Below are 47,551 nucleotides of genomic sequence, written 5' to 3'. Positions count from 1 at the left end.
GGCTACCTCAAATACAACCCCCTTTGTAACCCCCGCCGCCATCCTACTCGGCCGCGCGGGGGCGCCCCGGCGCGGCGATGTTCGACTGGCGTTCGAGGAAAACCCACGATGACACAACCGACACGTAATACGGACGAGGTCACGATGCCGGTGCAGGAAGGGCCGCCGGAACCGATTCAGAACCAGGTTCCGGAAGAGGAAAGCAACGACGAGATCCGTACGCCGCTGGACCGCTGGGTGCGCCGGGGCGGCCGTTATGCGGCCTGGCTGGTCTTCATCGCCATGGCGATCAGCGTGTTCGAAGTGATCATGCGTTACGGCTTCGATTCGCCGACCTCCTGGGTGCATGAATCCGTGGTGATGCTGGTGGCGCTGACCTTTGCGATCGGTGGCCCCGTCGCCATGGCGAGCAACCGCCACATTCGCGTTCGTGTGCTGTACGACACCGCCGGCCCGCGCCTGAAGCGTGCCCTGGATGTCTTCAATGACCTGGTCACGCTGGGCTTCTGCCTCGGCATGAGCTACGCGGCCTTCACCATGAGCTGGACGGCGACCCATGGCCCCATGGGGGACTGGCGTCTGGAGCGTTCGGGAACCTCGTGGAACCCGCCGTTCCCGGCACTGGTGAAGACGGTGATTCTGGCGGCGCTGGTGCTGATGACGCTGCAGGCGCTGTGGCATCTCTACCAGAGCGTGACCGGGCGACGCCCGGCGGCGAATCATGACCGCGGGGAGAACGTCTGATGGATATCGCAACGGGAACCTGGCTGCTGGTCGGGGCCATCTTTGCGCTGCTGGTTACCGGTCTGCCGCTGGCGTTCATTACCGGCCTGGTGGCGCTGTGCTTCACGTTCGGCTGGTTCGGGCCGATGGCGCTGCCGCTGGTCACCAGTCGTGTCTACAGCTTCATTACCGAGTATTCGCTGGTCGCGGTGCCCATGTTCGTGCTGATGGCGTCGCTGTTGGATCGATCCGGCATCGCCAGGGATCTGTTCAATGCCATGCGGGTCTTTGCCGGGCGTCTGCCTGGCGGCGTGGCGATCCAGACCGTGGTCGTGGCGTTCTTCCTCGCGGCGCTGTCGGGGATCATCGGCGGCGAGATCGTGCTGCTGGGGATTCTGGCGCTGCCGCAGATGCTGCGCCTGGGCTACGACAAGCATCTTTCCATCGGTGTGGTCTGTGCCGGCGGCTCGCTGGGCACGATGATGCCGCCGTCGATCGTGCTGATCATCTACGGCCTGATCGCCAGCCAGTCGATCGCGGATCTGTTCACTGCAGCCATCACCCCGGCGCTGGTGCTGATGGGCAGCTACATTCTCTACGTGCTGCTGCGGTGCCTGAAGAACCCGAAGCTGGGACCGCCGCTGACCGCGGAGGAGCGGGAGAACAACGAGATCAAGACCAAAGGGCAGGCGCTCAAGGCGATCCTGGTGCCCGGACTGATCGCGTTTCTGGTGCTGGGCACGATCTACGGCGGTGTCGCCTCGGTCACCGAAGCGGCGGCCATGGGGGTCTTCGGCGTGTTCGTGGCGATCATCCTGCGTGGCGAGTTCTCGATCAAGACGCTGCATGCCAGCCTGAACCAGACCCTGAGCACCTGCGGCATGATCATCTGGATCGGCATCGGGGCTGCTGCGCTGGTGGGGGTCTACAACCTGATGGGCGGCAATCGCTTCATCTCGCAGATGATCATGGGGCTGGATGTCGCGCCGATCGTGATCATGCTGGTGATGATGCTGATCCTGCTGGTGTTGGGGATGTTCCTCGACTGGATAGGCGTCGCGATGCTGACGCTGCCGATCTTCGTGCCGATCGTGACGCAGCTTGGCTACGACCCGATTTGGTTCGGCATTCTGTTCGCGGTGAACATGCAGGTGTCGTTCCTGACGCCACCGTTCGGGCCGGCTGCGTTCTACCTCAAGGGTGTGGCGCCACCCTCGATCAGCCTGAAGGATATCTTCGTTTCCCTGCTGCCGTTCATCGCCATTCAGCTCTGCGTGCTGGCGCTGCTGCTGGCATGGCCGGATCTGGCGCTGTGGCTGGTGTGAGACGTCGCCGAATGAGCCCGGCCAGTGGCCGGGCTACGCTCGCGACGCTGGCGGATCGGGAGTACGCTCGGGGCAACGCCGAGCGTGTCAACGTTTCGAACTCGTATGAGTCGAAGGATTCATGAGTCGGCGCATTGTCGCGCCGATTGGATAGACAGGGTGACCCATGAAAATTACGCAACTCAAGACCTGGCAGGTGCCGCCGCGCTGGCTGTTTCTCAAGATCGAGACCGACGAGGGCTGTTACGGCTGGGGCGAGCCCGTGGTCGAGGGGCGTGCCGCTACCGTTGAGGCGGCGGTGCATGAGCTGTCCGATTATCTGATCGGACAGGATCCGCGCCGCATCGAGCATCTGTGGAACATTATGTACCGCGCCGGTTTCTACCGTGGCGGCCCGATTCTGATGAGCGCCATCGCCGGCATCGACCAGGCGCTGTGGGATCTCAAGGGGCGCGATCTGGGTGTGCCGGTCCACCAGCTGCTGGGTGGCGCCTGTCGCGACAAGATGCGCATGTACGCCTGGACGGGCGGCGACAAGCCGAGCGATGTCGGCGCCGGCGCCAAGGCGCTGGTCGACAAGGGCTTCACCGCCTTCAAGATGAACGGCACCGCCGAGATGGCGATCGTCGATTCCCACGCCAAGGTGGACGAAGCCGTGGCCCGTGTCGCCGAGGCACGTGATGCGGTAGGGCCGGACGTGGGCATCGGCATCGATTTCCACGGCCGCGTGCATCGGCCCATGGCCAAGGCATTGCTGCGCGAGCTGGAGCCGTATCATCCGATGTTCGTTGAAGAGCCGGTGCTGCCGGAACACCTGCCGAGTCTCAAGCATATCGCCGGCGGCCTGGGGTATCCCATCGCCACGGGGGAGCGGCTGCACACCCGCTACCAGTTCCGCGACCTGCTCGTCGAGGGCATGGTGGACATCGTCCAGCCCGATCTTTCTCACTGCGGCGGGATCAGCGAAGGGATGAAGATCGCCACGCTGGCCTCCTGCTTCGACGTGGCGCTGGCGCCGCACTGCCCGCTGGGGCCGTTGACCCTGGCCGCCTCGCTGCACGTGGATGCGGTCAATCACAACGCCTTCATCCAGGAGCAGAGCATGGGCATCCACTACAATCGGGACAACGACGTGCTCGATTACCTGGTGGACAAGAATGCCCTGGCGATCGAGGACGGTTACTGCTCGATCCCGCAGGGGCCGGGGCTGGGCGTCGAGATCGACGAGGCCTTCGTCGAGGAGCGTTCCAAGGTCGGCCATCGCTGGAGGAATCCGGTTTGGACGCATGAGGATGGTTCGATCGCGGAATGGTAACGGCACGCTCGATAGCCGCCTGCGCGAGCGAATCGCAGTGTTGCCCGGTGCGCGAACTCCTCACATATACCCCATATGCTCCGGGTTCTGTGCGCCGGGCGCCTTGCGCTTCAGCTCGCTCGGCTGGCTCTTGAGCGCACCGTACTTGGCGCTCAGCCGTCTTCGCTCGCCGACGCAGAGCATCCAGAAATGCGCGGCTCGGCTGGCGCTGGAGCATTCCGTACCTGGCGCTCTGCTGGCTGCGCTCGATCACGCGACTTTAGACCGGCCGAAACGAGGAGAGAGAAATGAACGAGACGCGTAAGTTTGCACTCGAAACGGCGCTGCGCGAGCGGCCGCTGGTGGCCATCCTGCGCGGGATCACGCCGGAGGAGATCGATGCGGTGTTCGATGCGCTGGTGGCGTCGGGCTTCAAGCTGATCGAGATTCCGCTCAATTCGCCGCGGGCGTGGGACAGCATCGCTGCCGTGGCCAAGCGCTGCCCGGACGACGTGGTGATCGGCGCCGGCACGGTGCTGGATCCGGTTCATGCCGAGCGGCTGGCATCGCTCGAGGCGCCGCTGCTGATCACGCCCAACACCGACCCGGAGGTGATCCGGGCCGGCGTCGAGCACGGCCTGGCGCCGATGATCGGCTGCATGACGCCGAGCGAGGCGCTGGCGGCGGCGAAGGCGGGGGCGACGGCGCTCAAGCTGTTCCCGGCGGCGGATCTGGGGACGGGCTATTTCAAGTCCATCAACGCGATCCTGCCCAAGGGCTTGCCGGTGCTGGCGGTCGGCGGTATCGACAAGAGCAACATGAGCGAGTGGCATGCCCATGGCGTGGCCGGCTTCGGCTTCGGCAGCAATCTCTACAAGCCGGGGCGCAGCGCCGACGAGGTCGGCAGGATCGCCGCCGAGCTGGTCGAGGAGTGGCGCCGCCTGCGCGAAGTCGCCAGTCACGCGGAGCAGCTGGAACGCGAGGCCGATGCATGAGCGGCGAGATCCCTGATCGTCTGATCATCATCGACTGGGGCACCAGCAATTTCCGGGCGTTTCTGGTCGATACGGCCAGCGGCGAGGTGCTGGACAGCCGGCGTTCGGCCTCCGGCCTGCGCGCGCTGAGCCAGAGCGAGTTTCCGCATTACTGCGCGTCGCAGACCGACGACTGGCGGAATGGCGGCGGCGCGGCTTCGGGCGCTGAAGGTGCGGCTTCGGGCGCTGAGGGCGCGTATTCGGGCGCTGAAGGCGCGTCTTGGGGCGCTGAAACGGTCCCGGTCTATCTGGCCGGGATGGTGGGTTCGGCGCGGGGCTGGTTCGAGGCGCCGCAGCTGGAACTGCCGGCCACGGCCGCCGACCTGGCGGATAACGTGGTCGCCGCGCCCGGGCTCGATAACGTCTGGATCGTGCCGGGCGTCAAGCAGGTGACGCCGGAGCACGTCGACGTGATGCGCGGCGAAGAGGTCCAGGCATTCGGCGCGCTGGCGCTGGCGGGTGTCGACAGCGGCGATTGCTGTCTGCCGGGTACGCACAGCAAGTGGGCGCGGCTCGAGGGCGGCCGGATGACCGAGTTCACCACGGTAATGACCGGCGAGCTCTATCACGCCGTGCGCTTCCACACCTTGCCGGGGGAGCCGGCCCGCGACGAGGCGCCGTTCGACGAGTCGGCGTTCCGGCTGGGCGTTTCCCGGGCGGGTTGCCCCGGCGGCGTGATGCATGCGCTGTTCGAGGCGCGCAGCCGGCATCTCTATGCCGGGCTCGAAGCGGGGCAGGTGGGCAGCTTCCTCTCCGGCGTGCTGATCGGGGAAGAGGTACACGCCATGCGACAGGCTCGCCCCGGGCTCGATACCGTGCGGCTGGTCGGCGCCGATTCGCTGCGTGAAAGCTATACCATCGCGCTGGAAGCGGCCGGCATCCGTGTCGAGTCGATCGACAGCGACCGGGCCACGCTGGCCGGGGTAATGGCAGTGGCTGCACGCCACGGGCGATAACAGCGCGCGCGTACGCGGCAGTGCACCATGATGGTGCATTGTTGTGCGTTCCGAAGCTACGAAACCGATGACGACGGCCCGAGACACCCATGGATGTCTCGGGCCGTCGTGTTTGGCATGATCCGTGCTACCTTCACCTATACGTCTGCTGACAAGCAGCCGATCGCGTACGACATGACGAGGTGAAGCGATGCGGGTGATGCCATGACACAGCCGGCCCTGAACAAACCGCCCCTGTTGGTGTTTACCGATCTCGATGGATCGCTGCTGGATCACGACACCTACGACTGGCAGCCGGCATTGGCCTGGCTGACGCGCCTGGAGCAACAGGCGATCCCGGTCATTCCCACCACCAGCAAGACGCGCGCCGAGCTGCTCGCGCTGCGCCAGGAGCTGGGGCTCGAACAGACTCCCTTCATTGCCGAGAACGGCGCGGTGATCGGGCTGCCGCCTTCCTGGCAGCATGCCCGGCTGGATCGCGATCCTGCCTCGCCGGATGGCCTGGTGGTCAAGACGCCGAGCATGGACGTCGACTATATCCGACGGCGCCTGGACGTGGTCCGTGAACGCCACGGCCTGAATTTTCGGCGCATGGGCGAGATGGATCTGGCCGAGGTGCAGGCGCTGACCGGGCTCAGCGCCGCCGGCGCCGAACAGGCGATGACGCGAGAAGGCAGCGAGCCGCTGGTGTGGGAAGACGACGACGCCAAACTGCAGGCATTGCACGAGACACTGCGTGTCGACGGCCTGCGCCTGACCCGCGGCGGGCGCTTCTGGCACGTGATGGGCGCGGTCGACAAGGGGCAGGCGTCGGACTGGCTGGTGGCGCGCTTCGAGGCGTTGCGCGGCTATCGCCCGCGGACGATCGGTCTGGGGGATGGCCCCAACGATCTGGCGCTGCTGGCAGCCACCGACATGGCGGTCGTCATCGCCGCCAGTCACGGCCAACCGATGCCGCTGGAAGGCTCGCAGATCTATCGGACCAAGGCCCAGGGGCCAACGGGCTGGTCGGAAGGTGTCTCTCATTGGCTAACCCGGGAGCTGGGGTGGGCCGACAACGATCCCGACGATTGATGGATAATCCCGATAACCGGCGTCAAGGACTGACGCCAGCCGACAACAGGATGAGGGTGTCTCATGAGTGATTTCTATCAGAACGGTATCGTTACCAATTTCCACAACCTCACCCGCCGCTCGGTGGAGGCACTGGAAACCGATCTCAAGCAGTTCTCGCGCAGCCGGCCGATGGGGTTGATCCTGCCGTCGCTGTATTCGGAGCTGGAAGGGCCGGCGCTTTCGCATATCGTCGACGAGCTGTGCAAGGTGCCTTATCTCAGCGAGATCGTCATCGGGCTGGATCGCGCCGATCGCGAGCAGTTTCTGAAGGCACGCGAGTTCTTTTCCCGCCTGCCGCAGCACCACCGCATCCTGTGGAACGATGGCCCGCGTCTTCAGGCCCTGCATCAGGAGCTGGCCCAGGAGAATCTGGCCCCCCAGGAGCCGGGTAAAGGCTGTAACGTCTGGTACTGCTCCGGTTATGTGCGCGCGTCCGGCAAGGCCGAGTCGGTTGCGCTGCATGACTGCGATATCGTGACCTACGATCGCGGGCTGCTGGCCCGGTTGATCTATCCGGTGGCCAATCCGCGTTTTCACTACGAGTTCTGCAAGGGTTACTACTCGCGGATTGCTTCCGGCAAGCTCAACGGCCGCGTGGCGCGGTTGATGGTCACGCCGCTAATCCGGGCGTTCAAGATGATCTACGGGCCGCTGCCTTACCTGGACTATCTCGACAGCTTCCGTTATCCGATCTCCGGTGAGTTCTCGATGCGGGCCGACGTGCTCGATGGCATTCGCATTCCCAGCGACTGGGGGCTGGAGATCGGCGTGCTTTCCGAGGTGCACCGCAACTTCTCGACCAAGCGGCTGTGTCAGGTCGATATCGCCGATGCCTACGACCACAAGCATCAGCCGGTATCGGAAGACGATCCGTCGGGTGGTCTGAACCGCATGAGCATGGATATCGCCAAGGCAATGTATCGCAAGCTGGCGACGCTTGGCGTGGAGATGAGCGTCGAGAGCTTCCGTACCGTCAAGGCGACCTACTATCGCGTGGCGCTGGATCTGATCGAAGCCTACGATCACGATGCGGCGATGAACGGGCTCAAGCTCGACCGCCACAGCGAGGAGGCGGCGGTGGAGCTGTTCGCCGACAACATCATGCAGGCCGGCGCCGCGTTCTTCGAATCACCCCGCGACAAGCCGTTCATCCCCAGCTGGAACCGGGTGCAGGCCGCCATTCCCGACCTGCAGGATCGTCTCTATGAGGCGGTGGAGCTGGATAACAGCGGCGACGTGTAGACGCCGCTCCCGCCGACCGGACGGCAGCCGATGCGGGCGGTGCAATCGTTTCGATTCATCGCCCGCGTCGGGGCCGTTGCCGTTTCCTTCACGACCGCGCCCCGATGCGCGTCAGGGCTGCACCAGCCACAGGCTACGGTAGGGGCGCAGGATGTCGCGTTCTTCCGGATGCGGGCTCCAGCGCTTGCCGTCCTTGAGCACGTCGTACCAGTCCCCTTCGTCGAGTTCGCCGATCTCCAGCGGCTGGCGGGTATCGCTGATGTTGTAGATCGCCAGCAGACGCCGACCGTTGGGCAGCGGGCCGCGCTCGATGGCGAAGATGCCGGGCGGGGTGTCGAGCACGCGCTGGGCAGCTTCGGGGTGAAAACAGGGCTCGTTGGCGCGGATGTTGAGCCGGCGCTTGAGCGAGGTGAACGCCTCGCGGGTCGGCGTGCTGCGGCTGTCGATGAGTTCGTCCAGCTCTTCCTTGGGCCAGCGGCGGCGATTGATCGAACGCAGCTTGCCGCTGCGCTCGACGCCGCCGTGGTCGTTGAGCGTCGCGGTCAGGCTGTGGAAGTAGACGCCGGGAATGCCCTGCAGCGCCAGCATCAGGTTCTGGCTGCACAGGAAGCGCTCGACCTGCCAGGCATCGGCGCCTCGGCGGGTGCCCTTCATGGCGTCGTAATAGGTGATGTTGATCTCGTAGGGCGAGTCGCTGCCGTCCGGGTTGGTCTTCATGCTGACGTAGCCGCCGAAGCGGTGCATCAGTTCGAGCATGATGTCCAGCTCGTGCTGCGGCAGCAGCCCCTCGAGCGCTCTGACCCCGATGCCGTCGTGGCTGGCGGTGAAGTTGAAGTAGGTGCAGCCCGGCGGCAGCGTCGGCAGGCTCCGCGCCCAGTCGCTCAGGGTCGTGGCGTCGCCGCTGGTCAGGGTATGCACGAGCAGGGGCGGCAGCGTGAACTGGTAGATCATGTGCGCTTCGTCGGGCATCGGGCGCTTGTCTTCGAGGCGGTCGGGGCCCTGTCGTTCGAGACCCGGCCGTTCGGGACCCAGCCTTTCAAGACCAAAGTAGCTCATGTTTTCGTGGTGCGGCACGTTGGTCTCGGTGATCAGCAGCGTGCCCGGCGCCATGAAATCCAGAATCGCCCGCAGCAGCCGCACGATGGCGTGGGTCTGGGGCAGGTGGACGCAGTTGGTGCCGACCTGCTTCCACAGGTACGTGACCGCGTCGAGACGGATGATGCGCGCGCCCTGCTGGACGTAATAGAGCAGGATGCCGACGAACTCGAGCAGCACGTCCGGGTTGGCGAAGTTGAGGTCGATCTGGTCCTCGGAGAAGGTCGCCCATAGGTAGCGGGTGCCCCGTCGCGTCGAGACCGGCACCAGCAGCGGCGAGTTGCGCGGCCGCGTGACCATGGAGAGATCCGTTTCCGGGTCCATCTCGATGAAGTAGTCGCGCCCCGGCTGCGTGCCGGAGAGATAGTCGGTGAACCACAGCGAGTCGCGGGAGACGTGGTTGATGACCAGATCGACCATCAGATCGACCCGAGACGCCAGCCGACGGATATCCTGCCAGTCGCCGAGGCTGGGGTTCACTTCGCGATAGTGGATCACCGAGAAGCCGTCGTCGCTGCTCCAGGGAAAGAACGGCAGGATGTGCAGGCCGCTGAACGTGCCGTTGAGGCGCGTGGCGAGAAAGTCGTCCAGCACTTCCAGCGGCGGCCGCTCGCCGTCGATGATGGTATCGCCGTAAGTGATCAGAATCTGGTCGCGCTCGCTCCATGTCGGCCTGGGCAACGTGTCCAATGCACTGCGCTGGTGCATCAGTAGCGTCATCAGGCGGCGCATGATTTCGTCGCGACGGGGGCCGTATACCTCTTCCAGGCGCGCGTTGGCGCGCTCGATGAAAGCTTCTTCGGAAAGCGCGGGGTAGTTCGCGGCACGGCTCGGCATGGGGCGGGGTTCCTGATTTCAGCGGTTGGCGTACGCAACGAGCGTATCAAGGTGTTGTTGTGACTGAGGGTCACGATATCCTTGCAGAAGACGGGCCAACATGAAAACCGCTGCCGTTTTTCGGCGCGTTTCCGCTATGTTGCCCAAACCGTTACACTCTCTGCTTCATTTAATCGCTTTTTCTCGTTCACTTAACAATAGCGGCGATTCCCAAATCGCCCACGCTGACAGGTAGACCCGACGATGCATTGCCCTTTTTGTGGTGCGCACGATACCAAGGTGACCGACTCCCGCCTGGTGGCCGAGGGCGATCAAGTGCGTCGTCGCCGTCAGTGTGCCGGTTGCGGGGAGCGCTTCACGACCTACGAGACCGCCGAACTGGTGATGCCGCGGGTGGTCAAGTCCGACGGCTCCCGGGAAAGCTTCGACGAGCAGAAGATGCGTGCCGGCATGGCGCTGGCACTGGAGAAGCGTCCGGTCAGCGTGGAGTCCTTCGAGGCGGCTGTCGAGCGAATTCGCCAGCGGCTGCGGGCACGCGGCGATCGAGAAGTCGAAGCGCGTGCCGTGGGGGAAGAGGTGATGGAAGCCCTACAGCGTCTCGATCATGTGGCCTACATTCGTTTTGCCTCGGTCTATCGCCGTTTTCAGGATCTCGACGAGTTTCGTGCCGAGATCGATCGGCTTTCCCAGGAGCCGACAGTGTCTTCGGAGGACAACGGCGACCCTCGCTGAGCCGGCGCCCTTGTTGTCGTTGTCAGACTCCCCGTCTTTTCGAGCGAGCCGCCATGTCCTTTTCCCATTCCGAATCTCTGTCCCATTCCGAACCTCTGTCCCGTTCCGAGTTTCCTTCCCGTTCTCCGGACGCCTCCCGCGCCGAGCCTACGACGCCGGCGGCCTGGATGGCGCGGGCGATTCAGCTTGCCTGGCACGGACAATATACCTGTGATCCCAATCCGCGAGTCGGCTGCGTGCTGGTCAAGGAGGGCCGCATCGTCGGAGAAGGGTTTCATGCGCGCGCCGGCGAGGCGCATGCCGAGGTCAACGCGCTGCGCATGGCCGGCGAGGTGGCCCGTGGCGCGACGGCGTACGTCACCCTCGAGCCCTGCTCGCATACCGGGCGCACCGGCCCTTGCAGCCAGGCGTTGATCGATGCTGGCGTGGCGAAGGTGGTCGCGGCGATGGAGGATCCCAACCCGCAGGTCTCCGGGCGAGGCTTCGCGATGCTGCGCGAAGCGGGCATCGAGGTCGAGGTCGGGCTGCTCGAGGAGGACGCGCGACGACTCAACCCCGGCTTCATTCGCCGCATGCGTGACGGGCTGCCGCGGGTCACGCTGAAGATGGCGATGAGCCTCGACGGCCGCACGGCAATGGCCAACGGCGAATCCCAGTGGATCACCGGGCCGGCCGCGCGGCAGCAGGTGCAGCGTCTGCGCGCCGCGTCCAGCGCGGTGCTGTCCGGGGTGGAGTCGATCATCTTCGACGACTCCCGGCTGACGGTGCGTGCCGAGCAGTTGGGGCTGGATGATGCCGAGGCGATTGCCCGGCGCCAACCGTTGCGGGTGATTCTCGATAGCCAACTGCGGCTGCCGCTGGCGGCGGCCTGCCTGAGCGAGCCGGGGCGGACGCTGGTCTTCACGATCCAGCCGGAGATGACCGAGCGACGGCGCAAGCTCGAAGCGGCCGGCGCCGAGGTGGTCTTGATGCCGGCCAATGCCGAGGGGCGCGTCGAGTTCGCGGGCGTGCTGCGCTATCTGGCCACGCGGGAAGCATGCAACGAGGTGCTCGTCGAAACCGGCGCCACCCTGGCCGGAGCCTTGCTGGAGGCGGACTGCGTCGACCGGCTCGAACTGTTCATGGCGCCGACGCTGCTGGGCAGCGAGGCGCGGCCGCTCTTCGCCCTGCCGGGGCTGATGTCGATGAGCCAGCAGCGGCGGCTGGAGATCGACGACATCCGCGCGGTGGGCGAGGATTGGCATATTTCGGCACGACCTGTCAGGGCGTCCGATCAAGGCGGGGTGAGGTGAGCGGGCAGGCCGCGCACAGTGAAAGGGCAGGGACGTGTCGCCGTCATCCGACAGTAGCGTCCGTGTCTCGCGACAGGTAGGCTGTGCCGCATCGAGCCTCTCTGGCCTCGTTGGACGGTGGTTTCAGCAGATGGCGGTTTCCGTGGATGAATCAGCAATGACGACAACGCAATCGAACCAGCTGGCCAGTATCGAGGTCCTGGTCGAAGAGATTCGGCAAGGCAGGATGGTCATCCTCATGGATGACGAGGACCGCGAGAACGAAGGCGACATCATCATGGCGGCCGAGTGCGTCGAGGCCGACCATATCAATTTCATGGCGCGTCACGCTCGCGGCCTGATCTGCCAGCCGATGTCGAAGGCGCGCTGCCAGCAGCTGAAGCTGCCGCTGATGGTCAGCGACAACGGCTCCGGCTACGGCACCAAGTTCACCGTCTCGATCGAGGCGGCCACCGGCGTCACCACGGGAATCTCCGCGGCGGATCGCGCGCTCACCGTGCGTGCCGCGGCGGCGCGGGGCGCGCGGCCGGAGGATATCGTCCAGCCCGGTCATATCTTCCCGCTGATGGCGGAGCCGGGTGGCGTCCTGCGTCGCGCCGGTCACACCGAGGCGGCCTGCGACCTGGCCGCCATGGCCGGCTTCGAGGCCACCGGCGTGATCTGCGAGATCATGAACGAGGACGGCAGTATGGCGCGCCGGCCGGAGCTCGAACGCTTCGCCGCCGAGCATGACATCAAGATCGGTACCATCGCCGATTTGATCCACTATCGCATGCTCAACGAGCGTACCGTCGAGGCGGTCGAGCAGACGCCGGTGCAGACCGCGTTCGGCGACATGACCCTGCATGTCTTCCACGACACCATTCAGGATCGGCACCATCTGGCGCTGGTGAAGGGCGAGCCCGAACACGCCACGCCGACGACGGTGCGCGTGCATGGCGGCGACACGCTGCGTGACCTGCTCGCGCTGTGTCGTGCGGACAGCCACTGGACGGCTCACACCGCGCTGGCCGAGATCGGTCGGGCGGAGGCGGGCGTTTTCGTGCTGCTCGACGATGCGCGCCCTCAGGGCGATTTCAAGCAGCAGTTCGATGTGCTGCTGGGGCATCGCTCGGCGCCGCGCTCCAGCGCTGCCGATGGCACGGGAAATTTCCTGTCGATCGGCACCGGGGCGCAGATCCTGCGCCAGCTCGGCGTCGGCAAGATGCGCCTGCTGAGTTCGCCGTGGCGTTTCTCGGCCCTCTCCGGTTTCGATCTGGAAGTGGTCGAACTGGTCAGCGGCGATGCCTGAACGGGATTGGCGCCAGGGCCGCCGCGCGCCGGAACCGTCGCGAGCGTGGTAAGGCCGCGCGGCCATGGTAAGATGGCCGGCTTCGCGCGCTAGGCCCTAGGTTCTGGCGCCGGCCAATCAGACTGTTTTTTTCGCGTCCAGATTCGTATTCGTGACGACTCTGGCGCAGTGTATCCGGAAACCGATAATGCAACCGATCGCTCAACTGGAAGGCCAGTTCACCGATGTCGATGGCCGCTATGCCATCGTCGTGGGCCGTTTCAATCACCATGTCGTCGATAGTCTCGTGGAAGGCGCCATCGATAGCCTGATGCGCCACGGCGTCAGTGAAGAGAACATCGAGCTGATCCATGTTCCCGGCGCCTGGGAGCTGCCGTTGGCGGTCAAGCGCGTGCTGCAGGTGTCCCGGCCCGACGCGGTCGTCGCGCTGGGCGCGGTCATCCGTGGCGGTACGCCGCACTTCGAATACGTGGCGGGCAACTGCAATTCCTCGCTGAGCAGCCTGCAGCTGGAGTTCTCGACGCCCATCGCCAACGGGGTGCTGACGGTCAACTCGATCGATCAGGCCATCGAGCGCGCCGGCACCAAGGCGGGCAACAAGGGCACCGAGGCGGCCATGGCGGCCATGGAAATGGTATCTCTGTTCAAGCGATTGGGAGGCGAGGCATGAGTTCACCGTCACGACAGCCGACGCCGGCTCAGGAGTCGCGTCGCGCCGCCCGCGAGCTGGCGGTCCAGGGGCTCTATCAATGGCAGATGACCGGCAAGTCGATCACTGCCGTCGAGGCCGAGTTTCGTTCGCAGGTCGCCGATGACGATCTCGAGGATCACGAAAACTGGCACAGGGTGATGGAGATCGCCGACAAGGCGCTGTTCCGTGATCTGCTGCACAACACGGCCAACCATCGCGCCGAACTGGACGCTGCCATTGCCCCGTTGCTCGACCGGCGTCTGGAAGATCTGGATCGTATCGAGCTGGCAATCCTGCGTCTCGGGACCTACGAATTGTCGCGTCGGCCCGAAGTGCCCTATCGTGCCGTCATCAACGAGGGGGTCGAGCTGGCCAAGGTATTCGGCGCGACCGACGGTCACAAATACATCAACGGCATCCTCGACAAGCTCGCCTCGCGGCTGCGGGGCGCCGAGGTCGCTGCTCGCCGTCGTTGACATGAATCGCGCTTCGTTGAGCGAATTCGAGCTGATCGCTCGCTATCTGTCGCGCCCTGCGGCGGCCGAGCGGAGCGATGTCGTCGTCGGCAACGGTGACGACTGTGCGGTGCTCACGCCCACGCCGGGGCATCAGCTCGCGATCAGCGTCGATACGTCCGTCGTCGATGCCCATTTTCCCCATGACGCGCCACCGGCGGCCATTGGCCACCGTGCGCTGGCCGTCGCCTTGAGCGATCTCGCGGCGATGGGGGCCAGGGCGCGCTGGTGCTGCATGGCGCTGACGCTGCCGGCGGCCGACCCCGAGTGGCTCGAGGCGTTCGCCGAGGGCTTCCGTGAACTGGCCGCCCGCAGCGGCTGCGAGCTGGTCGGCGGCGACGTGACCCGCGGCGCGCTGACGATCGGGGTGACGGTGCATGGCGAGCTGCCCGCCGGCCAGGCGTTGCGGCGCAGCGGGGCGCGGGCGGGGGATCTGGTCGCGGTGACCGGTTATCCCGGTCGGGCCGTTGCCGGGCTCGCGCGCTGGCAGCGTGGTGAGCGCGAGGCGGGACATCCATTGCTCGAGGCCTATCTGCGCCCCGAACCGCGCCTGGCGGCGGGAGAAGCGCTGAGAGGGCTGGCGAGTAGCGCGATCGATGTCTCCGATGGCCTGCTGGCGGACCTGCAGCACGTGCTCGTGGCCTCCGGCGTGGGGGCGCGCCTCGATCTCGAGTCATTGCCGTTGGCGACACCGCTGCGTGCGACGCTCGAGCTGGACGAGGTTCGGGAGCGGGTGCTCAACGGCGGTGACGACTATGAACTGCTGGTGACGCTGGCGGAGTCGGATCTTGCCGAAGCCCAGCGCCGCCTGGCTCCGCTACATCTGCCGCTGACGCCGATCGGGCGGATCATCGAGGGCGAAGGCATTCAGGGCATTCCTCCGCGCTACCTCGAGCGCAGCGGGTGGGACCACTTTCCGGAGACCGCCTCATGAACCGGGCGCCCACGAGTGTATGGCGTCGGCCGACGCATTTCCTGGCGTTCGGGCTGGGCAGCGGCGCCGTGCCGTTCGCGCCGGGGACCTTCGGTACCCTGGCCGCGATCCCGTTCTACTGGCTGCTGTCGGGGCTGCCGCTGACGATCTACATGGGGCTGCTGGGCGTGGCGACGCTGGTCGGCATCTGGCTCTGCGAGACGACCTCCCGCGATCTCGGCGTCCACGACCATTCCGGGATCGTCTGGGACGAATTCGTCGGCTACTGGCTGACCATGGCAGCAGTGCCGTTCTCCTGGGAAGCCGCGCTGTGGGGCTTCGTGGTATTCCGCGTCTTCGACATCCTCAAACCCTGGCCGATTCGCTGGGTCGACCGCCGTGTCGCCGGGGGCATCGGCATCATGTTCGACGATATCCTCGCCGGGGTGTACGCCTGGAGCACGATGCATCTGTGGTTCTGGCTGCATTGAGCCACGAGCCACGAGCCACGAGCCACGAGCCACGAGCCACGAGCCACGAGCCACGAGCCACGAGCCACGAGCCACGAGCCACGAGCCACGAGCCACGAGCCACGAGCCACGAGCGGCGATAACCGTGGATCCGTCAGCCTCCCAATTTCGCTCTCAGGAGTAACGCATGCGTAAATGGATGATCGCGGGAGCGGTCGTGATCGTGTTGGCGGGGGGCGGCTATCTGGGCGCTCAGGCTTATTCGAGCCAGCGCTTCGATAGCGAGATCGAAAAGCTGGTCACGCGGCTCGATGCCAGTCCCGATTGGCGGGTCACGCGCGATGATGTCGACAGCGGCTGGTTTCATTCCAGCGGCCGCATCGAAGCGCGTTACATGGCGGTGGCCCAGAATGCCGACCCGGTCGTCGTCGAGGTGCCTTACCAGGCGGGGCACGGCCTGCTCGAGACGACGCTGAACGGTGAAGCGCAGGTGCGGGGCAGCGGTGGCGAGACGCTGTTCGGCGATGTGCTCGCAAGCCCCGGCCCGATGACCTGGACCGGGCGTTTCCTGACCCGCGAGCAGAAGCTGGAAGCGCACTTCATGCTGCCGGGCTTCTCGCAGACCGTCAGCGTGCCGACGCAGGACGCGGCTGGAGAGATCACCGCGGCCCGCGACATGCAGCTGGATTTCGCCGGGCTGTCGCTCGATCTCGAGCAGGTCGATGGCAAGGTCACCGTTCAGGGAGACGCGCCGCGGCTGCGAATGGCCGATGACCAGACCGATATCCTGATCGAAGGGACCACGCTGTCCGGCACATTCGAGGGCAACGACCAGGCCTTCCACCAGGCGATGTCGCTGACCGTTCCGACGACCACGGTCACACCCGCTGACAGCCCGAGCGTGGTCTCCAGGGATGTCCGCTACGCCGTGGAAGCCAATCTCGGCGCCGAGCAACTGGTGATGCAGCTGCAAGCGAACGTGGGCGAGACCCGGGTGCAGGACCAGTCGATCTTCGACGGTGGCGTCGCGCTGACGCTGGATCATGTCGATGGGGACGCCTATCGGTCGCTGGTGGCAGCGCTGGACGAGCATCTGGCCGACATTCAGGCCGCCATCGATAGCGAGGACGACGCCAGGCTCCAGACGGCGCTGCAGCCGCTTCGATCGTCGATCCAGGCGCTGGTGGCAGGTTCGCCGCATCTTTCGCTGGATAGCCTGACCGCCAATAGCCCGGTGCTGGGCATGAAGATGCGCGGCAGTGGCGAGCTCGGCGTTGACGGCGCGGGCATCGAAGGCTGGAATCTCGATACGATGGCGGCCGATACGCTTCAGCGCGAAGTCGTTCGGCGGCTGGAAGGGCGGCTGACCCTGGAGGGTGCGCCGGCGATACTGATGATGTTCCTGGGTCTGCCGATGAGCGGGAATTCGTTGCAGGTCGAGCTGACGGATGGCGTGCTCGACGTCAATGGCCAGCAGATACCGCTGGTGACGCTGCTGGCCGATCCGGGCTGATATCCGAAGGTCCGGCCGTGCCAGGCTCTCGCGCCTGGCACGGTTTTCTGAACCAATCTCCCTTCATCGACTTGAACTCCCGCCCCGGCGCCCGCATCCCTAGGTCATTCGGCCAGCACTGGCCACGAACTCAGGGTGAATAATGAGCGATCATAACCGGGATTCCGCGGACTATTTCGAAGCCAGCCAGGAGACACCTGGCAATGATCAGAAGTCACACTCATCGGCCAGTGGCGCCGTCGTTCCCTCCGGCGATTATCTGCCGGAGCGAATCTATCTCCTCCCCATCCATAATCGTCCGTTCTTCCCGGCCCAGGTGCAGCCGCTGATCATTCAGCGCCAGCGCTGGGAAGAGACCATGAAACGGGTCGCCAACACGCCGCACCACATGGTGGGCGTGGCGTTCGTGGGCGATGTCGGGGTCGACGAGCTCAATCCCGGCAGCTTTCCCGAGATCGGGACGGCGGTGAAGGTCCACCGCACCCAGAACGAAGATCAGCAGATCCAGTTCATCGCCCAGGGCATGCGCCGCTTTCGCATTCAGCGCTGGCTGTCGAAGACGCCGCCGTATCTTGTCGAAGTCTCCTATCCCCGCGAGCCGGTCGATGCCGAGGCCGAGGAAGCCCGTGCCTATGCGATGTCGCTGATCAATGGCATCAAGGAGCTGCTGCCGATCAACCCGCTCTATGGCGAGGAACTGAAGAGCTATCTCAACCGCTTCAGCCCCCACGAGCCGGGCCCGCTGACCGACTTCGCCGCGGCTATTACTTCGGCCAAGGGTCGCGAGCTGCAGAGCGTGCTCGAGACGCTGCCAATCATGGATCGCATGCAGAAGGTGCTGCCGCTGCTGCGCAAGGAGATAGAGGTCGCGCAACTGCAGAACCAGATCAGCGAGCAGGTCAATTCGCAGATGCAGGAGCGCCAGCGCGAGTTCTTCCTGCGCGAGCAGCTCAAGGTGATCCAGAAAGAGCTGGGCATCTCAAAGGACGACCGCGAGAGCGACGTCGATACCTTCCGTGATCGGCTCGAGAACCTGCAGGTGCCGGAGCGGGTTCAGGAGCGTATCGACGACGAGCTGGGCAAACTGTCGGTGCTGGAAACCGGCTCGCCGGAGTACGGCACCACGCGCAACTACCTCGACTGGCTGACCTCGCTGCCCTGGGGCATCACCTCGGAGGACCAGCTCGATCTCAAGCGCGCCCGTGGTGTGCTGGACCGTGATCACGACGGCCTCACCGACGTCAAGGAGCGCATCATCGAGTTCCTGGCCGAAGGATCGTTCAAGGGCGATGTCGGTGGTTCGATCGTGCTGCTCGTCGGGCCGCCGGGCGTGGGCAAGACGTCCGTCGGGCGCTCGATCGCTGATGCCCTGGGGCGCAAGTTCTATCGTTTCTCGGTGGGGGGGATGCGCGACGAGGCCGAGATCAAGGGCCACCGCCGCACCTACATCGGCGCCATGCCCGGCAAGCTGGTACAGGCGCTCAAGGAGGTCGAGGTCGAGAACCCGGTGATCATGCTCGACGAGATCGACAAGATGGGGCAGTCATTCCAGGGCGATCCCGCCTCGGCGCTGCTCGAAGTGCTGGACCCGGAGCAGAACGTCGACTTTCTCGATCATTATCTCGACGTGCGCCTGGATCTCTCCAAGGTGCTGTTCGTGTGTACGGCCAACCAGCTCGATACCATTCCCGGGCCGCTGCTCGACCGCATGGAGCAGATCCGGCTTTCGGGCTATATCGCCGAAGAGAAGATGGCGATCGCCAAGCATCACCTGTGGCCGAAGCTGCTGGAGCGCGACCGCATTCCCAAGAAGCGCATCAACCTGACCGACGCTGCGCTCAGGCAGGTGATCGAAGGCTATGCCCGGGAAGCCGGCGTGCGCCAGCTGGAGAAGCAGCTCCACCGGATCGTGCGCAAGGCGGCGGTCAAGATGCTCGAGCAGAATCAGGAGACGGTCAAGGTCTCGGTCAACAACCTGGAGGAGTTCCTCGGCGCGCCACTGTTCCGCAAGGAGAAGGTGCTCAAGGGCGTGGGCGTGGTCACCGGCCTGGCCTGGACGGCGATGGGCGGCGCCACCTTGCCCATCGAGGCGACCAAGGTCCACGCATTGACCCGCGGCTTCAAGCTCACCGGCAAGCTGGGCGAGGTGATGCAGGAGTCCGCCAATATTGCCTACAGCTACACGCTGGGTCATCTGGGCGAGTACGGGGCCGATGCGGACTTCTTCAACGAGGCTTTCGTCCATCTCCACGTGCCGGAGGGGGCGACGCCGAAGGACGGCCCCTCGGCGGGCGTCACCATGACCACGGCGCTGATGTCGCTTGCCCGGAACCAGAGTATCGATCGCCCGCTGGCGATGACCGGCGAGCTGACGCTGACCGGCCAGGTGCTGCCGGTGGGCGGTATTCGCGAGAAGGTGATCGCCGCGCGCCGCAGCGATATCTTCGAGCTGATCCTGCCGGAGGCCAACAAACGCGACTATGACGAGCTGCCCGACTATCTCAAGACGGGGATGACCGTGCATTTCGCCAGGGTATATCCGGATGTGGCCAAGGTCGTGTTCGGCCGCTGAGACGACGAGTGCCTGCATCGTGTTACGCTGGCTGACGAGGCCGGCATGGCATCGACCTGCATGAAAAACAAGGAGCAAGGTGTGTCCAAGAGCGAGAAGAAACAGCGGTCGCGCTACATGATCGCGGCGATCTGGGGGCTGCTGGCAATGGTGCTGCTGAGCGCTTGCAGCTATCACCCGGCGCGGATCGATCCGGAACCGCCGGTCGTCATCGGCGATGGCGATCACGGCCATGGGCACGGCGACGGCGATTTCTGCCCGCCGGGCCAGGCCAAGAAGGGCAACTGCTGAGCCTTCCCGGTTCGCGGAAACGACCCCGAGCGGCAGCGCACTTGCGCTGCCGCTTTTGCGAGGTGGACAATCGACGTTCGTCGACCCCGGATCCGTGAACCCTCATGACATTCGAAAGTGCCGTTACCTATCTTCTGGCGATCTTCCTGTTCGCCATCACGCCCGGCCCGGGCGTGTTCGCCCTGATCGCCACCGGCATGAATGCCGGCTTCCGCCGCTGCCTCTCGCTGACGGTGGGCATGACGCTGAGTGACGTGCTCTACCTGCTGCTCGCCACCTTCGGCCTGGCGACTCTTGCCGAGCATTGGGGAGAGGTCTTCGGGGTGATCCGGGTTCTGGGCGCGCTCTACCTGTTCTATCTCGGCTGGAAGCTGTGGACGAGCCCGACACAGGATGACGAGATGCCGGCGACCGGTTCCAGCGGCGGGACGCTTGCCGGCATGGTGCAGGGGTTCCTGATCTCTGCCTCCAATCCCAAGGTGATCCTGTTCTACATCGCGTTCCTGCCGACGTTCGTCGATCTGGATCGGCTCGGTGGTTCTTCGCTGACGCTGCTGGTAACGCTGACCGTCGTTGGCCTGATGGGCGGACTCTGCCTGGTCGCGGCCGGTGCGGCGCGGGCACGGAGAGTCTTTCGTTCCTCCCGCGCCCAGCGGCGCCTGAACCGGGGCGCCGGATCGCTGATGATCGGCGCCGGGGCGCTGCTGATTGCCAAGAGCTGATCGTCGGGAACCGCATGGCCAGCTGTCGTCGAACTCAGGCTTGCCGGTTGCGGGGCTTGCGGCTGACCAGGGCGACGCCGGCGGCGGCGATGCCCATGCCCAGCCACGAGATCGGCGGCATGGGTTCGTCGATCAGCCACCAGGAAAACAGCGCGGCGCAGGGCGGCACCAGATAGAAGAGCGCCGATACCCGCGAGGCCTCGCCACGTCGGATCATCGCCAGCAGCAGCGAGATCGCGATCAGTGAATTGCCGATGACGAGGTAGGCCAGCGACCCGACGAGCGCGCCGTCCCAGTCGAGCGTGAAGTGACCAAACAGCAGGATCAGCGGCAGCGTCGTGACCAGCCCGGTGGCATATTGAATCAGGTTGGCGCTGACCGGGTGCAACGGCTGGCCGTAGCGCTTTTCGTAGAGCGTCGCGCCGCTCATCCCGAGCAGGGCGGCGATGGTCAGCAGCAGGCCGCTGAGCGTGACGCCTTCCACCGTCGAGCGACCGAGAATCACCACCACGGCGCCGACGAAACCCAGCCCGAAGCCGAGCCAGCGTCGCGTACCGATGGTTTCTCCTACCATCGCCGGGGCGGCGAGGGCGACCAGGATCGGCTGCAGCGAGACGACCAGCGCCACGACGCCGGCGGAACTGCCCAGCGCGAAGGCGCTGTAGCAGCAACCGAAGTAGACGGTCTGGATCAGGAACCCGACCACGGCCTGGTGGCCCCAGGCGCTCGGCCGGGCCGGCATCGGCGGGCGCAGCCACAGCCAGATCGGCAGCATGATCGCCAGCACGAGCACGAACCGTAGACCCAGAAACAGCAACGGATCCACGTGCAGGGTGCCGATCTTCGCGACCGGGAACCCCAGCGACCACAACAGCAGAAACAGGCCGGGGGCGGCGGTCAACCACAGAGGTGGCCGCTCGCGCTCGGTCGTCGCGGCGGTGGGAGAAACGTCAGACATGTCGATCTCATTGTTGTGATTATGAAGATAGCCGTGATTATGAAGATAGCCGTGATTATGAAGATAGCCGTGATTGTAGAGATGGCTGTGGTTCTGGAAATGACTGTGGTTGTGGAGATGGCGCCCGGTAGCAGGCGTGACCCGTCTTCGAGAGTGCCCCGGACGGCGAGACATTGCCAGCGACGTCGGGGCTGGTTCGGCTGTCGTCGAGCCTCGGTCAGTCCCGATCTACCGAGAGCCCGCCCCACGACTGGCACACGGGCATGAGCTCGAGCCGGTTGATATTGAGGTGCGGCGGCAACGTCGCGGCGAGGAAGACCTGTTCGGCGACGTCTTCCGGCTGGATCGGCTCCACACCGTCATAGAGCTTGTCGTGGGCGCCCTGGTCGCCTTTCGTCCGCACCAGCGTGAACTCGGTTTCCGCCATGCCGGGCGCGATGTCGGTGACCCGAACGCCGGTGCCCTTGAGATCGCAGCGCAGGTTGTAGGAGAACTGGTTGACGAACGCCTTGGACGCGCCGTAGACGTGGCTGCCCGGATAGGGCCATAGCGCCGCGGTGGAGCTGATGTTGATGATGGCGGCGCCGCGGCCGACCTCGATCAGCGTCGGCAGCAACGTACGCGTCACGTTGACAAGCCCGGTGATGTTGGTGTCGATGACGGTCTGCCAGTCGTCCAGATTCGCCTCCTGGGCCGGGCCGGCACCCAGGGCCAGCCCGGCATTGTTCACCAGTACCTTGACGGCCTTGAACGCTGGCGGCAGTTCCTCGACCACGCGGGCGACGGCATCGCGCTCGCGGACATCCAGCGTGGCGACATGAACCGGGACCTTGTCTTCCAGCTGCTGCTTGACCGCTTCCAGACGTTCCTGCCGACGGCCGGTCAGCACCAGGGCCCAGCCCGCCTCGGCAAAACGATGAGCGCAGGCGCGCCCGAACCCTGAGGTGGCACCGGTAATGAACGCGACGGGGGGATTTTGACTCATGCTGGCTCCTGGTTCGAGGTGGTTGAGAAACGGGTAGACGAAGAAACGAGGTCCTGGCCGACGATCGGGTCGGTTCGCGTTTTCAGACAGAGCTTAGCGCATCTGCGATGGAAGTTGTCGGGTCGAGGCGCGAGAAACTGTCGTCGTCTGGCGACAAGGCGCGAGGCTTTGTGTAAATCCCCGTGATTGACGACACAGTCAGATGATTTCCGTTGCCGTTTGGTTACGCTTTGGCGACGATAGCGGGGCATTCCCCGATGACCGTGGTTCGACCGATCCCCGGTACCGCTTTTCCGCTGATTCCTCGCTATCGACTCGACTGGCTGGCTGCTCCATCGGCGCTCGCCGCGATATCAATCGTTCCAGGTTGCCTCTTGGGTCTTATTGGGCGGCTCGGGACGTCAGACGCAATCCGGCGTTGTGAAGGAGGTGGCTTCGTGTCCACGATCAAGCGGCAACGATATTACGGGCTGGAGTGGCTTCGCTTCCTGATGGCGCTGTGGATGGTCGCCTATCACTTCGGCGGTATCTACAGCGAAATGCCCGACATGGTGAGAAGTTTCGTCGGCATGGGTTTCTTCGCCACCAGCACGTTCTTCATGCTGTCCGGCTTCCTGCTCGCCCACGTGGCGCTGGACCATGCGGGAGAGATGAAGATGCACGGCCCGGCCTTCGTTGCCAAGCGGCTGTGCAATCTCTACCCGATTCACGTGCTGACGATGCTGCTGTCGATCGGGCTGCTGTTGCTGCAGTACCCCATTCGTCCGGAAGGGGTTTACGTCTACTTCAACTCGCACCCCTATTACCCGCTGAGCGATGAAGCGCGAGCCGCGTTTTCGGATCGTCTTTCCTGGCCGAGTGCGTTGGGCCATATCGCGCTGCAGCTGACGCTGCTGCAGGCCTGGGAGCCGCGCTTCCTGTGGCTGAACGGCGCGTCCTGGTCGATCTCCGCGCTGCTGTTCTTCTATGTCTGCTTCCCGTGGCTGGCGCCGAGGCTGATGCGCATTCAGCGCTGGGGGCTGGCGCTGCTAGGCGTCTGGGGGCTCTACGCCTTGGGGCCGCTCGTGGCGACTCTAGCGGGCTCGTTCGACTACGTGACGGTGGGCGTTCTGCACCGTAACCCGCTGTTTCGTCTGCCGGAGTTCCTGGCCGGCATTTTGCTCTATCGGGCCTGGCAGTCCGAAACGGTGAGCTCGCTGTTTCGGCGCTTTCGCTACCCGCTGATGGCGCTCGGCTTGTGCGGTGTGCCGGTCGGGGTCTGGTTGCTCAAGATGGATGGTCTGCATCTGTATTACTTGACCCACAACGGCCTGTTACTGCCTTTCCAGGCGCTGGTGCTGCTCAGCGTTTGTGCGTTCGCTGCGCCGAGCAGCGCGATGGTAAGGGCCTGGGCGCAGCGGTTGGGAGAGTCGGCACTGTGCATCTTCGCGTTGCATACGCCGCTGATCGGCCCGATGGCGAGGGGGACGCGCTGGCTGCTGCAGCGATGGCACGAAAGCTGGATCGCCGATAGTAGCAACTTGGCGCTCAAGTTCGCGATTCCGCTGTGGACGATGGCGTTTCATCTGGCGCTGATCGTCATTCTGGCGCTGCTGATGCAGCGCTTCGTGGTGGCGCCGATACGCCATTGGCTGGAGGCGAGGCTACCCACGGCGTGGCAGCAGCGCCGACCGCCATTGGCGATCGCCAAGGCGTGAGGCCTCACGCTGTCTCTGTTTTCAGCGTCATTTCTTTCAGCGCCATTTCTTTCAGCGCTACTTTTTTCAGCGCTACTTTTTTCAGCGCTACTTTTTTCAGCGCTACTTCTGCCACTAGCAATGTCCTCAGGGAGGAGGCGGCGGGACGGCGGGCGTTGAATCCTGTGAACCAACTCCACCGTTTGGGTTAAATCATTACTTTCGTGGATGCGATACCCTAGGAAACACTCACGCTTCGCCGGGTTGCCCAGCGAAGCGATCAGGAATTCATCTCTAAGGGACGCAGCATGAAGGGATCCATCCGTGTGGGGTTGGTCGGCTATGGCATGGCCAGTAAACGGTTCCACGCGCCTTTGATCACCGCGCAGGAGGGGTTTTCGCTGGTTGCCGTGGCGAGCCGGGACGCCGACAAGGTTCATGCTGACTGGCCGAGCGTGCCGGTAGAATCAACGCCGCAGGCGCTGTTCGCTCGCGACGATATCGATCTGGTCGTCATTCCCACGCCGAATGCGACGCACTACTCGCTGGTCAGCGAGGCGCTGGCTGCAGGCAAACACGTCGTCGTCGACAAGCCGTTTACCGTGACGCTGGATGAAGCCCGCAAGCTGTGCGATCAGGCCGCCAAGGCCAAGCGCTTGCTGTCGGTATTTCACAACCGGCGCTGGGACTCTGACTTCCTGACCGTGCGCAATCTCATCGATAGCCAGTCGCTGGGCCGAATCGTGCATTTCGAGTCGCATTTCGATCGCTTCCGCCCGGATGTCGCGCAGCGCTGGCGCGAGGATCCCGCGCCCGGCGCCGGCGCCTGGTTCGATCTCGGCTCCCATCTGCTCGACCAGGCCTTGGTCCTGTTCGGCACGCCGGAGGCGATCTCGCTCGATCTGGCCTGTCAGCGCGAGGGGGCAAAGGTCGACGACTACTTCCATGCCGTCCTCCGTTATCGGGAATGTCGCGTGATACTGCATGGCGGCACGCTGGTGTCGGCGCCCGGGGCTCGCTTCACCGTTCATGGCACGCGGGCCAGCTACGTCAAGCATGGCCTCGACCCGCAGGAGGACATGCTCAAGCGCGGCGACCGCTTGCCATCGCCGCACTGGGGAGAGGACTGGCGCCACGGCATGATGACGATCGGCCAGGTGCGTGAGGGCATTCAGCCGGAACTGCACGAGGTGCCGACCCTGCCCGGGAACTATCTGGCCTACTACGCTGGCGTTCGCGACGCCATTCGCAGCGGTTCGCCGCTGCCGGTGACGGCGGAGGCTGCGCTGGAGGTGATGCGGGTGCTGGAGGCCGGCATCCAGAGTGCCGAGTCGGGGCAGTTCGTTAGCCTGGCCTGACGTACGTCGAACCCGTTGCGGCGTATCCGAAACGACCCGAGCCAGCAGGTGCTGGCTCGGGTCGCTTACTTTCGACGGTCGATGATCTGACTCTCAGGTAATGACGCCGATCTGCCAGGGCACGAACTCCTGTTGGCCGTAGCCGTGACGTTCGCTGCGGCTGCGCTCGCCGGAGGCCAGCGTCAGAAAGCGCTGGAAGATCTGCTCGCCCAGCTGTTCCATCTCGACCTCACCATCGATCAGTGCGCCGCAATTGATATCCATGTCGTCCGCCTGATGGCGCCACAGCGCGCTATTGGTGGAAAGCTTCATGGAGGGGACCGGCGCGCAGCCGAAGGCGCTGCCGCGGCCGGTGGTGAAGGCGATGAGATTGCAGCCGCTGGCGACCTGGCCGGTAACCGAGACCGGGTCGAAGCCGGGGGAGTCCATGAAGGCCAGGCCGCGTTCGCGCATGGGTTCGGCGTATTCGAGAACCTCGACCAGCGGCGTGGTGCCGGCCTTGGCCACCGCGCCCAGCGACTTCTCGAGAATCGTGGTCAGGCCGCCGGCCTTGTTGCCCGCAGACGGGTTGTTGTCGAGCGAAGCGCCGCGAACCCGGCAGAACTCCTCCCACCAGTGGATGCGCTCGATCAGCTTGTGGGCGACGGCGGGGGTGACCGCCCGGCGCGTCAGCAGGTGTTCGGCGCCGTAGACTTCCGGCGTCTCGGCCAGTACGGCGCTCCCGCCGTTGGCGATCAAGCGGTCCACGGCGGCGCCCAGGGCAGGGTTGGCGGTGATGCCGGAGTAGCCGTCGGAGCCACCGCACTGCAGCGCGACTCGCAGATGCTCGACCGAGCAGGGTGTCCGTGCGACCTGGTTGGCTTCGTTCAGCAGTTGCTCGATATGGCGGATGCCCTCGGCGATCGCCTTGGTGGTGCCGCCGATCTGCTGGATAGTGAAGGGGTGCAGCCTGGGGCCGGGCTTCAGCCCCTGGGACTCGATCAGCGCGTCGATCTGATTGGTCTCGCAGCCGAGGCCGATGACCAGCACGGCAGCGAAGTTGACGTGGCGCGCGTAGCCGGCGAGCGTACGCCGCAGCATCTCCAGCGCTTCGCCATCCGCGGCCACCGCGCAGCCTACGCCGTGAGTCAGTGCGACCACGCCATCCACGTTGGGGTAGGGCGCCATCGCCTCGGGATGAACGTCGCGCCGGAAATGATCGGCGATGGCGTGAGCGACCGTGGCGGAACAGTTGACCGAGGTGAGAATGCCGATGTAATTGCGCGTCGCGACACGGCCATCCGCTCGTTGAATCCCCATGAAGGTGGCGGCGGGAGAGATCCGCTCGACGGGCGTGACCTCGCTGCCGATGGCATAGTCCTTCGAATAGTCCTTGGAATAGCCCTTCGAATAGCCCTTCACATCGCCCTGTTCCTGACCGGCGCCTTCCAGGTCGCCGATGCCGAGATTGTGGACGTGGACATGATCGCCGGGCGAGATGGGACGGATGGCGCGACCGATGATCTGGCCGTAGCGGCGAACCATGTCTCCGCTGTCCAGGGCGCGAATGGCGATCTTGTGGGCGGCAGGCACGGCGGTTGTCAGGACGATGCCCGGCAGGACTTCGGTACCTTCGGGCAGCGGCGTACGCGCGATGACGACATCATCGCGTTCGTGCAGGCGGATGATCGAGGCGGGGGCCTCGGTGGTGTGTTCGATCAGTGCCATGAGTTGGCTCCTCGGGCGGCTTGTGCCACTTTGGTCTATGCGGCTTCGGGTCAAAGCCTTTTTAATCAGTTATTTATTATGATTCCGGTAGCCACACCCTATCCGGTCGCGGTGCGCCCCACCACTGAGAGTTACTGATCGAGTGATAACGATCGTGCATTCGCCCAAAGTCTCAATTCTTGATCGCGTCGCAAGCGAGAGGAGTCGCCGATGCCCCCGACGCTGGAAACCCTGATGTCGCGTCTGCGCTTGCGCCAGTTGCGCTTGCTGATGGCGCTCGACGAGTGCGGGTCCATTCACAAGGCCGCCGAGCAGGTGGCGATTTCCCAGCCCGGCGCGACACGGGCGCTGAACGAGATCGAGTCGACGCTGGGAGCGCCCCTTTTCCGGCGTAGCGCGCGGGGGCTGGAAGCCAACGATCTGGGGCGCTGCGTGGTGCGCTACGCGAGGCTGATCCAGACCGACGTGGCGCATCTGCGCGAGGAGATGATCGGTATTCAGCAGGGCTTCGGCGGGCATCTGGCGGTGGGGGGAACGATGGGCGCCATCGCGGCGATCGTCGAGGCCGTCGTCAAGGTTCGCGCCGAGCAGCCTTCGCTGTCGTTGCAGGTGATCGAGGATACCAGCGAGGGGCTGTTGCGCCTGCTCGACCAGGGGCGGATCGATGTCGCCCTGTGTCGTTCCAACTTCGGGCGACGCCCGGGCGATTACCACTGCCACGGCCATTTTCCCGAACCGCTCTGGGTGGTTGCCAATCCCGCGCATCCGCTGGTGAAGGTCGAAGCGCCCGATTTCATCGCCCTGGCCAGGCAGGCGTGGATCGTCTATCCCGTCAGCATGCCGAGGATGCTGGAGCAGGAGTTCGTCGCCGCGGGCCTCTCGCAGCCGGTACAGTCGATTGAAATCTCGTCGACCTACGCCATCCTGGCCATGCTGGAACGAGACGACGGGGTGCTGGCGCTGTTACCGGAGCGTATCGCGCGGGAGCAGGTGGCGCGGGGTCATGTGGCGCGGGTGAACTATCTTTTCAAAACGCGCAATCCCGCTTTCGAACTGCTCTGGCGGCGTGACAGGGAACTGTCGCCAGCGGCCCGACGCTTTATCGAATGTTACGACAACGAAGGAGAAGGGGGTGCCGAAATTTGCCAAGTGCCAAATTAGTGTCTAGGTTTTGTATAGATTGCTCAGGCAAGCTCTCGTGACACGGGCAGCATTGGCAACGGTTGCCGGGATCGTGTTGCGAGCCAAGATGAATTATGGAGGATTCACATGAAAAAGCTTAACGCAGCCATTTTCGCTACGCTGATCGCTCTGCCCACCGCGGGTGCTTTTGCTCAGGAGCAGGCACCAAGCGTCAGCCCGGAGACGGGTTCGGCCAATACTCAGTCCGGTGGATCCGCTCCTACCAAGGCTCAAGGTGGGAGCATGTCGGGCGAAACCCATGGGTCGCTACCGTCCGAGAACAGTATCCCGGACCAGAACAATGCCCAGACGGGCTCTGCCAACACCCAGCCGGGCAGCCTGAAGGCCCAAGGTGGCTCTGCACAGGATGAATCCGCAGCCCGTGGCCCGATGAAGGACGATATGGAAGGTAATCATGGCGTCGACTCTGCCCAGGATGTGGATCCCGAGTGATCGTCTGTTCGCTTCGCGATAGAAGCGTTCGAAACTAGTATTACTGTTCGACCCTCGTCCCGCTCAGCGGGGCGGGGGTCGTTTTCTTGTCATGTGTCGAGAGGCGGGAGAGAGGGACCGCCCGCGGCTGCGGCGATGTCTTCACCACCAGCTATCGGACTCGCGCTCGCTGCGCAGCTTCTCTCGCGCGATGAAGAGTGCTGCGATGGCGCGTCCTTCGTGGAAATCGTCGCGAGCCAGCAAGCCGGTTATGTCGTCGATGGCGTGCGTTTCGACGATCAATGGTTCGGGCTCGTCCCCCTCCAGCCGCCTTTCGTAGAGATCGCTGGCCAGCATCACCTGCATGCGGTGATTCATGTAGTTGGGCGCCAGCGACAGTTCCACCAGCGGCTCGATGCGGTTGGCGCCGAAGCCGCACTCTTCCATGAGTTCCCGATTGGCGGCCGTGATGATGTCCTCGCCCGGGTCGACCAATCCCTTGGGCAGGGTGAGCATATATTCATCGAAGCCCGCTGCGTATTCGCGGATCAGCAGTACATGATCGGGGTCCGGCATCGCCACCACCATCACCGCACCGCGTCCCTTGCCTTTCAGGCGTTCGAACGTTCGCTCCGCCCCGTTGGCGAAGCGCAGGTCGAGCGATTCGATGGCAAACAGTTCGCTCTGGGCCATGTGGCGCCGTTCGAGAATCGTCGGCTTGGTCAAGGGAAACGAGGGAGAGTCTGTCGGCGCCATAGGGCCTCCGTGCATCGGGCGGGTTGCACTGGGTACAATAATCGATGCTTGCTCGTGGGGGAAACGCCCATGCCGCCCGTGCGGCAATGGAAGCACCGCACGGGAAGTTTCTTTTTACCGATTGCCGAGACGCCGCCGATGCTCGATTGGAACGCCATCGATACCGTTTTCCTGGATATGGACGGTACCCTGCTCGATCTACATTTCGATAGCCACTTCTGGCTGGAGCATCTGCCGCGTCGCTACGTGGAACTGCATCGTCTCGACGACTCGCATCGCACCGCCCTGGAAACGCGGATCCTCGACGCCCGCGGAACGCTGGACTGGTACAGCCTGGCGCACTGGAGTCGCGAACTGTCGCTGGATATCGTCGCGCTCAAACGCGAGGTTGCGCACCTGATCGGCTGGCGCGCCGACGCGCTGGCATTCATGGAGTGGCTCAAGGCCGCGCCGGTGGACGTCGTGCTGGCGACCAACGCCGACCGCGAGAGTCTCGGGCTCAAGCTGCCGTTGACGGGCCTGGACCGCTATGTCGACCGTATCGTCTCTTCCGCGGACGTGGGGGCGCCCAAGGAGCAGCCAGCGTTCTGGGACGCGATGCAGGCCTTGCATCCGTTCGACCCCGCACGCAGCCTGTTCGTCGATGACAATACCGACGTGCTGGCGTGCGCCCGGGATTACGGCATTCGTTACCTGCTGGGCATCCATCAGCCCGACAGCCGCAAGCCCGGTCGTTCGCATCCGGCATTCACCGTCGTCGATCGCTTCGCGTCACTGCTGCCCGAAACGCCGGCTTGAAGCGATGACCAGCGACCCCCATCTAGCAGCCTGTCGGACTTAACGCTGATCTGCTGCGAATTCCGGCCTTTTGGCCAATTTATTCGATCGGATGCGTTAAATAGCGAGCTATTCGCCTTATCCGATCGATGAACTTGACTCAAAATCCGTTTTTCTCGCGACGATCGGTCAAGCCCGACCGGCTGCCAGGCGAGTCGAGGTGATAGACCATGAGTGAAACAGTACGTATCGATAAATGGCTGTGGGCGGCGCGATTCTTCAAGACGCGCCAGCTGGCCAAGAAAGCGATCGAAGGCGGCAAGGTCCGCTACAACGGCAACCGCGTCAAGACCAGCAGGAATGTCGAGGTCGGGGCGCTGATCGAGGTGCCGCAAGGCTGGGACAACGCGACCGTCGAGGTTCTGGCGCTGTCCGACCAGCGCCGCGGCGCGCCCGAGGCGCAGCAACTCTATGCCGAAACTCCCGACAGCATCGACCGTCGCGCGCGGGAAGCGCATCAGCGAAAGCTGGCCAATCAGGTGATGCAGCCGCCGATCAAGCGACCGGACAAGCGCCAGCGTCGCGATATCCACCGCTTCCAGCGTCAGCAGACCGACGACTGAACGTCTGGCGCACTGACGCCGTGAACTGCCTGCCAACCCCCTATCTGCCATTGCCGGGCGATCGTCAGCGATTCGCCCGGCATCCGACGAGACATGATTCATGAACGATGAAATCCAGCGTTTTCTATTCGACGATACCAATGTACGCGGCGAGATCGTGCAACTGGAGTCCGCCTACCGGGAAGTGCTCGAGCGCCAGGATTACCCCGAGCCGATCCGCTATCAGCTGGGAGAGCTGTTGAGCGCCGTGGCCCTGCTGACCGAGACCGTCAAGCTCGATGGCACCGTCAGCCTGGAAATCCGGGGCAAGCAGGGCGTCGATGTGCTGATGGCCGAATCCAATCCGGGCGGTCAGCTGCGGGCCATCGCCCGCTATGACGAGAATCAGGTATTCGCCGACAACGCCACGCTGCGACAGCTGGTCGGCGACGGCCAGATCGTGATCACCCTCGATCCTGCCGAGGGCAATCGCTATCAGGGCATCGTGGCGCTGGAGCACGACCATCTGGCGAGTTGCCTGGAGGCCTACTTCGCGCAGTCGGAGCAGTTGGCGACGCGCCTGTGGCTGAGCGCCGACGGCCAGCGCAGTGCCGGCCTGCTGTTGCAGCAGCTGCCGGACGACGCTTCCAACAAGGATCCCGATGCCTGGGAGCGTGTCGTCCACCTCGCGTCCACCATCACCGACGACGAGATGCTGGCGCTGCCGGCCCAGGACGTGCTGTACCGGCTCTTCCATGAAGAGACCACGCGGGTCTTTACGCCCAAGGCGCTGGCGTTCGGCTGCACCTGCTCGCGGGAGCGCATCGCCAACGCCTTGCATACTTTCGGGGCCGATGAGCTGCGCAGCATTCTGGACGAGCAGAAGGCGATCGATACGCAGTGCCATTTTTGTCATACCCGGTACCATTTTAGTGCGGCAGAAATCGAGGCGATCATCGACTCGCCCCAGGCGCCATCGCCGACGCTGCACTGAGCTGGGCGCTCGGCAACGTCAGGCGCCTTGATCAGAGCGGAATCGGCCCCGGGCGCCCGGCGTTTGCGCGCCGGGCGCTTTTTGCCATAATGACGATCCTTTTTCGCCCGCCAGGCGTCGCAGCGGCGGGCCTTCAACGCTGTGAAACGACACGAAAACAGAGGCCTCAGCGCCCAGGACCGGATAATGACCACCTCTCAAGCCTCGTTCCAGGCTGCCGGCGATTCCCGCCCCGCGAAAGCGCACTCCAATTTGACCACGGCCGAGCTGGTCGAATATGCCCTCGCAAGAGGAGAAGGCGTGCTGGCCGCCAATGGTGCATTGGTGGTGGAGACGGGGGAGCGCACTGGCCGGTCCACCCTGGACCGCTTCATCGTCGACGAGCCCTCCACCTCGGATCTGATCGACTGGGGGCAGGTCAACCGCCCGATCGGGCCGGGCGTGTTCGATGCACTGTGGGAGCGGGTCGAGGATTACCTGGCGGGCGGCGATACCTTCGTCTCCGAGCTGCATGTCGGCGCCGATCCGGAGTACTACCTGCCGATTCGTGTCATCACGCAGCAGGCCTGGCACAACCTCTACGGGCGCAACCTTTTCGTGCGCCCGGAGAACTGGAACCCCAAGGACAAGAGCGAGTGGACGGTGCTGAGCGCCCCCGACTTCGTCTGCGATCCTCAGCGTGACGGCACGCGTTCCGAAAGCACGGTGATGATCAATTTCGCGCGCCGCCGGGTGCTGCTGGCCGGCATGCGTTACGCGGGCGAGATGAAGAAGGCGATGTTCTCGGTGCAGAACTTCCTGTTGCCGGAGAAGGACGTGCTGCCGATGCACTGCAGTGCCAACGTCGGCGAGGACGGGGAAACCACGCTGTTCTTCGGGCTGTCCGGCACCGGCAAGACGACGTTATCGGCGGATCCGGAGCGCTATCTCATCGGCGACGACGAGCATGGCTGGGGTGAAGGCACCGTCTTCAACTTCGAAGGTGGCTGCTATGCCAAGACCATCGATCTGTCGCGCAAGAACGAGCCGATCATCTGGGACGCCATCCGTTTCGGCACCGTGCTGGAAAACGTGGTGCTGACAGGGGATCGGGTGCCCGACTATACCGATGACAGCCTCACCCAGAACGGACGCGCCGGTTATCCGCTGGAGTTCGTCGAGAAGCGCGTCGAGGAAAACCGCGCCGGCGAGCCGAGCGCGATCATCTTCCTGACCTGCGACATGAGCGGCGTGCTGCCGCCGGTCTCGCTGCTCTCCAAGGAAGCGGCGGCCTATCACTTCCTGTCCGGCTACACGGCCAAGGTCGGTTCGACCGAGATGGGCTCCACCAGCGGCCTGGAGGCGACGTTCTCGACCTGCTTCGGCGCACCGTTCTTCCCGCGCCCGGCGCATGAATACGCCGATCTGCTGATCAAGCGCATCGAGGCCTTCGAGTCTCGTGTCTACCTGGTCAATACCGGCTGGAGTGGCGGGGCCTACGGCCAGGGCGGCAGCCGTTTCAGCATTCCGACGACTCGCGCCATCATTCGCGCGGTCCAGGAAGGCGACCTGAAGGACATCGAGACCCGGCATATCGAAGGGCTCAATCTCGACGTGCCGCTGGCGGTGGACGGGGTCGATGCCAAGCTGCTCGACCCGCGTGATGCCTGGAGCGACCAGGAGGCCTATCGCGAACAGATGAATGCGCTGGTGGCCAAGTTCATCGCCAATTTCACCAAGTTCGACGATGTCGATGCCGCGATCCTGGCGGCCGGCCCGCAGACGCTCTGACGTCTGTAGCGCCTCCGACAGCTGTAGACGCTCTGCCGCCCGTATCCGACGGGTTCGTCGAGCTGTCTGCCGCGAGCCGTGCGGTATCTGACGGGGATGGCCATCGGCCATCCCCGTCCGGTTTGTGCGACTTCGATACCGCCGGAGTGTGAGCCTCCCGCGCCGGTGTGCTAACGTGGCGCGATCCTACCTATCGTGATGGTTTTCATGTCCAAGACTCAAACCGCAATCATTGCGTTGATCGCCGATGAGCTCGGCGTTCGCTCCAATCAGGTCAATGCTGCCGTCGAACTGCTGGATGGCGGCGCCACCGTCCCGTTCATCTCCCGTTACCGCAAGGAGGTCACCGGCGGTCTCGACGATGGCCAGCTGCGTGCGCTCGAAGAGCGCCTGCGCTATCTGCGCGAGATGGAAGAGCGTCGCGAGGCGATCCTGCAGGCGATCGACGAGCAGGGGCAGATGACCGATGCGCTGCGCGCCGAGCTCGAGGCAGCCACCACCAAGCAGCGGCTGGAAGATCTCTACCTGCCCTATCGCAAGAAGCGTCGGACCAAGGCGCAGATCGCCCGGGAGGCGGGGCTGGAACCGCTGGCGGACCGGCTGCTGGCCGATCCCGGCCTCGACCCGGATGGCGAAGCGGCGGCGTTCATCGATAGCGCCACCGGCGAGAGCCATGGCATCGAGGATGTCAGGAGCGCGCTGGACGGGGCCAAGCAGATCCTGATGGAGCGCTTCAGCGAAGAGGCCGAACTGGTCGGCCGGCTGCGCGAACGATTGTGGGAAGACGGGCAGCTTCGCGCCCGGGTGGTCAAGGGCAAGGAGACGGAAGGCGCCAAGTTCTCCGACTACTTCGAACATGACGAAAACCTCGCCAGAACGCCGTCGCACCGGGCGCTGGCGATGTTCCGCGGACGCAAGGAGGGCGTGCTGTCGCTCTCGCTGGCGATGGCGGGAGAAGACGAGGCGCCGATCCATCCCGCCGAGGTGGCGATCGCGCGTCACGTCGGCATCGATCTCGGCGCCGAGCAGCCCGCTTCGCGCTGGTTGACGGAGGTGGTTCGCTGGAGCTGGCGCGTCAAGCTCTACACCCACCTCGAAACCGAATTGATGGGACGGCTGCGGGAGCGGGCCGAGCAGGAGGCGATCGATGTATTCGCCGCCAACCTCAAGGACCTGCTGCTGGCGGCGCCGGCCGGACCGCGCACCACGCTGGGGCTCGACCCCGGTCAGCGCACCGGATGCAAGGTCGCCGTGGTCGATGCCACCGGCCGCTTCCTCGAGCAGGCGGTCATCTACCCGCATGCGCCGCAGAAGCGCTGGGACGAGGCGCTGGCGACGCTGGCCGATCTGGTCGAGCGCCATGAGGTGTCGCTGGTCGCGATCGGCAACGGCACGGCCAGCCGCGAGACCGACAAGCTCGCCGCCGAGCTGGTCAAGCGCGTGGCGCCGCGCCAGGTTGCCAAGGTCATGGTCAGCGAGGCCGGCGCCTCGGTCTATTCCGCATCGGAGCTGGCGGCACGGGAGTTCCCCGATCTCGATGTCTCGATTCGTGGCGCGGTCTCGATTGCCCGGCGCCTGCAGGATCCGCAGGCCGAGCTGGTCAAGATCGATCCCAAGTCGATCGGCGTCGGCCAGTATCAGCACGATGTCTCCCAGGTCAATCTGTCCCGCAGTCTCGAGGCGGTGATCGAAGATTGCGTCAATGCCGTGGGCGTGGATCTCAACACCGCCTCCGGCGCGCTGCTTTCGCGGGTTTCGGGGCTGAGCAAGATGCTCGCCGACAACATCGTCGCGCGGCGCGACCGGGAAGGGCCGTTTCGTACCCGCCAGGAGCTGCTGAGCGTCGACCGGCTGGGGCCCAAGACCTTCGAGCAGTGCGCCGGGTTCCTGCGCATCATGGGCGGTGACAATCCGCTCGACGCCAGTGCCGTGCACCCGGAAGCCTATCCGCTGGTGGCGCGCATCGCCGAGCGCAACGGTCGCGAGCTGGGCGGCCTGATCGGCGACAGTCGCTATCTCAAGTCGCTCAAGCCCTCGGACTATCTACAAGATGCACTAGCAGTCGATGACGCGTTCGGGGTGCCGACGGTGATCGATATCCTGGCGGAACTCGACAAGCCAGGCCGCGACCCGCGTCCCGAATTCAAGGCGGCGACGTTCCGCGAAGGGGTCGAGAAGATCAGCGATCTCGAGCCCGACATGCTGCTGGAAGGGGTCGTCACCAACGTGACCCACTTCGGCGCGTTCGTCGATATCGGCGTGCATCAGGATGGGCTGGTGCATATTTCCGCGCTGGCCGACAAGTTCGTCGACGATCCGCGCCAGGTGGTGAAGGCCGGCGACATCGTCAAGGTCAAGGTGATGGAGGTCGACGTGGCGCGCCAGCGCATCGGCTTGACGATGCGACTCGGTGACACGTCCGGTGAGAAAACGTCTCCGGGCGAGCGTCGCGCCGGTGGCGGCAAGTCTCGCCGTGGCGACGCAGACGCAGGGCGAGGGCGGCAGCCCCGTCAGGGCGGCGGTGATCGTCAATCCGCGCAGCCCGGCGGTGCGATGGCGGAGGCGCTGCTCAAGGCGCAGCGACGCGGTTCGCATTGAGGCTTCGGCAGGCGCTGGCGATCCGGTAAAAAGTCGCTAGGGTCTGTTGCCGTTTCATGAACGGCCGCGCCGGAGCCAGTTTTTGTGCGGGGCAAGGCGTGAGGAGCGTAATTTGGTTGTTCCAAATGAACGACGAATAACGCAGCACCGTGCAAAAACTGGCCCGGCCCTTCGGGTTGCGCGGCAAATGGCGCCATGCGGCGTTGCGGGATTGGAAAAGGGAACCACCCTTCTCTGCATCCCGTGCCTGGCCTGGCACCATTTGACGCAGCAACGCGGTTCGCGCTGAAACGGCAACAGACCCTAGCCTTGAAAGCGCTATCGCCGGCTCCATAATGAGGTTTTGCTCGAGGCGGACCGAAACGGGAACGATCTCCTTTCGGCCTCGTCAACGCACGGACAAACGGGGGAGCGGCGCTCCTCCAACGAGATAAGGTGTTGAGCGTGTCTGATCAACTCGCCACGAACGTCGGCCACTTGATGGCGCCGGCCCAAAAGGGATTGCTTGGTCGTCTACGGCGGGGCATCGAAAAGGAAGGTCTGCGAGTCGACGCGGAGGGTTCCATCGTCCAGACCGCTCATCCGCACGGGCTCGGTTCCAAGCTGACTCATCCGCATATCACGACCGATTACTCCGAGGCTCTGCTCGAGTACATCACTCCGGTCTATTGCCGTCCCGCCGATGCGCTCTCGTTTCTCGGCGACCTGGTGCGTTTCACCTATCGCCAGCTCGACGGCGAGTGGATCTGGCCGGCCAGCATGCCGGCTCGACTCCAGGGCAACGACAGCATTCCGATCGCCGACTACGGCACCTCCAACGTCGGCACCATGAAGCATGTGTATCGCAAGGGGCTGGACGCGCGCTACGGTCGCATCATGCAGTCGATCGCCGGTATCCACTACAACGTGTCGCTGCCGGACGATATCTGGCCGCTGCTGCAGAAACTGGAAGGCCGCCAGGACGAGTCGTTGCAGGGCTACCGTTCGACCCGCTACTTCGACCTGATCCGCAACTTCCGGCGCAACAGCTGGCTGTTGCTCTATCTGTTCGGCGCCTCGCCGGCACTGGACCGGAGCTTCCTGGGCGAGGGCGGCGACGATCGCAGCGACAAGCTCCAGCCGCTGGGCGAGAGAACGCTCCATGCGCCCTACGCGACCAGCCTGCGCATGTCGGATCTCGGCTACCAGAACAAGGTGCAGGAGCAGTTGAAGATCTGTTTCAACTCGCTTTCCAACTACGTGGGCACGCTGCGCCATGCCATCTCCGCCGAATGGCCGGACTACCGCCGGATCGGCGTGGAGGTCGACGGTGACTGGCGCCAGCTGAACGCCAACATCCTGCAGATCGAAAACGAGTACTACAGCGACATTCGCCCCAAGCGCGTGGCACGGCACGACGAGACGCCGACCCAGGCCCTGGAAGCGCGTGGCGTCGAGTATATCGAGGTGCGCTGCCTCGACCTGAACCCGTTCCTGCCGCTGGGGATCGACGAGCCGCAGATGCGCTTCCTGGATACCTTCCTGCTCTGGTGCCTGCTCTCCGAAAGCCCCTGGATTCCGGACGAGGAGTGCGATCGCCTGGACGACAACCGGCGCCTGGTGGTCGAGAGGGGGCGCGACCCGAACCTGGAACTGCAGATCGGCGACCGTCGCGTGCCGCTGCGCACCCGCGGGCACGAGATCATCGATGGCATGCGCCAGGTCGCCGAGCTGCTGGATGCCATCGAGGGTGATGATCTCCATGTCGCCGCGATCAATGCCATCGCCCCGCGTCTGGACGATCCGGAACTGACGCCCTCCGCGCAGATGCTGCGCGCCATGGAGGCGCATGGCGGCGAGTGGGCGGATCTGATTACCGATCTCGCCAAGGCGCAAGCGGAGCAGTGGCGTTCGACGCCGATGGATGAATCCCGCGCCGAGCTGTTTTCCCAACTGGTCGAAACCTCGCATCAGCAGCAGCACGATATCGAGGCCGAGGATCAGGTTTCCTTCGCGCAGTTCATTGCCGATTATTTCCAGCGGGCGAGGGAACCTCGCTCGGCCGCATGAGTCAGTGAACCCGTAAGTTCAGTGAACCCGTAAGTCATGAATTCATGGCGATCGACGAAAGTCCTCGGAACCGGCTGTCGTCGAGGATGAAAAACCGCCGGCGCAATCGTGTTCCGGCTTGCAGTGGGAAGGAACATGCAAATCAAGCGTTGGATAGCGCAGGCAAGCGTTCGTCAGTGGTGCGTGCTGGGTCTGGTGATGTGCTGCTTCATGATGGCCGTCGCCCTTTATCTGCAGTATGGCGTCGGTCTCGAGCCCTGCCCGCTGTGCATCTTTCAGCGCGTCGCCGTGATATCCGCGGGGATCGTCTTCCTGATCGGCGCCATTCACAATCCCAGGCATTGGGGCGGGATCGTCTATGCTGTGCTGTCATTGCTCGCGGTGCTGGGCGGAATCGGCGTGGCGGGGCGGCACGTCTGGCTGCAGACCCTGCCGCCGGACAGCGTGCCCAGCTGCGGCCCTGGCCTGGATTACATGATGGACATGTTGCCGTTGTGGGACGTCATGTCCCGGGTGCTGCATGGTTCCGGCGAATGCGCGGCGGTCGAGGGGGCCCTGTGGGGCGTGACGTTGCCGCAGTGGACATTGGCCGGATTCGTCGTCCTGGGCATCATTCCGGTGATGATGATCGTATCTCGAGTGCGCTACAGTGGTAGGACGGTTCGCGAGCCGGCGGGGCAGGTTTCCTGAAGCAGGCTGCCATGTCTCCTGGAACACGCGATGAGGGAGAGAGGCGACGGGGGAGAGGCTGATCATGCTGGAAGATTGCAAGACCGCTCAGGAGCGCTGGGGTGGCGTTCATGCCTTGATCGATCGATGGCTGGAGCAGCGCTACGACATGCTCGTGACGCTGGTCGACCTGCGTGAATTCTGCGATGCCGACCTCTCGGCGGTGTCCAAGACGCGCATCGATACCTTCAGTGAAGCCTTGATGGATTACATCAGCGCCGGGCATTTCGAGATCTACCCGCAGTTGCGAGAAGAGGCCAGAGCCTTCGAGGATCGCGAAGCGCTGGCGGTGGCCGACGAGCTGCTGGCGCGGGTCGATGCCTCGACGCAGCTGGTACTCGATTTCGATAACGAATACGCCACGCCGTCGCGTTGTCAGCGCTACACCGACCGTCTCCCCGGCTGGCTGGAGAAGCTCGGTGGAAGCATGACGGAGCGATTCGATCTCGAGGATCAGTTGATCGGTCGTCTGCATGCGGCGCACGCGCCTGTCGACGCGGCTCGGGCGCCAGGTGACCGGTCCGTGCGGACGGAGTGACCCTCGGCCGCAAGCCGGCCGTCTTGCCGTTATCGAACTGTGGAAGCCCCGGCCTTGGTCGGGGCTTCTCGGTTTACGCCTTGCCTATAACTTGTCTGCATCATGTCTAGGCCTTTCCGCCGAACCACCGGCTCAGTCCGGCGAGCCACCCGCTCAGGATGGCGCCGATGGCTATCTCAGCGAAAGCACGCGCCAGTTTCGCTCGTTGGCCAGCGCTCTGAGCGCGTCGTCCGGGTCGACCGCCACGGGCGTGGCCACTTCCTCGAGCAGGTAGCGATCGTTGATCGAATCGCTGTAGAACCAGGCGTCGTCCAGCGTCAGGGCGGGTTGATCTTCCAGCCATTGCCGGATCCGCGTGACCTTGCCTTCGCGGTAGCTGGGAACCCCTTCGACGCGACCGGTATAGCGCCCGTTCTCGCGCTCTGGCTCGATGGCGATGAGATCGTCGACCCCCAGACGCTGGGCGATAGGGCCCGTGATGAAGCGATTGGTGGCGGTGACGATCAGCAGAAAATCCCCGCGCTGACGATGCCAGGCCAGCAATTCTTCGCCCTGCGGCAGGATGTGGGGTTCGATCTTGCAGGCCATGAACTGTTGATGCCAGGCGTTGAGTTGCTCTTCGCTATGCTCGCTCAACGGTTTCAGCGCCATCGACAGATACGCCATGATGTCCAGCTGGCCGGCTTGATAGTCCCGCAGGTATTGATCGTTGGCGCGACGATAGGCGTCGCCATCCACGGCGCCTTGCTCCACCAGAAATTCGCCCCAGGCATGGTCGCTGTCACAGCTCAGCAGGGTGTTGTCGAGATCGAAGATGGCCAGGCTCAAGGTTGGCTCCCGTTTGCGTACCGCATGTTTTGTGGATCAAGTTGTCGATCAGGAATCTTGTCGCTCGGAGGCATGAGCCCGAGCGCTCGGCAGTATCGCAAACTCCCGCGGATTTGCCCACGCCGGTCGCGCTCGGCTGTCGGCACCGGTCGATCAAGTCTTCGTCACCAACGGTGACAGGATAAGAATCCTTCTTTTCAAGGTTTTATGGCGGGTTGGCTTAAGGCGTATTGATGCCCTTTCTCGCTTTGTGGAAGAATGATGTCAACGACGATTGAGCTAAGGTGAACGCTGTGATAGACGCCGATGGCTTTCGGCCGAACGTTGGCATCATCATTGCCAACTGTGACGGCCAGCTGCTTTGGGCGCGTCGGGCGGGTCAGGAGGCGTGGCAATTTCCGCAGGGAGGTATCAAGGCTTGCGAAACACCGCATCAGGCACTCTTCCGGGAACTCGAGGAGGAGATCGGGTTGACCTCGAGGGATGTCGATGTGGTGGCCTGTACGCGAGGATGGCTGCGTTACCGTCTCCCCCGACGCATGGTCCGAACGCACTCGAAACCAATCTGTATTGGTCAGAAACAGAAGTGGTTTTTACTGAAGATTCGCTGTCACGACAGTCGGGTTTGTGTCGATAGCACGCCCAAACCGGAATTCGATGGCTGGCGATGGGTAAGTTACTGGTATCCTCTGGGCCAGGTCGTCTCGTTCAAGCGCGAGGTATACCGGCGCGCGCTACGAGAGCTGGCGCCCGAGTTTCATCGACTGTCACTGGAGGAAATGGCCAGGCTTTAGGGCAAGGCCGCCAACAGATCCATGGGTGCCCGGCGTGCCCCTGATATCGGCTTTCGAGGCGCCTGCTTTCGAAGCTCTTATCAGGGGGCCGGCAATGCCCGTCCCGATGCCACGACGAGGATCACCTCGCCCACAAGAAAAAGGCTCATGCTCGATACCCTTCGCCGCATCGTTCAGGAAGTCAACGGCGCCCGTAGCCTGGATGCCGCGCTGGCCACCATGGTGCGCCGCATCCGCAAGGCGATGCGCACCGATGTCTGTTCCATCTATCTTTTCGACCGCGAGCGCGATCGTCTGGTGCTGATGGACACCATCGGTTTGCGTACCCAGGCCGTGGGTATCGTGACGTTGCGTCTGGGCGAGGGCCTGGTCGGCCTGGTCGGCCAGCGGGAGGAGCCGCTGAATCTCGAGGATGCGCCGGGTCATCCGCAGTTTCGGTATTTTGCCGAGACTGGGGAGGAACGCTTTTCGAGCTTCCTTGGCGTGCCCATCATCCACCAGCGCCGAATGCTGGGGGTGCTGGTGGTTCAGCAGCAGGAAAAACGCCGCTTCGACGAAGGTGACGAGGCCTTTCTGGTCACTATGGCGGCGCAGCTGGCCGGTGTGCTGGCCCACGCGCTGGTGTCGGGCACGCTCAACCGCCCCACCGAGCCTGACGGGCAGGCGATGTTTTCCGGCGTGGCGGCATCGCCGGGGATGGCGATCGGCGAGATCGTGGTGATCGCGCCGCCGGCGGACCTGGACAGCGTTCCCGATCTGATACCCACCGATCCGGATGCCGAGGTGGTGCGCCTGCATGCGGCGCTCGCCCACGTTCGCGAGGATATTCGCAAGGCGGGCGCGCGTCTTGCCAGCCGTATCTCCACCCAGGAACTGGCGCTTTTCGATGTCTACCAGCAGATGCTGGGCGATGCCGCGCTGGGCAACGAGGTCGAAAAGCGGATTCGCGAAGGGCAGTGGGCACCGGGGGCGCTTGCCGATGTGGTGCGCCGCCATACCCAATACCTGGAGCGCGTCGACGACGGCTATCTCCGCGAGCGCGCAACGGATATTCGCGATCTGGGCCGCCGAGTGCTGGCGCACCTCCAGGAAGGCAACGAAATGACGCCTTCTACGTACCCGGACAATACCATCCTGGTGGGTGACGAGATCAGTGCGGCAACGCTGGGCGAACTGCCCAGGGGGCGTCTGGCCGCGCTGGTGTCGATCCGGGGTTCCAGCAACTCGCATGTCGCGATCCTGGCGCGGGCCATGGGTATCCCGACGGTGCTGGGCATGGTCGATCTGCCGTTGCCTCGGATCAACGGGGCCAAGGCGATTCTCGACGGCCACCGGGGGCGCTTGTTCGTGCGCCCCGAGCCTCAGCTGGCCAAGCGCTACGAGCGCTTGATCAAGGAGGAACGGGCGCTGGCGGAAGTGCTGGAGCACGAACAGCATCTGCCCAGCGAAACCTCCGATGGTCACCGGATGCCGCTGATGGTCAATACCGGGTTGGCGGTCGATATGGTGGCGCAGCTCAAGCCGCGTGTCAGCGGTGTCGGCCTCTATCGCACGGAAGTGCCGTTCATGATGAACGAACGCTTCCCCAGCGAGCAGGAGCAGACGCGGCTCTATCACGAGCAGCTTTCCAGCTTCGCGCCCCTGCCGGTGGTGATGCGTACGCTCGACATCGGCGGTGACAAGGATCTGCCTTACTTCCCCATCAACGAAGCCAACCCGTTCCTCGGCTGGCGGGGGATTCGCGTTACCCTCGATCATCCCGAAGTGCTGATGGTCCAGATGCGGGCCATGCTGATGGCCTCCCGCGAGCTGGACAACCTGCGTATCCTGTTGCCGATGATCACCAGCGTGGACGAGGTCGATACCGCGCTGCGCCTGCTGGCGCGTGCCCGGCAGGAGCTCGCCGAGGACGGCATCGAGGTGGCATCGCCCAAGGTGGGCGTGATGATCGAGGTGCCGGCGACGCTCTACCAGCTTTCGGCGCTGGCGGAGCGCGTCGACTTCTTCTCGGTGGGAAGCAACGACCTGACCCAGTACCTGCTGGCGGTCGATCGCAACAATGCGCGTGTCGCCAGTCTCTACGACGCCTGTCATCCGGCGGTGCTCAACGCGTTGGCACGGCTCGCGGAGGAGAGCCAGCGGCTCGGGGTTCCGGCTTCGGTCTGCGGCGAGCTGGCGGGCGATCCCTCCGGCGCGCTGCTGCTGATGGGCATGGGCTTCGATGCGCTGTCGATGAACGCGCCCAGCCTGCCCCGAGTGCGGGCGGCGATTCGCCGCGTCAGCATCGAGGATGCCCGATCGCTGGTGGCGGAGACGCTCTCCCTGCCCACCACGGCGGTGGTCAGAGCGCACCTGCGCCAGCGGATGACGGACTGGCAGATAGGGCACCTGCTGCCGCCTCAGGATTGATCCGGCGCGCTCGCCGCCAAGCGTGTCATCTGGCCCATCGGCTCGCCGCCGGGGCCGAATCGCCGCTCTTCCAGTGTCGTGTCTTCGGCGGTGACCGTGACCAGGGTCGTCGCCCGCGTCCCGTACGCCTGCCCCTCGATGAACGGCGGCGACAGAAAGCGCTCCCGGTCCCGGTCGATACCGGTATCCGGCAGTTCGTCGTCCGGTGCCGGGCAAACGTCACGCATGGCCGACCACATCCCGATTCGCCAGTCCGACGCGCCCAGCGACCGCCGCAAGGCGTCGCGGGCACGGACGAGCTTGGGCCAGGGCGTATCCAGCGTGGCGTTGGAGAGCCCGTGCAGGCCGGGCACCACCCGTTGCCAGCGGGTCCCGTGACGGCTGTGATGAAACGTCCAGAGCCGATCCTCCGCCATGACCAGCAGGTTGAAACCGGCGTAAGGTTCGGCGCCGCCTTCGGCCAGGCTGCTCAGCCATTCCGTCAGGTCATCGGTCTCCAGCGCCTGGCGAACGAGCTGGCCGCGACTGGGGGCGTCGGGGAGCACCGGTGCCAGACCGTCCCGAACGTTGGTCAGTGCGGCCACGCGGGAGTGCGTCGCCGCGAGCCAGGTACCGCCGCCCAGCAAGTCGCGACCGCCGATCAGTTCGGCGTCCGGCCAACTGTGCAGCGGCTCGGCCGGTCTGGCATGGAACTCGTCGCGGTTGGCGGCAAGGCGCAGCTTGACTGCAGATTCGGGTTGCCAATCGAACACGATCAGGCACATGAGCTGCCTCCTGACAGGCAAGAGAAGAGCCGGTGAGAGGGCGCTGCCATGACACGACCCCGACGGCAGCGTAACATGAGCACGCTAGCGACTCGCGCCCAACACCGCCGGTGGCTTGACGCCGAGGCGGCGACACTCGCGCCCCAGCCAACCGATGCCTCGCTCTCTACAGGATCGCTTCATGTCAGTCTTCCTCAATCCGAACGTTGTCCCGACGCTGGGCGATGTTTCGTCGTTTTCATCCGATTTTGCAAGGGGCGTCCGATGCTGACCGCCATCGCGATCTATCTGCTGGTCGGCGCCGCTGCCGGTCTGATGGCCGGCGTGTTCGGCATCGGCGGCGGCATCGTCATCGTTCCCGCGCTGGTCTTCACCTTTCTGGCGCAAGGTTTCGATCCTGCCGTGGTCGCGCATCTGGCGGTCGGAACGTCGCTGGCGACGATCGTGGTGACCGGGGCGTCCTCGGCCTGGGGCCACTGGCGCCGCGGTAGCGTGCGCCAGGACTGGCTGCGGCTGATGATACCGGGGCTCATCGTCGGCGGTATTGTCGGCGTACTGCTGGCGTCGGCCCTGCCCGGGCATGCGTTGACACGCCTGTTTGGCGTTTTCGCGGTGCTGATGGCACTGAAGATGCTGTTGACGCGCCCGCCGGCAACCCGGGGCCGGGTGCCGCGCCGCTGGCCGATGACGCTGGCCGGGACGGTGATCGGCGGCGTCTCGACCTTGTTCGGCGTCGGCGGCGGCGTCATGTCGGTGCCCTGGTTGTCGCGCTTCACCAGCCGCATGACGGAAGCGGTGGGAACCTCCTCGGCGATCGGCCTGCCGATCGCGCTGATCGGCACCGTGACCAACGTCGTCGTGGGCTGGGGCGAGATGACGCTACCCGCGGGGGCGACGGGCTACGTGATGTGGCCGGCGTTTCTCGGCCTGATGGTGACCAGCGTGCCAATGGCCCGGGTCGGGGTCAAAGTCGCTCATGCATTGCCTGCCAGGACGCTGCGACGTATCTTTGCCCTCCTGCTGATCGTGGTAGGGATCAAGCTGATGATCGGCTAAGGAAACACTGCATAAATGTCTGCGCAGGTGAATCGGCTTCGTTGCGCGGTGCTGGAGCGCCAGCCCGGTCGGAATCCTCACATATAACCCATATGCTCCGGTTCCTGCGCTCCGTGCGCCTTGCGACGGAGTGCCGCCCACTTCATCCTGCTCGCCGATTTATTCAGCGTTTCCCTTAACTCTTTCGTAGCCAAGGAGAAAGCATGCTGGCTTACCCCGAGATCGACCCGGTGGCCATTTCGTTGGGCCCGCTCAAGGTGCACTGGTACGGGCTGATGTACGTCATCGGCTTCGTGGGGGCCTGGTGGCTTGGGCGCCGACGCGCCGACCGCCTGGGGCTCAAGCCGGACGATATCGGCGACATGCTGTTCTACGGGGCGCTGGGAGTCGTGCTCGGCGGTCGTATCGGCTATGCCTTGTTCTACGGCCTGGACCGCTTGCTGGAAAACCCGCTGTGGATATTCCAGGTCTGGGACGGCGGCATGAGCTTCCACGGCGGCCTGCTGGGGGTGCTGGTGGCGGCGCTGCTGTTCGCGCGCAAGCACGGCCTGGCGTTTTTCCAGCTGACGGATTTCATCGCGCCGCTGGTGCCGATCGGACTGGGTGCCGGACGCATCGGCAATTTCATCAACCATGAACTGCCAGGCCGCGTGACCGACGTTCCCTGGGCGCTGGTCTTCCCGGGCATGGGCGGGCAGGGGCGTCATCCCTCTTCGTTGTACCAATTCTTCCTCGAAGGTGTCGTGCTGTTCGGGGTGCTCTGGATCGTCTCGCTGACGCCGCGCCGGCGCGGCTTCGTCTCGGGGCTCTTCCTGATCTGCTACGGCGCGTTTCGATTCCTGTCCGAATTCTTTCGTCGTCCGGATCCGCAGTTGGGCTTCATCGCCTTCGATTGGCTGACCATGGGCCAGTTGCTGTCGCTGCCGATGATTCTTGCCGGTATCGCGCTGATCGTCTGGTCGCGGCACAATGGGGTCGACGACGCGCGCGAGGATCGAACTGCCCGCTGAGCGGGGCGCGCCGAGCGAGCGAATGCTCCGATCTCCAGCCGTTTCGAATTTGATAAAGTGTTTCGACAGGCTCATCTCCCGCGATGGGCCTGTCACCGTAAAGGAGCGTGCCCATGCGGCCCTATCTCGACTTGATGCAGCGCGTGCTCGACAGCGGCGTTGAAAAAGCCGATCGCACCGGTGTCGGCACGCTTAGCGTGTTCGGCCACCAGATGCGTTTCGATCTGCGCGAGGGCTTCCCGCTGGTGACCACCAAGAAGCTCCACTTGCGCTCGATCATCCATGAGCTGCTCTGGTTCCTGCGGGGCGATACCAATATCGCCTACCTGCACGAGCACAACGTCACCATCTGGGACGAGTGGGCGGATGCCGATGGCGATCTTGGGCCAGTCTACGGTTACCAGTGGCGCAGCTGGCCCGCGCCCGATGGCGAGCATATCGATCAGATCGCCAAGGTGGTCGAGCAGATACGCCGTAACCCGGACTCTCGCCGCCACATCGTCTCGGCCTGGAACCCTGCCCTGGTCGACGAGATGGCGTTGCCGCCCTGTCACGCGCTGTTCCAGTTCTATGTCGCCAACGGCGAGCTATCGTGCCAGCTCTATCAGCGCAGCGCGGACATCTTCCTGGGCGTGCCGTTCAATATCGCCAGCTATGCGCTGCTGACCCACATGGTCGCCCAGGTCTGCGGGCTGAAGCCCGGCGAATTCGTGCATACGCTGGGGGATGCCCATCTCTATCTCAATCATCTCGATCAGGCCCGGTTGCAGCTCTCCCGCGAGCCATTGCCGCTGCCGAGGTTGAAGCTCAATCCGGCGGTCGATGATCTGTTCGACTTCCGCTTCGAGGACATCGCGATCGAGGGCTACGAGTCTCACCCATCCATCAAGGCCCCGATCGCCGTATGAACGATGTGAAATCACTGAAGCTGGAAACACCGGTGGCGATGATCGCG

General features: G+C 64.4%; 43 protein-coding genes (1 of these 43 running past the window's edge). 36 read left to right on the top strand and 7 right to left on the bottom strand.

Features of this window, described 5'->3' with window-relative positions; translation table 11 throughout:
• The first annotated feature begins 108 nt into the window (after positions 1-108).
• The 7 genes from R3F72_RS00705 (at position 109) to R3F72_RS00675 (ending at position 7,690) form a co-directional block, all read left to right on the top strand.
• Positions 109-744, top strand: coding sequence for a TRAP transporter small permease subunit (locus tag R3F72_RS00705; protein WP_332778650.1), 636 nt, complete (start codon positions 109-111; stop codon positions 742-744).
• A complete protein-coding gene (locus R3F72_RS00700; protein WP_322529121.1) occupies positions 744-2,048 on the top strand; it encodes a TRAP transporter large permease in 1,305 nt (434 codons plus the stop codon). Before R3F72_RS00705 ends, R3F72_RS00700 begins: the two co-directional genes overlap by 1 nt.
• Positions 2,049-2,214: 166 nt before the next feature.
• Complete coding sequence (dgoD, locus tag R3F72_RS00695) at positions 2,215-3,363, top strand: galactonate dehydratase (protein WP_087719194.1); 1,149 nt, start codon at positions 2,215-2,217, stop codon at positions 3,361-3,363.
• Between the two features lie 287 nt (positions 3,364-3,650).
• Entirely contained in the window at positions 3,651-4,337 is a 687-nt protein-coding gene (locus tag R3F72_RS00690) for a 2-dehydro-3-deoxy-6-phosphogalactonate aldolase (RefSeq protein ID WP_332778649.1), read from the top strand.
• Complete coding sequence (locus R3F72_RS00685; protein WP_332778648.1) at positions 4,334-5,332, top strand: 2-dehydro-3-deoxygalactonokinase; 999 nt, start codon at positions 4,334-4,336, stop codon at positions 5,330-5,332. Before R3F72_RS00690 ends, R3F72_RS00685 begins: the two co-directional genes overlap by 4 nt.
• Before the next feature lie 204 nt (positions 5,333-5,536).
• On the top strand, positions 5,537-6,406 hold the full coding sequence (locus tag R3F72_RS00680) for an HAD-IIB family hydrolase (RefSeq protein ID WP_332778647.1): 870 nt from the start codon (positions 5,537-5,539) through the stop codon (positions 6,404-6,406).
• A 63-nt stretch (positions 6,407-6,469) separates the two neighbouring features.
• Complete coding sequence (locus R3F72_RS00675; RefSeq protein ID WP_322529124.1) at positions 6,470-7,690, top strand: glycosyl transferase; 1,221 nt, start codon at positions 6,470-6,472, stop codon at positions 7,688-7,690.
• A gap of 111 nt (positions 7,691-7,801) precedes the next feature.
• On the opposite strand, the gene R3F72_RS00670 is transcribed toward R3F72_RS00675, so the two are convergent.
• Positions 7,802-9,622, bottom strand: a complete 1,821-nt coding sequence (locus R3F72_RS00670) for a sugar phosphorylase (RefSeq protein ID WP_332778646.1) — start codon at positions 9,620-9,622, stop codon at positions 7,802-7,804.
• A gap of 243 nt (positions 9,623-9,865) precedes the next feature.
• Here R3F72_RS00670 and nrdR point away from each other — a divergent pair, with 243 nt between their 5' ends.
• The 11 genes from nrdR (at position 9,866) to R3F72_RS00615 (ending at position 20,624) form a co-directional block, all read left to right on the top strand.
• A complete protein-coding gene (gene nrdR, locus R3F72_RS00665; RefSeq protein ID WP_087719199.1) occupies positions 9,866-10,354 on the top strand; it encodes a transcriptional regulator NrdR in 489 nt (162 codons plus the stop codon).
• Positions 10,355-10,521: 167 nt separating this feature from the next.
• On the top strand, positions 10,522-11,646 hold the full coding sequence (ribD, locus tag R3F72_RS00660) for a bifunctional diaminohydroxyphosphoribosylaminopyrimidine deaminase/5-amino-6-(5-phosphoribosylamino)uracil reductase RibD (RefSeq protein ID WP_332778823.1): 1,125 nt from the start codon (positions 10,522-10,524) through the stop codon (positions 11,644-11,646).
• Positions 11,647-11,803: 157 nt separating this feature from the next.
• Entirely contained in the window at positions 11,804-12,937 is a 1,134-nt protein-coding gene (gene ribBA, locus R3F72_RS00655; protein WP_332778645.1) for a bifunctional 3,4-dihydroxy-2-butanone-4-phosphate synthase/GTP cyclohydrolase II, read from the top strand.
• A gap of 187 nt (positions 12,938-13,124) precedes the next feature.
• Positions 13,125-13,607, top strand: coding sequence for a 6,7-dimethyl-8-ribityllumazine synthase (gene ribH / locus R3F72_RS00650; protein WP_071232541.1), 483 nt, complete (start codon positions 13,125-13,127; stop codon positions 13,605-13,607).
• Positions 13,604-14,104 carry a transcription antitermination factor NusB gene (nusB, locus tag R3F72_RS00645; RefSeq protein WP_332778644.1) on the top strand — a complete coding sequence of 167 codons (501 nt, stop codon included), beginning with the start codon at positions 13,604-13,606 and terminating at the stop codon, positions 14,102-14,104. The genes ribH and nusB overlap by 4 nt, the downstream gene beginning before the upstream one ends.
• A gap of 1 nt (position 14,105) precedes the next feature.
• Positions 14,106-15,077 (top strand): thiamine-phosphate kinase, encoded by a 972-nt coding sequence (thiL, locus tag R3F72_RS00640; protein ID WP_332778643.1) that lies wholly within the window; start codon positions 14,106-14,108, stop codon positions 15,075-15,077.
• On the top strand, positions 15,074-15,547 hold the full coding sequence (locus R3F72_RS00635; protein ID WP_071232544.1) for a phosphatidylglycerophosphatase A family protein: 474 nt from the start codon (positions 15,074-15,076) through the stop codon (positions 15,545-15,547). Before thiL ends, R3F72_RS00635 begins: the two co-directional genes overlap by 4 nt.
• A 166-nt stretch (positions 15,548-15,713) precedes the next feature.
• Positions 15,714-17,039, top strand: a complete 1,326-nt coding sequence (locus R3F72_RS00630) for a DUF945 family protein (protein ID WP_332778642.1) — start codon at positions 15,714-15,716, stop codon at positions 17,037-17,039.
• Between the two features lie 142 nt (positions 17,040-17,181).
• Positions 17,182-19,611 (top strand): endopeptidase La, encoded by a 2,430-nt coding sequence (gene lon / locus R3F72_RS00625; RefSeq protein ID WP_332778641.1) that lies wholly within the window; start codon positions 17,182-17,184, stop codon positions 19,609-19,611.
• 81 nt (positions 19,612-19,692) lie between these two features.
• Complete coding sequence (locus tag R3F72_RS00620) at positions 19,693-19,902, top strand: hypothetical protein (RefSeq protein WP_332778640.1); 210 nt, start codon at positions 19,693-19,695, stop codon at positions 19,900-19,902.
• A 104-nt stretch (positions 19,903-20,006) separates the two neighbouring features.
• Positions 20,007-20,624: a LysE family translocator gene (locus R3F72_RS00615; protein WP_332778639.1), complete on the top strand. Its 618-nt coding sequence runs from the start codon at positions 20,007-20,009 to the stop codon at positions 20,622-20,624.
• A gap of 34 nt (positions 20,625-20,658) precedes the next feature.
• On the opposite strand, the gene R3F72_RS00610 is transcribed toward R3F72_RS00615, so the two are convergent.
• Together R3F72_RS00610 and R3F72_RS00605 are read right to left on the bottom strand one after the other, a co-directional pair.
• Positions 20,659-21,582: a DMT family transporter gene (locus tag R3F72_RS00610; RefSeq protein WP_332778638.1), complete on the bottom strand. Its 924-nt coding sequence runs from the start codon at positions 21,580-21,582 to the stop codon at positions 20,659-20,661.
• A 217-nt stretch (positions 21,583-21,799) separates the two neighbouring features.
• The gene (locus R3F72_RS00605; RefSeq protein WP_332778637.1) at positions 21,800-22,567 is read right to left on the bottom strand and encodes an SDR family NAD(P)-dependent oxidoreductase; all 768 of its coding nucleotides are present in this window, start codon (positions 22,565-22,567) and stop codon (positions 21,800-21,802) included.
• A 437-nt stretch (positions 22,568-23,004) separates the two neighbouring features.
• On the opposite strand from R3F72_RS00605, the gene R3F72_RS00600 reads away from it, so the two are divergent.
• Both R3F72_RS00600 and R3F72_RS00595 read left to right on the top strand, forming a co-directional pair.
• Positions 23,005-24,264 (top strand): acyltransferase family protein, encoded by a 1,260-nt coding sequence (locus R3F72_RS00600; protein ID WP_332778636.1) that lies wholly within the window; start codon positions 23,005-23,007, stop codon positions 24,262-24,264.
• A gap of 287 nt (positions 24,265-24,551) precedes the next feature.
• Complete coding sequence (locus tag R3F72_RS00595) at positions 24,552-25,601, top strand: oxidoreductase (protein WP_332778635.1); 1,050 nt, start codon at positions 24,552-24,554, stop codon at positions 25,599-25,601.
• 93 nt (positions 25,602-25,694) lie between these two features.
• Here R3F72_RS00595 and R3F72_RS00590 read toward each other — a convergent pair whose 3' ends face one another.
• On the bottom strand, positions 25,695-27,308 hold the full coding sequence (locus R3F72_RS00590; protein WP_332778634.1) for a UxaA family hydrolase: 1,614 nt from the start codon (positions 27,306-27,308) through the stop codon (positions 25,695-25,697).
• Positions 27,309-27,518: 210 nt separating this feature from the next.
• On the opposite strand from R3F72_RS00590, the gene R3F72_RS00585 reads away from it, so the two are divergent.
• Complete coding sequence (locus R3F72_RS00585; RefSeq protein ID WP_332778633.1) at positions 27,519-28,469, top strand: LysR family transcriptional regulator; 951 nt, start codon at positions 27,519-27,521, stop codon at positions 28,467-28,469.
• Between the two features lie 108 nt (positions 28,470-28,577).
• Positions 28,578-28,943, top strand: coding sequence for a hypothetical protein (locus R3F72_RS00580; RefSeq protein ID WP_322529137.1), 366 nt, complete (start codon positions 28,578-28,580; stop codon positions 28,941-28,943).
• Positions 28,944-29,084: 141 nt separating this feature from the next.
• Here R3F72_RS00580 and nudE read toward each other — a convergent pair whose 3' ends face one another.
• Positions 29,085-29,678: an ADP compounds hydrolase NudE gene (gene nudE, locus R3F72_RS00575; RefSeq protein ID WP_332778632.1), complete on the bottom strand. Its 594-nt coding sequence runs from the start codon at positions 29,676-29,678 to the stop codon at positions 29,085-29,087.
• Positions 29,679-29,816: 138 nt separating this feature from the next.
• Between nudE and R3F72_RS00570 the strand changes: the two genes are divergently transcribed.
• The 8 genes from R3F72_RS00570 to rsd all read left to right on the top strand — a co-directional run bounded on the left by R3F72_RS00570 (position 29,817) and on the right by rsd (position 39,735).
• The gene (locus tag R3F72_RS00570; RefSeq protein ID WP_332778822.1) at positions 29,817-30,476 is read left to right on the top strand and encodes an HAD-IA family hydrolase; all 660 of its coding nucleotides are present in this window, start codon (positions 29,817-29,819) and stop codon (positions 30,474-30,476) included.
• A gap of 209 nt (positions 30,477-30,685) precedes the next feature.
• Positions 30,686-31,078, top strand: coding sequence for an RNA-binding S4 domain-containing protein (locus R3F72_RS00565; RefSeq protein ID WP_071232558.1), 393 nt, complete (start codon positions 30,686-30,688; stop codon positions 31,076-31,078).
• 100 nt (positions 31,079-31,178) lie between these two features.
• Positions 31,179-32,051, top strand: coding sequence for an Hsp33 family molecular chaperone HslO (gene hslO, locus R3F72_RS00560; protein WP_332778631.1), 873 nt, complete (start codon positions 31,179-31,181; stop codon positions 32,049-32,051).
• Positions 32,052-32,237: 186 nt separating this feature from the next.
• Positions 32,238-33,821, top strand: a complete 1,584-nt coding sequence (locus R3F72_RS00555; protein ID WP_332778630.1) for a phosphoenolpyruvate carboxykinase — start codon at positions 32,238-32,240, stop codon at positions 33,819-33,821.
• A 207-nt stretch (positions 33,822-34,028) separates the two neighbouring features.
• The gene (locus R3F72_RS00550; protein ID WP_332778629.1) at positions 34,029-36,419 is read left to right on the top strand and encodes a Tex family protein; all 2,391 of its coding nucleotides are present in this window, start codon (positions 34,029-34,031) and stop codon (positions 36,417-36,419) included.
• Positions 36,420-36,899: 480 nt separating this feature from the next.
• Entirely contained in the window at positions 36,900-38,468 is a 1,569-nt protein-coding gene (gene gshA / locus R3F72_RS00545; RefSeq protein ID WP_332778821.1) for a glutamate--cysteine ligase, read from the top strand.
• 135 nt (positions 38,469-38,603) lie between these two features.
• A complete protein-coding gene (locus tag R3F72_RS00540) occupies positions 38,604-39,158 on the top strand; it encodes a disulfide bond formation protein B (RefSeq protein ID WP_332778628.1) in 555 nt (184 codons plus the stop codon).
• Positions 39,159-39,222: 64 nt separating this feature from the next.
• On the top strand, positions 39,223-39,735 hold the full coding sequence (rsd, locus tag R3F72_RS00535; protein WP_332778627.1) for a sigma D regulator: 513 nt from the start codon (positions 39,223-39,225) through the stop codon (positions 39,733-39,735).
• A gap of 171 nt (positions 39,736-39,906) precedes the next feature.
• Here the strand turns inward: rsd and R3F72_RS00530 are convergent, their stop codons facing one another.
• Complete coding sequence (locus R3F72_RS00530; protein WP_087719220.1) at positions 39,907-40,563, bottom strand: HAD family hydrolase; 657 nt, start codon at positions 40,561-40,563, stop codon at positions 39,907-39,909.
• Positions 40,564-40,856: 293 nt separating this feature from the next.
• Here R3F72_RS00530 and R3F72_RS00525 point away from each other — a divergent pair, with 293 nt between their 5' ends.
• The gene (locus R3F72_RS00525) at positions 40,857-41,357 is read left to right on the top strand and encodes an RNA pyrophosphohydrolase (protein WP_087719308.1); all 501 of its coding nucleotides are present in this window, start codon (positions 40,857-40,859) and stop codon (positions 41,355-41,357) included.
• A 147-nt stretch (positions 41,358-41,504) separates the two neighbouring features.
• Complete coding sequence (gene ptsP / locus R3F72_RS00520; protein WP_303854587.1) at positions 41,505-43,766, top strand: phosphoenolpyruvate--protein phosphotransferase; 2,262 nt, start codon at positions 41,505-41,507, stop codon at positions 43,764-43,766.
• On the opposite strand, the gene R3F72_RS00515 is transcribed toward ptsP, so the two are convergent.
• On the bottom strand, positions 43,757-44,530 hold the full coding sequence (locus R3F72_RS00515; RefSeq protein WP_087719222.1) for an NRDE family protein: 774 nt from the start codon (positions 44,528-44,530) through the stop codon (positions 43,757-43,759). The genes ptsP and R3F72_RS00515 overlap by 10 nt on opposite strands.
• Before the next feature lie 264 nt (positions 44,531-44,794).
• On the opposite strand from R3F72_RS00515, the gene R3F72_RS00510 reads away from it, so the two are divergent.
• The 4 genes from R3F72_RS00510 to R3F72_RS00495 form a co-directional block, all read left to right on the top strand.
• The gene (locus tag R3F72_RS00510) at positions 44,795-45,586 is read left to right on the top strand and encodes a sulfite exporter TauE/SafE family protein (protein WP_332778626.1); all 792 of its coding nucleotides are present in this window, start codon (positions 44,795-44,797) and stop codon (positions 45,584-45,586) included.
• 203 nt (positions 45,587-45,789) lie between these two features.
• Positions 45,790-46,596, top strand: coding sequence for a prolipoprotein diacylglyceryl transferase (gene lgt / locus R3F72_RS00505; RefSeq protein ID WP_087719224.1), 807 nt, complete (start codon positions 45,790-45,792; stop codon positions 46,594-46,596).
• Between the two features lie 113 nt (positions 46,597-46,709).
• Positions 46,710-47,504, top strand: a complete 795-nt coding sequence (locus tag R3F72_RS00500; RefSeq protein ID WP_087719225.1) for a thymidylate synthase — start codon at positions 46,710-46,712, stop codon at positions 47,502-47,504.
• On the top strand, positions 47,501-47,551 hold the beginning of the coding sequence (locus tag R3F72_RS00495) for a dihydrofolate reductase (protein ID WP_087719226.1). Its footprint extends 492 nt past the window's final position; 51 of the gene's 543 nt are visible here — the first part of the coding sequence; the start codon lies at positions 47,501-47,503; its stop codon lies off the right edge, out of view. Before R3F72_RS00500 ends, R3F72_RS00495 begins: the two co-directional genes overlap by 4 nt.

This window comes from Salinicola sp. 4072 (assembly GCF_036663415.1).
Lineage (GTDB): Bacteria > Pseudomonadota > Gammaproteobacteria > Pseudomonadales > Halomonadaceae > Salinicola > Salinicola salarius_A.
This window is presented reverse-complemented; position numbering and strand designations above follow the sequence as displayed.

Excerpts from the sequence above, each read along its gene's own strand:
- ribBA (WP_332778645.1), top strand. The coding sequence starts at position 11,804 with ATGACGACAACGCAATCGAACCAGCTGGCCAGTATCGAGGTCCTGGTC.
- R3F72_RS00675 (WP_322529124.1), top strand. The coding sequence starts at position 6,470 with ATGAGTGATTTCTATCAGAACGGTATCGTTACCAATTTCCACAACCTC.
- lon (WP_332778641.1), top strand. The coding sequence starts at position 17,182 with ATGAGCGATCATAACCGGGATTCCGCGGACTATTTCGAAGCCAGCCAG.
- gshA (WP_332778821.1), top strand. The coding sequence starts at position 36,900 with ATGGCGCCGGCCCAAAAGGGATTGCTTGGTCGTCTACGGCGGGGCATC.
- R3F72_RS00635 (WP_071232544.1), top strand. The coding sequence starts at position 15,074 with ATGAACCGGGCGCCCACGAGTGTATGGCGTCGGCCGACGCATTTCCTG.
- R3F72_RS00590 (WP_332778634.1), bottom strand. The coding sequence starts at position 27,308 with ATGGCACTGATCGAACACACCACCGAGGCCCCCGCCTCGATCATCCGC.
- ribD (WP_332778823.1), top strand. The coding sequence starts at position 10,522 with ATGGCGCGGGCGATTCAGCTTGCCTGGCACGGACAATATACCTGTGAT.
- R3F72_RS00705 (WP_332778650.1), top strand. The coding sequence starts at position 109 with ATGACACAACCGACACGTAATACGGACGAGGTCACGATGCCGGTGCAG.
- R3F72_RS00565 (WP_071232558.1), top strand. The coding sequence starts at position 30,686 with ATGAGTGAAACAGTACGTATCGATAAATGGCTGTGGGCGGCGCGATTC.
- R3F72_RS00680 (WP_332778647.1), top strand. The coding sequence starts at position 5,537 with ATGACACAGCCGGCCCTGAACAAACCGCCCCTGTTGGTGTTTACCGAT.
- R3F72_RS00685 (WP_332778648.1), top strand. The coding sequence starts at position 4,334 with ATGAGCGGCGAGATCCCTGATCGTCTGATCATCATCGACTGGGGCACC.
- lgt (WP_087719224.1), top strand. The coding sequence starts at position 45,790 with ATGCTGGCTTACCCCGAGATCGACCCGGTGGCCATTTCGTTGGGCCCG.
- hslO (WP_332778631.1), top strand. The coding sequence starts at position 31,179 with ATGAACGATGAAATCCAGCGTTTTCTATTCGACGATACCAATGTACGC.
- R3F72_RS00550 (WP_332778629.1), top strand. The coding sequence starts at position 34,029 with ATGTCCAAGACTCAAACCGCAATCATTGCGTTGATCGCCGATGAGCTC.
- nusB (WP_332778644.1), top strand. The coding sequence starts at position 13,604 with ATGAGTTCACCGTCACGACAGCCGACGCCGGCTCAGGAGTCGCGTCGC.
- ptsP (WP_303854587.1), top strand. The coding sequence starts at position 41,505 with ATGCTCGATACCCTTCGCCGCATCGTTCAGGAAGTCAACGGCGCCCGT.
- R3F72_RS00580 (WP_322529137.1), top strand. The coding sequence starts at position 28,578 with ATGAAAAAGCTTAACGCAGCCATTTTCGCTACGCTGATCGCTCTGCCC.
- ribH (WP_071232541.1), top strand. The coding sequence starts at position 13,125 with ATGCAACCGATCGCTCAACTGGAAGGCCAGTTCACCGATGTCGATGGC.
- R3F72_RS00585 (WP_332778633.1), top strand. The coding sequence starts at position 27,519 with ATGCCCCCGACGCTGGAAACCCTGATGTCGCGTCTGCGCTTGCGCCAG.
- R3F72_RS00700 (WP_322529121.1), top strand. The coding sequence starts at position 744 with ATGGATATCGCAACGGGAACCTGGCTGCTGGTCGGGGCCATCTTTGCG.
- R3F72_RS00615 (WP_332778639.1), top strand. The coding sequence starts at position 20,007 with ATGACATTCGAAAGTGCCGTTACCTATCTTCTGGCGATCTTCCTGTTC.
- R3F72_RS00595 (WP_332778635.1), top strand. The coding sequence starts at position 24,552 with ATGAAGGGATCCATCCGTGTGGGGTTGGTCGGCTATGGCATGGCCAGT.
- R3F72_RS00630 (WP_332778642.1), top strand. The coding sequence starts at position 15,714 with ATGCGTAAATGGATGATCGCGGGAGCGGTCGTGATCGTGTTGGCGGGG.
- R3F72_RS00515 (WP_087719222.1), bottom strand. The coding sequence starts at position 44,530 with ATGTGCCTGATCGTGTTCGATTGGCAACCCGAATCTGCAGTCAAGCTG.
- R3F72_RS00570 (WP_332778822.1), top strand. The coding sequence starts at position 29,817 with ATGCTCGATTGGAACGCCATCGATACCGTTTTCCTGGATATGGACGGT.
- R3F72_RS00605 (WP_332778637.1), bottom strand. The coding sequence starts at position 22,567 with ATGAGTCAAAATCCCCCCGTCGCGTTCATTACCGGTGCCACCTCAGGG.
- R3F72_RS00500 (WP_087719225.1), top strand. The coding sequence starts at position 46,710 with ATGCGGCCCTATCTCGACTTGATGCAGCGCGTGCTCGACAGCGGCGTT.
- R3F72_RS00670 (WP_332778646.1), bottom strand. The coding sequence starts at position 9,622 with ATGCCGAGCCGTGCCGCGAACTACCCCGCGCTTTCCGAAGAAGCTTTC.
- nudE (WP_332778632.1), bottom strand. The coding sequence starts at position 29,678 with ATGGCGCCGACAGACTCTCCCTCGTTTCCCTTGACCAAGCCGACGATT.
- R3F72_RS00610 (WP_332778638.1), bottom strand. The coding sequence starts at position 21,582 with ATGTCTGACGTTTCTCCCACCGCCGCGACGACCGAGCGCGAGCGGCCA.
- R3F72_RS00540 (WP_332778628.1), top strand. The coding sequence starts at position 38,604 with ATGCAAATCAAGCGTTGGATAGCGCAGGCAAGCGTTCGTCAGTGGTGC.
- R3F72_RS00690 (WP_332778649.1), top strand. The coding sequence starts at position 3,651 with ATGAACGAGACGCGTAAGTTTGCACTCGAAACGGCGCTGCGCGAGCGG.
- nrdR (WP_087719199.1), top strand. The coding sequence starts at position 9,866 with ATGCATTGCCCTTTTTGTGGTGCGCACGATACCAAGGTGACCGACTCC.
- rsd (WP_332778627.1), top strand. The coding sequence starts at position 39,223 with ATGCTGGAAGATTGCAAGACCGCTCAGGAGCGCTGGGGTGGCGTTCAT.
- dgoD (WP_087719194.1), top strand. The coding sequence starts at position 2,215 with ATGAAAATTACGCAACTCAAGACCTGGCAGGTGCCGCCGCGCTGGCTG.
- R3F72_RS00510 (WP_332778626.1), top strand. The coding sequence starts at position 44,795 with ATGCTGACCGCCATCGCGATCTATCTGCTGGTCGGCGCCGCTGCCGGT.
- R3F72_RS00555 (WP_332778630.1), top strand. The coding sequence starts at position 32,238 with ATGACCACCTCTCAAGCCTCGTTCCAGGCTGCCGGCGATTCCCGCCCC.
- thiL (WP_332778643.1), top strand. The coding sequence starts at position 14,106 with ATGAATCGCGCTTCGTTGAGCGAATTCGAGCTGATCGCTCGCTATCTG.